47 protein-coding genes and 1 pseudogene (1 of these 48 cut by a window edge) are annotated in these 49,781 nt (G+C 44.9%); 6 read left to right on the forward strand and 42 right to left on the reverse strand.

From position 1 onward, the window contains the following. The 14 genes from atpE to spoIIR form a co-directional block, all read right to left on the reverse strand. Positions 1-177, reverse strand: the 5' portion of a protein-coding gene (gene atpE, locus AB7942_RS15685) for a F0F1 ATP synthase subunit C (protein WP_088090203.1). 48 nt of this gene lie to the left of the window's left edge; 177 of the gene's 225 nt are visible here — the first part of the coding sequence; the start codon lies at positions 175-177; its stop codon lies off the left edge, out of view. Between the two features lie 74 nt (positions 178-251). Then, positions 252-965: a F0F1 ATP synthase subunit A gene (gene atpB, locus AB7942_RS15690; protein WP_369447581.1), complete on the reverse strand. Its 714-nt coding sequence runs from the start codon at positions 963-965 to the stop codon at positions 252-254. 22 nt (positions 966-987) lie between these two features. After that, a complete protein-coding gene (locus AB7942_RS15695; protein ID WP_088090205.1) occupies positions 988-1,362 on the reverse strand; it encodes an ATP synthase subunit I in 375 nt (124 codons plus the stop codon). A 2-nt stretch (positions 1,363-1,364) separates the two neighbouring features. Continuing rightward, positions 1,365-1,589, reverse strand: coding sequence for an AtpZ/AtpI family protein (locus tag AB7942_RS15700; protein ID WP_369447582.1), 225 nt, complete (start codon positions 1,587-1,589; stop codon positions 1,365-1,367). A 374-nt stretch (positions 1,590-1,963) separates the two neighbouring features. After that, positions 1,964-4,243: a S8 family serine peptidase gene (locus AB7942_RS15705; RefSeq protein WP_369447583.1), complete on the reverse strand. Its 2,280-nt coding sequence runs from the start codon at positions 4,241-4,243 to the stop codon at positions 1,964-1,966. A 306-nt stretch (positions 4,244-4,549) separates the two neighbouring features. Beyond that, a complete protein-coding gene (gene upp / locus AB7942_RS15710; RefSeq protein WP_088090210.1) occupies positions 4,550-5,179 on the reverse strand; it encodes a uracil phosphoribosyltransferase in 630 nt (209 codons plus the stop codon). 332 nt (positions 5,180-5,511) lie between these two features. Next, the gene (gene glyA / locus AB7942_RS15715) at positions 5,512-6,753 is read right to left on the reverse strand and encodes a serine hydroxymethyltransferase (protein ID WP_098932381.1); all 1,242 of its coding nucleotides are present in this window, start codon (positions 6,751-6,753) and stop codon (positions 5,512-5,514) included. A 268-nt stretch (positions 6,754-7,021) separates the two neighbouring features. Beyond that, positions 7,022-7,588 (reverse strand): TIGR01440 family protein, encoded by a 567-nt coding sequence (locus AB7942_RS15720; protein WP_369447584.1) that lies wholly within the window; start codon positions 7,586-7,588, stop codon positions 7,022-7,024. 48 nt (positions 7,589-7,636) lie between these two features. Then, positions 7,637-8,083 carry a ribose 5-phosphate isomerase B gene (gene rpiB / locus AB7942_RS15725; protein WP_088090213.1) on the reverse strand — a complete coding sequence of 149 codons (447 nt, stop codon included), beginning with the start codon at positions 8,081-8,083 and terminating at the stop codon, positions 7,637-7,639. A gap of 171 nt (positions 8,084-8,254) precedes the next feature. Beyond that, on the reverse strand, positions 8,255-8,692 hold the full coding sequence (locus AB7942_RS15730; protein ID WP_369447585.1) for a low molecular weight protein arginine phosphatase: 438 nt from the start codon (positions 8,690-8,692) through the stop codon (positions 8,255-8,257). Between the two features lie 84 nt (positions 8,693-8,776). Next, entirely contained in the window at positions 8,777-9,334 is a 558-nt protein-coding gene (locus AB7942_RS15735) for a manganese efflux pump MntP (RefSeq protein ID WP_369447586.1), read from the reverse strand. A 246-nt stretch (positions 9,335-9,580) separates the two neighbouring features. Then, complete coding sequence (locus AB7942_RS15740) at positions 9,581-10,624, reverse strand: L-threonylcarbamoyladenylate synthase (protein WP_369447587.1); 1,044 nt, start codon at positions 10,622-10,624, stop codon at positions 9,581-9,583. 184 nt (positions 10,625-10,808) lie between these two features. Next, on the reverse strand, positions 10,809-11,255 hold the full coding sequence (locus AB7942_RS15745) for a GNAT family N-acetyltransferase (protein ID WP_369447588.1): 447 nt from the start codon (positions 11,253-11,255) through the stop codon (positions 10,809-10,811). Positions 11,256-11,416: 161 nt separating this feature from the next. Then, positions 11,417-12,355, reverse strand: coding sequence for a stage II sporulation protein R (spoIIR, locus tag AB7942_RS15750; RefSeq protein WP_369447589.1), 939 nt, complete (start codon positions 12,353-12,355; stop codon positions 11,417-11,419). Between the two features lie 178 nt (positions 12,356-12,533). Between spoIIR and AB7942_RS15755 the strand changes: the two genes are divergently transcribed. Then, positions 12,534-12,941: a nuclear transport factor 2-like protein gene (locus AB7942_RS15755; protein WP_369447590.1), complete on the forward strand. Its 408-nt coding sequence runs from the start codon at positions 12,534-12,536 to the stop codon at positions 12,939-12,941. Positions 12,942-13,014: 73 nt separating this feature from the next. On the opposite strand, the gene prmC is transcribed toward AB7942_RS15755, so the two are convergent. From prmC to AB7942_RS15810, 11 genes and pseudogenes are all read right to left on the reverse strand, one after another. Further along, entirely contained in the window at positions 13,015-13,962 is a 948-nt protein-coding gene (gene prmC / locus AB7942_RS15760; protein WP_369447591.1) for a peptide chain release factor N(5)-glutamine methyltransferase, read from the reverse strand. Then, positions 13,955-15,028, reverse strand: a complete 1,074-nt coding sequence (prfA, locus tag AB7942_RS15765; RefSeq protein WP_335438568.1) for a peptide chain release factor 1 — start codon at positions 15,026-15,028, stop codon at positions 13,955-13,957. The genes prmC and prfA overlap by 8 nt, the downstream gene beginning before the upstream one ends. 181 nt (positions 15,029-15,209) lie before the next feature. Beyond that, entirely contained in the window at positions 15,210-15,722 is a 513-nt protein-coding gene (locus AB7942_RS15770; RefSeq protein ID WP_369447592.1) for a hypothetical protein, read from the reverse strand. A gap of 323 nt (positions 15,723-16,045) precedes the next feature. Further along, positions 16,046-16,645, reverse strand: coding sequence for a thymidine kinase (locus AB7942_RS15775; RefSeq protein ID WP_369447593.1), 600 nt, complete (start codon positions 16,643-16,645; stop codon positions 16,046-16,048). A gap of 108 nt (positions 16,646-16,753) precedes the next feature. Next, positions 16,754-16,969, reverse strand: coding sequence for a 50S ribosomal protein L31 (rpmE, locus tag AB7942_RS15780; RefSeq protein ID WP_098932374.1), 216 nt, complete (start codon positions 16,967-16,969; stop codon positions 16,754-16,756). Positions 16,970-17,208: 239 nt separating this feature from the next. Beyond that, the gene (gene rho / locus AB7942_RS15785) at positions 17,209-18,474 is read right to left on the reverse strand and encodes a transcription termination factor Rho (RefSeq protein ID WP_369447594.1); all 1,266 of its coding nucleotides are present in this window, start codon (positions 18,472-18,474) and stop codon (positions 17,209-17,211) included. A gap of 493 nt (positions 18,475-18,967) precedes the next feature. Further along, the gene (glpX, locus tag AB7942_RS15790; protein ID WP_369447595.1) at positions 18,968-19,930 is read right to left on the reverse strand and encodes a class II fructose-bisphosphatase; all 963 of its coding nucleotides are present in this window, start codon (positions 19,928-19,930) and stop codon (positions 18,968-18,970) included. 52 nt (positions 19,931-19,982) lie between these two features. Beyond that, the gene (locus tag AB7942_RS15795; protein WP_369447596.1) at positions 19,983-21,269 is read right to left on the reverse strand and encodes a UDP-N-acetylglucosamine 1-carboxyvinyltransferase; all 1,287 of its coding nucleotides are present in this window, start codon (positions 21,267-21,269) and stop codon (positions 19,983-19,985) included. A gap of 205 nt (positions 21,270-21,474) precedes the next feature. Next, positions 21,475-21,636, reverse strand: a pseudogene (locus AB7942_RS15800) (fructose-6-phosphate aldolase); the annotation flags it as partial. 110 nt (positions 21,637-21,746) lie between these two features. Beyond that, the gene (locus AB7942_RS15805) at positions 21,747-22,604 is read right to left on the reverse strand and encodes a class II fructose-bisphosphate aldolase (RefSeq protein WP_098932372.1); all 858 of its coding nucleotides are present in this window, start codon (positions 22,602-22,604) and stop codon (positions 21,747-21,749) included. Positions 22,605-22,852: 248 nt separating this feature from the next. After that, entirely contained in the window at positions 22,853-23,224 is a 372-nt protein-coding gene (locus AB7942_RS15810; protein WP_335398204.1) for a response regulator, read from the reverse strand. Between the two features lie 170 nt (positions 23,225-23,394). Here AB7942_RS15810 and AB7942_RS15815 point away from each other — a divergent pair, with 170 nt between their 5' ends. Further along, a complete protein-coding gene (locus tag AB7942_RS15815; protein WP_369447597.1) occupies positions 23,395-23,901 on the forward strand; it encodes a DUF2529 domain-containing protein in 507 nt (168 codons plus the stop codon). Between the two features lie 342 nt (positions 23,902-24,243). Here AB7942_RS15815 and AB7942_RS15820 read toward each other — a convergent pair whose 3' ends face one another. From AB7942_RS15820 to AB7942_RS15865, 10 genes are all read right to left on the reverse strand, one after another. After that, positions 24,244-25,839: a CTP synthase gene (locus AB7942_RS15820; RefSeq protein ID WP_369447598.1), complete on the reverse strand. Its 1,596-nt coding sequence runs from the start codon at positions 25,837-25,839 to the stop codon at positions 24,244-24,246. 213 nt (positions 25,840-26,052) lie between these two features. After that, the gene (gene rpoE / locus AB7942_RS15825; RefSeq protein WP_335438572.1) at positions 26,053-26,631 is read right to left on the reverse strand and encodes a DNA-directed RNA polymerase subunit delta; all 579 of its coding nucleotides are present in this window, start codon (positions 26,629-26,631) and stop codon (positions 26,053-26,055) included. 197 nt (positions 26,632-26,828) lie between these two features. Beyond that, on the reverse strand, positions 26,829-27,035 hold the full coding sequence (locus AB7942_RS15830) for a hypothetical protein (RefSeq protein ID WP_369447599.1): 207 nt from the start codon (positions 27,033-27,035) through the stop codon (positions 26,829-26,831). Positions 27,036-27,185: 150 nt separating this feature from the next. Beyond that, the gene (gene icmF, locus AB7942_RS15835; RefSeq protein WP_369447600.1) at positions 27,186-30,431 is read right to left on the reverse strand and encodes a fused isobutyryl-CoA mutase/GTPase IcmF; all 3,246 of its coding nucleotides are present in this window, start codon (positions 30,429-30,431) and stop codon (positions 27,186-27,188) included. 110 nt (positions 30,432-30,541) lie between these two features. Then, positions 30,542-31,180, reverse strand: coding sequence for a TetR/AcrR family transcriptional regulator (locus tag AB7942_RS15840; RefSeq protein WP_335438575.1), 639 nt, complete (start codon positions 31,178-31,180; stop codon positions 30,542-30,544). 15 nt (positions 31,181-31,195) lie between these two features. After that, positions 31,196-32,335 carry an acyl-CoA dehydrogenase gene (locus AB7942_RS15845; protein ID WP_098932368.1) on the reverse strand — a complete coding sequence of 380 codons (1,140 nt, stop codon included), beginning with the start codon at positions 32,333-32,335 and terminating at the stop codon, positions 31,196-31,198. 164 nt (positions 32,336-32,499) lie between these two features. Continuing rightward, positions 32,500-33,630 carry an acyl-CoA dehydrogenase gene (locus AB7942_RS15850; RefSeq protein WP_369447601.1) on the reverse strand — a complete coding sequence of 377 codons (1,131 nt, stop codon included), beginning with the start codon at positions 33,628-33,630 and terminating at the stop codon, positions 32,500-32,502. A gap of 75 nt (positions 33,631-33,705) precedes the next feature. Further along, positions 33,706-34,557, reverse strand: coding sequence for a 3-hydroxybutyryl-CoA dehydrogenase (locus AB7942_RS15855; RefSeq protein ID WP_369447611.1), 852 nt, complete (start codon positions 34,555-34,557; stop codon positions 33,706-33,708). A 354-nt stretch (positions 34,558-34,911) separates the two neighbouring features. Next, on the reverse strand, positions 34,912-36,099 hold the full coding sequence (locus tag AB7942_RS15860; RefSeq protein ID WP_369447602.1) for an acetyl-CoA C-acetyltransferase: 1,188 nt from the start codon (positions 36,097-36,099) through the stop codon (positions 34,912-34,914). A 249-nt stretch (positions 36,100-36,348) separates the two neighbouring features. After that, positions 36,349-38,451 (reverse strand): heterodisulfide reductase-related iron-sulfur binding cluster, encoded by a 2,103-nt coding sequence (locus AB7942_RS15865; protein WP_369447603.1) that lies wholly within the window; start codon positions 38,449-38,451, stop codon positions 36,349-36,351. A 175-nt stretch (positions 38,452-38,626) separates the two neighbouring features. On the opposite strand from AB7942_RS15865, the gene cls reads away from it, so the two are divergent. Then, positions 38,627-39,829 carry a cardiolipin synthase gene (cls, locus tag AB7942_RS15870; RefSeq protein ID WP_369447604.1) on the forward strand — a complete coding sequence of 401 codons (1,203 nt, stop codon included), beginning with the start codon at positions 38,627-38,629 and terminating at the stop codon, positions 39,827-39,829. Between the two features lie 13 nt (positions 39,830-39,842). Further along, on the forward strand, positions 39,843-40,799 hold the full coding sequence (uvsE, locus tag AB7942_RS15875) for a UV DNA damage repair endonuclease UvsE (protein WP_369447605.1): 957 nt from the start codon (positions 39,843-39,845) through the stop codon (positions 40,797-40,799). Between the two features lie 68 nt (positions 40,800-40,867). Here the strand turns inward: uvsE and AB7942_RS15880 are convergent, their stop codons facing one another. The 5 genes from AB7942_RS15880 to speE form a co-directional block, all read right to left on the reverse strand. Next, entirely contained in the window at positions 40,868-41,047 is a 180-nt protein-coding gene (locus AB7942_RS15880) for an H-type small acid-soluble spore protein (protein WP_088084773.1), read from the reverse strand. Between the two features lie 266 nt (positions 41,048-41,313). Continuing rightward, positions 41,314-42,984, reverse strand: coding sequence for an arginine--tRNA ligase (gene argS / locus AB7942_RS15885; protein WP_335398181.1), 1,671 nt, complete (start codon positions 42,982-42,984; stop codon positions 41,314-41,316). Then, complete coding sequence (locus AB7942_RS15890) at positions 42,971-43,375, reverse strand: YwiB family protein (RefSeq protein WP_088090232.1); 405 nt, start codon at positions 43,373-43,375, stop codon at positions 42,971-42,973. Before AB7942_RS15890 ends, argS begins: the two co-directional genes overlap by 14 nt. A gap of 329 nt (positions 43,376-43,704) precedes the next feature. Next, on the reverse strand, positions 43,705-44,577 hold the full coding sequence (speB, locus tag AB7942_RS15895; protein WP_088084775.1) for an agmatinase: 873 nt from the start codon (positions 44,575-44,577) through the stop codon (positions 43,705-43,707). A gap of 146 nt (positions 44,578-44,723) precedes the next feature. After that, positions 44,724-45,551 (reverse strand): spermidine synthase, encoded by an 828-nt coding sequence (gene speE / locus AB7942_RS15900; RefSeq protein ID WP_098260207.1) that lies wholly within the window; start codon positions 45,549-45,551, stop codon positions 44,724-44,726. A 214-nt stretch (positions 45,552-45,765) separates the two neighbouring features. Here speE and AB7942_RS15905 point away from each other — a divergent pair, with 214 nt between their 5' ends. Then, positions 45,766-47,832 (forward strand): transglycosylase domain-containing protein, encoded by a 2,067-nt coding sequence (locus AB7942_RS15905; protein ID WP_369447606.1) that lies wholly within the window; start codon positions 45,766-45,768, stop codon positions 47,830-47,832. A gap of 285 nt (positions 47,833-48,117) precedes the next feature. On the opposite strand, the gene AB7942_RS15910 is transcribed toward AB7942_RS15905, so the two are convergent. Both AB7942_RS15910 and AB7942_RS15915 read right to left on the reverse strand, forming a co-directional pair. Next, complete coding sequence (locus AB7942_RS15910; RefSeq protein ID WP_088084778.1) at positions 48,118-48,627, reverse strand: YwhD family protein; 510 nt, start codon at positions 48,625-48,627, stop codon at positions 48,118-48,120. A 15-nt stretch (positions 48,628-48,642) separates the two neighbouring features. Next, positions 48,643-49,293, reverse strand: a complete 651-nt coding sequence (locus AB7942_RS15915) for a site-2 protease family protein (protein WP_088084779.1) — start codon at positions 49,291-49,293, stop codon at positions 48,643-48,645. Between the two features lie 203 nt (positions 49,294-49,496). Between AB7942_RS15915 and AB7942_RS15920 the strand changes: the two genes are divergently transcribed. After that, the gene (locus AB7942_RS15920; protein WP_088084780.1) at positions 49,497-49,682 is read left to right on the forward strand and encodes a 2-hydroxymuconate tautomerase; all 186 of its coding nucleotides are present in this window, start codon (positions 49,497-49,499) and stop codon (positions 49,680-49,682) included. Positions 49,683-49,781: the final 99 nt, after the last annotated feature.

Here is a 49,781-nt window from a genome sequence, read left to right on the forward strand (position 1 = left end):
TGCTTCTACTAACGCAACCCCGATAAACATAGTTGTTTGAAGCAAACCACGATGTTCAGGTTGACGAGCGATACCTTCTACTGTACGTCCTACGATAAGACCGTTACCAATACCTGCACCTACTGCTGCTAAACCGATTGCGATTGCTGCTGCTAAAACACCAATTGATCCTGTCATTACTTTTTTCCTCCTTAAATGTATAAAACATCAATTAATTTTTTATTTTGTTCATGAAAATGAACGGTGTATTATTAATGGTCGTGACTCACTTTATGAGCCAAGTAAACCATTGTTAACATTGTGAAAATATAAGCTTGAATCGTACCAACGAAAATAGAGAACCCTTGCCATACCAATGTTAGTGGGACAGCTGCAATGGTACCAACTATTCCTTGATGTGCTAAGCCTGTTGCTAATAGTGATAGAAGCAACTCACCCGCGTAAATGTTACCATATAGACGCAGACCAAGAGTCAGCGTATTGGCAAATTCTTCAATGATCTTCAATGGGAATAAGAATTTCATTGGACTGAAGAAACCTTCTGCATAGCCTTTGACACCTTTTAGCTTGACGCCATAATAATGGGATAGTGCCAATACCATAACTGCTAGTGTTAAAGTGATGATTGGATCGGCCGTTGGTGATTTCCACCAAAGCTTTTCATCCACCACAATCGCAAATGGAAGACCTAACATATTGGATACAAAAATATACATAATTAATGTAATTCCAAGGATGTGGAACCTTCCGCCTTCTTTCCAATCCATCGTGCTGTTGATGATCCCTTTCACAAAGTCCATTACCCATTCAAAAAAGTTTTGCATCCCTGTAGGTTTCATTGCCAGCTTTCGTGTGGAAAGGACAGCAATTAGGAAAACAATTAGACTTGCTACTGTGATCATCAGCATATTTGCGCCGTTAAACCAAAGGCCCATAAATTTAAACTCTGGAACCTCATGATGCATGTAAACTCACCTCGCTTCCGCTTCATTTATGTACATGCAATGCATGGTAAAAATAATCTATCATAATGACAATATAGGATGTCATTAATCCTATCACTAAACTAATCATATCGAATTGCTCTGGGTATCTTAATGCGATTAACGCAGCAATTCCCGCCACAGCCATCCTCGAGAGCGAACCTAATGACTTGGGTTTTTTGCCCTCTGTTACCTTTTTATCAAAGCTCTCCGTCTTTCTAACTAGTATCCAAAGATTTAGATAACTAAAGCATGTCCCAAGAATCAGCCCTAGAAATATGGTTTGGTACGAGGTGAAGCCCCAGCCTAGAACATAAATGGACAACAAGTAAAAAATCCATTTGCGCTGCCTGTTGAACATTACTCTGAAATCTGGCATAGTTATTTATCTCCTGAATAGAAATGGCGGATTGAAAGTAGCATGGAATAGGTACCCGCTCCAAGACCTATAAGCAGACCGATTATTAAGAAAATTGGTTCGGTACCCCAATGCTGATCCAGCCATCTGCCTGAGAAAATACCTATTAGAATGGAACCTACTAATTGGGAGACAATTGCGGACATTAAAGCCATAGCTTGTAATGGTTTGCGGTTGTTTTTACTCATATAACACATCCTCACTCTGAGAGAATGTCAATCGGGCAAAAAGTAAAATCCATGACCTATATACTATCCTTAGATAGATTTATTTACATGAAAACCCTATCATTTACACCCTTAGTTAGCATACAATAGCACCATGTCAAAGTCAATGAAATTACGTGAATTATGCCACAAAGTATTTCCTGTAGTATTTTCCAATTTGGAATTTACTCAACAATCTTATTGTAGAGTAAATTGTGAAGGAATTTTGTTCATTTTGTGTCTATTTTGTGAACAATTAGAATTATACTAATGGTACAATATTATGAACTTTTATTATGATTTTGTTAAAAGGACCATGTCTTGGTGTGGACAAGGTCTTTTCTTAAAATTACTATTTAGTCTTCTTTCCTCTCAATCGTGATCATCCGTTCAATATGATCCTCTTTACTGGCCTTTTTGGCAAAAACCTTTATTAAATAGATCCCATCTGCTGGAAGCTGGTCGTCTGAGATGTCCTTGCGAATAAGTCCCTTTTTCACATTGGTAATCGTATCTAAATAGCCGACAAAACGATAATCCTCCGGGTTAAACAAGGCAATCCCAAATTCCTCCGCCCCGCCCGGCAAATACACCTCATAGCGGTACTGTCCTGGTTTGTCTCCTTCGGCAAAATCAAAGCCCATGACCCGTGGATAGTCGGGTTCCTCTAAAACATAGAGATAGGGAATGCGAACTGATGCACCGCCCGCCTGCAAGCGGAGGTACCCGTCGTGAATTTTCCCTTTAAACACCTGCGGGTCAACCGTTAACTCGACCGTTATGTCCTTTGTCTGCTGAGGTTCGAGCGTAAACGAAAGCGGCAGCCGCCATTCCAGTCCATCGACATACGGCGGGATATCAAACGAATAACGCTGGTCTTGCTGGCTTGTATTTTCGACATGCAGAAAGGCTTTATGGACGTCACTCTGTTCCGTAAATTTCCCAAACCGGATACTGCTTGGTGTAACGAGTGTGGTGGCTTGGATCGCTTCGTCGACCTGGATTCTGCCTGCCCCCTGTTCAAAGGTGCGGTAGTAGGCGGGTACCCTCTGTGCACCAAGAGTTCGGCCAGTGTTGGCGGCGGTCCGACGCCCAGCTCCGTTTGGAATGGTCGCCGTACGGTCAACGCTGTTAGACTTTGAGAGCGGTTTTGCCGTGTTCATCAGGGACGCTTTGATTTGTTCGGGTGTCCAGTCCGGATGGGCCTGCTTAATTAATGCACAGGCCCCAGCGACGTGCGGCGCAGCCATACTCGTCCCTTGGAGTGATAAATAGCCGCCTGGAATCGTCGAATTAATCGCTACTCCGGGCGCAACAATATCCGGTTTGATTTCCCAGGTCCCCGTCACCGGGCCCCGCGAGCTAAAGTCAGCGAGCCGGTCCGAATCCTCGCTGACCGTGACCCGTGCCGAGGTGATTTGTTTTTTTAAGGCTTTTTGTAAAATAACCCCATCTTCCTTCGAGATGGCCCCGACTGGGATCGACATTTGCGTATCGAGGTTTCCCATGAAACGGCCGCCGGTCATATTGTTGTAGATGAGCACCGCTTTTGCCCCTGCCCGCTTCGCATTTTCCGCTTTCTTTGAAAAAGTTAAGATCCCTCTTTTGATGAGGGCAATTTTCCCATCGACATTTTTCAATTCGTCTGGTCTGCCGATGCCACCATCGACAATGTCAGCGGAGCGGTCGAGCGACCACTTGGCTGAGCCTTCGAGCGGTTCAATCTGGAATTTATCCCGACTTCCTTCTATTAATAGATAGGGTGTCTCCAAAGTTGGGGTCGATGCACCTACCGATATCGCTTTGGAGGCGGTTCCAGGTGAGCCAACACTCCAAACATTTGGCCCGGAATTACCAGATGCCGCCACGGCAACGATTCCCCGATCGACGGCGCGGTTGAGAGCGAGGCTGATTGGCAGGTCGGGCCCGTTGATATCATTTCCGAGCGAAAGATTGACGACATCCACTTTATCCTTAATCGCCTGGTCAATCGCCGCGAGCACTTGCTCGGTGGTCCCGCCCCCGCCCGGCCCAAGCGCGCGGTACGCCACAATTTTTGCCTCCGGGGAAACGCCTTTTATTTTTCCATTGGCTGCAATAATACCGGCCACATGGGTTCCGTGGATCGTCGCCTTCCCGAGCGCCAGCGTTTCCATCGGATCGCGGTCGTTGTCAACCAAGTCCCGGCCTCCTGCATAATTGCGCTTGAGGTCGGGATGGGTGTAATCGACGCCCGTATCAATGACCCCGACCGTTACCCCCTTTCCCGTCAGCCGTTCATTTTTTTTATCAAAAAAACTGCGGACTTCTTCCCCACCAATAATTTTGACGCTTTCCTCGGTTTCGGCTTGGTAGGTAATAACCGGCGAGATGTTTTTGATTTGTTTATGGCTGCGGCCGATTTCGGCAAGTGTTTCTGCACTTCCTTCGACCGAGAATCCATCTAGCGCGTGGTGGAAAACACGGCGCAGCTTAACGCCTTTATAAGGTTTCATGAGTTGCTGGATTTCCTGATCGGTGTGTGGTTTGTCCAGGATTATAATGGCGGTTGTCTCCTGCGTGCTTTTGGTGATCGAGGGATGGATGAGTATTTTCGGAGTTTGAAAAGCTAGCAGTAACGCGAGTAGAAGTTTCATCGATAGATTTCCCCTTTTTCCATATCGTTTTCTTAGAGGGGCGAAAGTATGCACGACTATTTTGGGAAACGGGAATCGGGTATGCGTTGATTTCCTTTTCATCGAGCGGGCACAAAAAATAAATTGGTTCCAGTATGGATTTTCTCTTATTTAAGAAAAATAATTGGAGTTCCAAAACCGATTTTTTATTTCCCAAAAAACAATTCAGGCTCCCAATCTCATTATTTTTTCAAAATACAATGACCTATTTTTAATAAAACCAACAAAAAAAAGCCGAGTAATCTCGACTTTTTTTCAAACGGTATCTTATTTCGTTCCAAACAACCGATCTCCTGCATCACCAAGGCCTGGGACGATGTAGCCGTGGTCATTTAATTTCTCATCTAATGCAGCAATATAGATGTCCACGTCCGGGTGGGCTGACTTTACTGCTTCCACGCCTTCTGGTGCCGCAATTAAACACATAAATTTGATATGTTTCGCGCCGCGCTTCTTCAAGGAGCGAATTGCTTCAATCGCCGAACCGCCTGTTGCGAGCATCGGATCAACCACAATGAAATCACGCTCTTCTACATCACTTGGCAGCTTAATATAATACTCAACCGGCAGCAATGTTTCAGGGTCGCGGTATAAACCGATATGGCCCACTTTCGCAGCTGGGATTAATTTTAGGATGCCATCAACCATTCCGATTCCTGCACGCAAAATGGGCACAATCCCGATTTTCTTACCGGATAGAACCTTAGATTTCGCTGGACAAACAGGTGTTTCGATATCGATATCCTCAAGCTGCATATCTCTGGTAATTTCAAACGCCATCAGCGTCGCGACTTCATCGACAAGCTCGCGGAACTCCTTTGTTCCTGTGTTTTTATCACGTATGTAAGTTAGTTTATGTTGAATGAGTGGATGGTCGAAAACGAATACCTTGGCCATAATCATCGCTCCTTATTTTAAATAATAAACACTTCGTCTCATTTTACAGAAAAATAAGGCAATGAGCAAATAGAAATCAGCACTTTCAACTAGTTAGATTTTTCAAAAAAAATCGGCCTACGATAGGCCGATTCTCTGTTGCAAAAATAAGAAAGTATTAGTTTTTAAACATAGACAACTGTCTAGCTCCAGCGCCCTAGCGGCTAGTGTCCTTCGCTCTCCACCCTACGATAAGTCAACATCGAATCACCTTCGGCTCTTCGTGTTTCCTTTATCTCAGTTGGAGCGCTCCAGGCCATACGCCGCTGAACAGGGCGCTTGCGCTTTTCTTATTAATATTCTGGATAAAGAGTAAATTTGCTTGTTAATGCTTCGACACGACCTTGCGCTTCTTCAAGTTTCGCCGCATCTTCATGGTTTTTCAAGGTAAACGCGATAATTGAAGCGATCTCGTCCATATCCGCTTCAACAAAACCACGGCTTGTCACTGCTGCCGTGCCGATGCGGATACCGCTTGTTACAAACGGACTTTGTTGATCAAATGGAATCGTGTTTTTGTTAACCGTGATGCCAACCTCATCAAGGACCTTTTCAGCAACCTTGCCAGTTAATCCAAGCGTCGTTACATCCACTAACAAGAGGTGGTTGTCCGTTCCGCCGGATACTAACTTCAAGCCTTCCTTTTGAAGACTTTCAGCTAAGCGCTGGGCATTCGTGATAATCTGACCAGCATATTCTTTGAAGCTGTCCTGTAATGCTTCGCCAAACGCAACAGCTTTCGCAGCAATGACATGCATAAGTGGACCGCCCTGAATTCCAGGGAAGATCGATTTATCAATTTTCTTGCCGAATTCCTCTTTGCAAAGGATCATCCCGCCGCGTGGACCGCGTAATGTTTTATGCGTAGTTGTTGTAACAAAATCAGCGTACGGTACTGGGTTTTGATGCAATCCTGTCGCAACGAGTCCAGCGATGTGCGCCATATCCACCATGAGGTATGCACCGACTTCATCGGCAATCTCACGGAACTTTGCAAAGTCAATCGCGCGAGGGTACGCACTAGCACCAGCTACAATCATTTTCGGCTTGTGCTCGAGTGCTTTTGCACGCACATCATCATAATTGATGCGGTGCGTTTCTTGGTCCACACCATATTCAACAAAGTTATATTGAACACCACTGAAGTTAACTGGGCTGCCGTGTGTTAAGTGGCCGCCGTGGGATAAATTCATGCCAAGCACGGTGTCACCTTGCTCTAGAACTGTGAAGTAAACCGCCATATTAGCTTGTGCACCTGAGTGAGGCTGCACGTTCACGTATTCCGCTCCGAAGATTTCCTTTGCGCGGTTGCGGGCTAAATCTTCGACGATATCAACATATTCACAGCCGCCATAATAGCGTCGGCCAGGATAGCCTTCTGCATATTTGTTTGTTAAAACGGACCCTTGGGCTTCCATGACTGCTTCACTTACAAAGTTTTCTGAGGCAATTAATTCGATTTTTGAACGTTGACGACCTAATTCTTTTTGAATCGCTTGAAAAACCTGTTCATCGGCTTGTGGCAAATGCTTCATGACAAAAATCCCCCTTAATATGTAAGTCACTATAGATAATTTCGAAAATTCTTATTCATTTTAGCATGAAACACCCTCAAAATAAAAGGGAAACATTTTTCGGTTTTTAATTATTTTTTTACCTAATGTGGAATATTTTTATATATTAGAACTTTGATTTCCGAACGAAATTAATTTTTATCACAGTAACATTCGTGTTTTAATATAATACATCAAAATTTCCCAGCTAATAAAAAACTTTAATGATGGTGCCTGACACCAAAGTTTATTAAGAGCAGCTCGAGTTTTCCTGATTCCGTTCGTATACGGCTCTTGCGCCGCCGATCAGTTTCGGGCGTACTTTGGCGAGTGTTACATGGGCCTGTCCGATGCTTTTTTGCTTCACGCGGACTGGAACGGCGACATGTTTTAAGTGCATCCCGATGAGTGTGTTGCCGATGTCAATCCCGGCATCCGCTTTCACAAACTCCACTACAACCGCGTCTTCCATTGCTCCAAACGCGTAAGTGGCCATCGCCCCGCCTGCTTTACGGACAGGGACAACCGACACTTCATCGAACCGCCTTTCCTCGGCAACCACACGTTCGACTACCAAGGCCCGGTTTAAATGCTCACAGCATTGGAAGGCAAGCGTGATCCCCGTCTCCGCTTGAAGGTTTTTCAAACAGCGGTAAATCATTTCCGCCACTTCAACCGTACCAGAGGTGCCAATTTTCTCCCCAATCACCTCACTCGTACTACAGCCGACCACTAACAGCTGCCCTTGTCTTAACGCACCCTGCTCTTTGAATTCCGTTAAAATCGCTTCCAGTTCTTGTTCACACGTTTGAATCATACGCCTTGACCTCCACTAAAAAAGATTTCCAGTCCAGCCCGAGCTAAATTAGAGGTGCTTATCCTCGTATTCACCAATTTTTCCTATCCGGTTCGCATGACGGCCGCCTTCAAATTCACCCGTCAGCCAGATTTCAGCTATATCTCTAGCCAGGCCAGGGCCAATGACGCGTTCACCCATTGTTATGATGTTTGAATCATTATGAGCCCGCGTTGCTTTGGCACTAAACGTATCATGGACCAAGGCACAGCGAATCCCTTTCACCTTGTTAGCAGCAATACTCATGCCAATTCCCGTTCCGCAAATCAGAATCCCGCGGTCAAACTCGCCGCTCGCTACCTTCTCAGCAACTGGCAGGGCGTAATCGGGATAATCAACCGATGTTTCACAGTCACAGCCAAAATCCTCAAATTCGATTCCCAATTCGTTAAGTAATTGCGCGATTTCTTTGCGAAGATTCACTCCGCCATGGTCTGATGCTAATGCCACCTTCATGATAAAAACCTCCTCCATTCTATTTATCTTTTACAGACTAGCCCCAGCTCCTCGCCACTAGTGTCCGTCACGAAAAGGGGCTTTGCTTTCCTGATTAATTTTGACATACCGCCACAAAAATATAAAGTTTCAATAAAAAAATAAAAGCCCTCTTCGAAAAGAGAGCATCGTTTACTTTAGTTTTCCAATCGCTTTATCAATTAATCCATTTAGTTCACGAAAGGTTTCTTCGTATATGGCGAGCGGTCCGCCGTACGGATCGACGACATCATGATTGAAGCCTTCCCCGCTGTATTCCTTTAAGGTATATACCTTTTGACTCACATGAGGGTATTGCTGCAGAATGGCCAACTTATGTGAGGATGTCATCGTTAGGATGAGGTTGGCCCATTCGACCTCAACACTCGTTAACAAACTGGAACGGTGATTGTGCACGATCCCATTGTCCTCTAACACCCTTTTTGCATGTGTCGATGCCTCACTGCCGTTCGCAGCATATATGCCTGCCGACCTCACTTCGATCGTGTCGACTGCTTTATTTTTCAAAATTGCTTCTGCCATTGGACTCCTGCACGTATTTCCTGTACATACAAACAAAATGCGCTGCAATGTGTTTGCCTCCTTACAAGATCTTATGTAATTTATTTTATCACATTTAAGTTAGGGATTCGAAATGATTGGCCGATCCGCCCGTTAAAAGAAGGGAACGAGCAACTTTAAGCCAAAGGCAAGTAAAATAGCTCCACCAAGTGCCTCACTATATGACCCGACCCAGCCCTGCATCTTGCGGCCAAGCAGCAGTCCCGCCCATGTTTGGATGGTTGCCATGATTCCAAAACACAAAATAACCATAATCGTCTTCGCACCATAAATGCCTAAGGTAAGCCCTACGGAAAAACTATCAAGACTCACACTCAAGGCAAAGAGCAGCAAGCCGAACCCAATTGGGGAAATAACCTTCTCATCGCTCTTTTTGAGGGTGGACCACACCATTTGCACACCGAGTAAAATCAGCAGAAAACCGCCGATAAAGGTCGCAAAGGTACCAAACTTATCTGATAAAAATTTCCCAGCAATTAAACCAAGCAGTGGCATCCATACATGGAACAAACCGATCATGATGCCAATATTAATAATTTTCTTGAGCCGAAGTTTGTACATCCCCATGCCAAGTCCGACTGAAAATGCATCCATCCCTAGTGCAAACGCCATTAACATAAGAGTTACTATTTCGCCAACCATTTCAGACATTCGGACCCCGCCTCCTTGGACTAACTACCCTAGCATATGCACGTCCAAACTAATTTAGAAGTCCTGTTCGGGAACTGGAATATTGGCCGCTTACGTCTATTATACCGCTTCTTCCTCGTTTCTAATTCCAAAATTTGTTACATAATGGTGTTTGCGACCGCAAATAATTGGTGCCTGACACCAAAAAAATCGGTGCCTGACACCGAAAAAAAAAACACTAGTTCCCCTCACCGGAGAACCTAGTGTTTATTCAGCGATCAGTTTATTTCCAGCAGCTTTCTGAAGGCGGTTCATGATTGCATTTCCGACACCTTCGTTCGGAAATACCTCACTGTAAATGACATCAACCTTTTCTAGATTAAACCTTCGCAGCGTATCATAAAGCTCCGCGGCAACCGTCGTAAGTTCCGCCCGCTTCCCGCAAGCTAGTACCACATCCGCTTCATACACATCCGCCTGCTCTTCCGTTGTCAGCACCCCGACCCGCAACCCTTCCATCCGCTTTTCTTCCACTAAACGCTGGAGAAATTCCGCGGTGCCTGACACCATAAATAGAGGTGCATTCGGGGCGTAATGTTGGTATTTCATGCCCGGGGCTTTCGGCCGGGCCGCCTCGTCTGTTAATGCGGCATCGACACGTACTTCACCGAGCACGGCTTCAAGTTGCTCCTTAGTTACCCCGCCCGGTCTTAAGATAACCGGAATCGCTTCGGTGCAATCGATGACCGTTGATTCCACGCCAATTCCTGTTGCGCCGCCGTCGATCACACCAGCAATTTTCCCGTTTAAATCGTCCATGACATGTTGGGCCTTCGTTGGACTTGGTTTGCCCGAACTGTTGGCGCTCGGGGCAGCAATCGGCAGTCCACAACTTTTCAACAACGCCAGTGCGACAGGGTGGTCCGGCATCCTCACTGCAACCGTCGACAATCCCGCCGTGGCCGTTTCCGCTAGGACGCCTTCTTTCTTTTTAAAAATAATCGTCAGTGGTCCCGGCCAAAACGCATCCATCAACACTTCAGCCTTGTCGGGAACCTCAGTTACAAACGTGCTCAGCTGCTTTTTTTCAGCGATGTGGATAATTAGTGGATTATCACTCGGCCTTCCTTTGGCTGCAAAAATCTTCCCAACCGCCAGATCACTTTCCGCGTTCCCGCCAAGACCATAAACCGTCTCTGTAGGCAGGGCAACCACTTCGTTATCCCGTAAAAAATTCGCTGCATCCACAACCTGTGGATTATTTTCAAGATTATCCACATACTTATCCACTTTCCAAACCTTTGTGTTCATAATTATCCACCTTTATCACGAATGAGTCTTCTAGCGAAATTTGGCGAATTTAGTCACCTAGACTCATATTTTTAGCTCAATACGTTTGAAAGTATAAAAGAAGGTGGGCATAAACACAAGTGTTATCCACAAATTGTGCACAACTTCCTTGAAATAGTGGATAACTTTGTGGATATATCCACAATTATAGTGAAAATTTTAAAAATATAGAGTTATCCACATTTAAAACGTGTCGAATATGTTCAGATTGATAAAATTCGCTGGGTATTTCTGCCCGGTTAATCCTCTGGAAGCCCAATATTTCGAAAAATGGTAAGGCTACGCTCTTATTTGTTGCCAAAAACAAACCTTTCATCCCTTTTTCTTTCGCTAATTGGACCATTTGATCAAAAAGAACGAAGATTTCCTTTTCAGCTTGTCCAGGTGTAACAACGAGGGAGCGCAAGAGCCCGAAATCCGTGAAGGCCTCCATGCCAAGCGAACCCTTTAAGGTGCCATCCTCATTCTCTAGCAGCAAAAAATAGTCAATCGTGTCATCGGTTATTCCATCCGTCCCCAGGTTAGCTCTGGATAAAAACTGTCGTAAACTGCCCAAGTCTTGTTTATTTGCTCTGCGAATCAATGCCTGCATCGCTTCCACCTCTTTATTTAAGATTCTACTCTATGAATATGGATGAGCTAGAAAAAATAGAACCGCTAGAATCGGGAATCTAGTAAAATTTTATTAAAGAAACGACTACAGCCTCACCGCATTTTTCCACACAAAAAACCAGCCCCATTGTTGGAACTGGTCTAATTAAACATCTTCTCCCACATCTCTACGACGAAAAACTTCACTTCCACCGGCTTTTCATCTTCAGCAGTATACACAGGCGCATCCTTTTTAGCCAACTTCACCGGCTCATCTTCAACCTCAACCATTATCTCATTGAACACCGGCGCATCTTTTTCAATCAACCTCTCCGGCTTCTTCATTTCTTCTTCATCCACAGTTGTGGCTTTTTCCTCTTTTTCAGACTTGACCTCAACCTCTTTTTCTCCCTTAACCTCCACCGCTTTCGTATCTTCAACTGAGCTTGCTTCTTCTTTTACTTCTTCTTTTACCTTTTCAACCGTTGCCACCGTTTTGGCCTTTTCAACCTTTTCCTCGGACTTAGCAGTAGCAGGTCTCACCGTTTTTGCCTTCGCCTTTTTCTCTCCCTCAAAGCCATCACTGACAGCTACACCATTTGAAAAATCAAGAAAGCATAATGGTGGGTAAAGCACGCACCACCAGTTCGCTCCTTCCCCCGAACCTAACGTAATCAAAATCGCTTGATATTCACCAGCTGGATATAAAAATTGACCATATAATTTCGTCGGAAACTGAACCTTGCCAAACTCCACTTTCACTGATTGATCGGACCCTTGATCGCGGACCACTTGTTCCGAAATCGCTTGAATCTCAGGAAGCTTCGACTTGATGACCGTTCTTGCTTTTTCCATCGACGTTAAATCCTGAACCCACAGGGTAATCTGTGCATTCACCGCATCGCGGACTTTCCGTTTAATGGCTTGATCCTCTTCAAAATCACTATTCGCAAGAATCCTGAGCCGAATCGCTTCACCAGGAATCACAATCGATTCTTTCGCTGCGGCTTCCGTCTTCGGCATATATAAACTCAACATCGTCCCTAAAGACAAAACGATAAGATATCCCCAAACAATCACTTTACTTTTCAATTCTAGCACCGTCCCTTCGATACCTTCATTTTGGACAAAATGCCAGAATCTTAAACTATTAAATTTTGATATTTTCCAAAGAAACGATTGGATGTCTTCCACTCAAAAGGATAAAACCTAATATATGTTAAAATATGTAGAAGGTCTTTCTGTAGAAAATAAATCTAAGGAAAATGGAGTGTAAAAAATGGATCATTCAAAATCGGAATACGTGGACTTAAAAGTAATTTGCCCCGACGATTGCGGCAACGCACCCAAAAAAGCATACCTCAAAGAATTTAGCATCGCTTTTGCACACAATGACCTCGCTTTTCTATCAGAGAATATCACCGACGATTTTCACTGGAATATCATCGGCCAACATCAGTTCCAAGGAAAAGAAAAAGTGATCGAAATCCTCAAACAAAACCAAAATAATAAAGTAACCGAACTGCAGATTATCACCATTATCACCCACGGCTATCACGGCTCAGTTAACGGTACCCAAATCGTAGAAAACAAAAAGAAATTTGCATTCAGTAACGTATACCTATTTGCCAGTTCCCGTAATAACTCCAAAATAAAAGAAATGACATCCTATCTAATTGAACTATAAAAAAGCTCAGAGCCATCATACTCTGAGCTTTTTTATGATTTTCATTATAGTAAATTCGCCACATGACCCGAACCTAAGCCCCGAAGCCAATCTCCGCAAACACCATCCGGTCCTTGCCATTTAAATCATTCACAATCTCTACCTTTACACTTTCAAAAGCTTTTTGAAAAAGCTCAGCTACCGCTTCGCCCTGACCGGCCCCAATTTCAAATCCAACCAGCGCGCGCTTCTCTAGTACCCGCGGCAGCTCAACCATAAAGCGGCGGTAAAAATCCAAGCCATCCGTCCCCGCAAACAAAGCCCGGTGCGGCTCATGCTCCGTCACAACCTCCGACATCGCCGTCATGTCACCGAGCGGAATATACGGTGGATTCGAGAGGATCACATCAAACCGAGCCCCGTTCTCCATAAACGGGCCAAGCAAATCCCCCTGAACAAACTCCACCTCCGCCCCAAGCCGGGCCGCATTCTCCCGCGCCACAGCCAGCGACGCCTCCGCAATATCAGTGCCTGACACCATTAACACTGGCTCGATAGGAGGAATGGTGCCTGACACCATTTCCCCTGGCTTGATAGGATTTTTGGTGCCTGACACTCGAAGTTCCGCTTCTTCCAGCTTCATTGTAATCGCGATGGCGCCGCTCCCGGTCCCGATATCCGCTAACCTGATAACCCGCTCTCCACTGAACAGCCGCTTGATCCGTTGAAGTGCACCGTAGACGAGTTCTTCCGTTTCCGGCCTCGGGATCAGCACCTCTTCATTGACGATAAACGGGCGCCCGTAAAACTCCTCCGTCCCGATGATATATTGGACCGGCACACCCTTCACGTGTTCACCAACCGCTTTTTCAAAGACTTCCCACACGCCCGGAGCTAGGTCATCGCGGACATTCGCAAACAACTGCGCCCGCGACATTCCGGTGAAATGGCGAAGTAACAGCTCCCCTGCATTCTCATCACGATGCGCTGAAACTAAAAAAGAAGAAGCCCATTGAAGAGCTTCATAGACTTTTTTACTCATTAGAGGCACTTTCCAGCCTGCGCGCTTGATCATCCATAATCAGCGCATCGATGACATCATCGAGCTTGCCTTCTAAAATTTGATCAAGCTTTTGAATCGTCAAGCCAATACGGTGGTCCGTCACCCGGTTTTGCGGGAAGTTATACGTACGAATCCGCTCCGAACGGTCACCCGTACCAACCGCAGATTTACGGACAGAATCATACTCCGCCTGTGCTTCCTGTTGATACTTATCATAAATCCGTGCGCGTAAAACCTTCATCGCTTTATCTTTGTTCTTGTGCTGCGATTTCTCATCCTGAATCGAAACCACAATCCCAGTTGGAATATGCGTTAACCGAACAGCTGACATTGTCGTATTAACGGACTGTCCGCCGGCGCCACTTGACGCAAACGCATCAAAACGGATATCTTTATCATTGATTTCCACTTCTAATTCTTCCGCTTCCGGCAAACAAACAACTGTCGCCGTCGACGTATGAATCCGGCCGCTTGACTCCGTCTCCGGAACACGCTGCACACGGTGTGCGCCGTTCTCATACTTCAATTTCGAATAGGCACCCTGGCCGTTGATCATAAAACTAATTTCCTTATAACCGCCAAGACCAGTCGGGTTCGCATCAATCAATTCCGTCTTCCAGCCCTGCGCTTCCGCATAACGGCTGTACATGCGATATAAATTCCCAGCAAACAAGGCCGCTTCATCCCCGCCCGCTGCCCCGCGGATTTCAAAGATAACGTTCTTGTCATCATTCGGATCCTTTGGAATCAGCAATAGTTTCATCTTAGCTTCCAACTCAACGATTTGCGCTTCCAGCTCATTAACTTCTTCCTTCACCATTTCACGCATATCCGCATCCAGCTTCTCATCAAGCATCGCCTTGGCATCCTGAAGCTGTTCGCGCGTCTCTTTATATTCACGATACGTTAGTACAGTTTCTTGTATATCAGATTGTTCTTTTGAATATTCACGAAGTTTCTTTGAATCATTAATAATTTGTGGGTCGCTCAAAAGTTCATTCAACTTATCATAACGATCTTCCACCGATTGAAGACGATCAAACACGGTCTATTCACCTCAATTTTTTGTCCATAACATTCTAATTATAGTATAGGTGAAAACAACCGTCAAAACCAAATTAAGGGGAAATTTTTTCGCAGAGTGATTTTTCAGGTCAAAATCCTTTTTTTAAAAAGGAACTCAAGCTACGGCCGTAGAAAAAACATGCCCTGATAATCAGAGCATGCTACCTTCGATCTTCTTTGACACGTACTTCAATTTTATACCGCGGCAAGGCCTGGATTAGTTTCCGATGGAGTCGTGCTTCGGCATTAATTTTTCCCCGCTCAGACTGCATTCCTTTTTTATAAACAGATACCCACATCCGGTCGCCGTTGATCCAGATGGAATCGGCTGTAAACTCATTGGAATCCGCGATGACTTGCTTAGCCTTTTGGATATCGTTGCCTTGATTATTCGCACCAGCTTCGCTGGCGCTTCCTGTCCTCTTCAGGTCAAGGAAGTTCGGATTTTGATTGGTGATATCATCTTCGACCATATGCTGCTTATTCTTGCCCCGATCCGACATATTCGTCGGCTTGTTGCGGTCATTGCCACGATTGGACATATAATTGGGTGCGGATTGGTCGCTCCGTAGGTCATAAGCTTCTTCATTCCCATGATTCCCACCCTGATTCCCGTTACAGCCGCTTACTAAAAACAACATACTTAATGAGAGAAACAACATAAATTTTTGCATCTTACACCTCCCATTACTATCATGCCCGGTCACGGCAGCAACAGGTCGAGTGAATTCTTTCCAAGTCCGGGAGGAGGAATTTGGCGGTCCCACAAGGGATTCCGCCAACTTCCAAAGTTTTTTCAGCCAAACTCCCCAGAATTCCGCCGAACTCGAAGTTTATTCCGCCAAACTACCCAAACATTCCGCCAAACCGCAAATTTCCTCCTAATCAAACAAAAAAACTGCCTGAGAATCCCTTCTCAGACAGTTTTTCCAATGGTGTCAGGCACTAATTATATGTAAACTCAACCAACCCTGACATTCATTTGTAACTTCTTGGTCTATGCATGAACAGTATAGGACACCGTTTTTGGGACTTCGTGATGATGACGGCAGCGGGGCTCGTACGCTTCGGAGGCACCCACTAATATGACTGGGTCATGGTAAGAGGCTGGACGTCCATCAATCAGACGCTGCGTCCGGCTTGAAGGCGAACCACAAACAGAACAGACCGCCTGCAGCTTCGTCACCGATTCAGCAATCGCCATCAACGCAGGCATCTGCCCAAACGGCTCACCGCGGAAATCCATATCAAGACCCGCACAAACCACCCGATGGCCGCTGTCAGCCAGCTGTTGCACAACCCTGAGAATCCCCTCATCAAAAAACTGAACCTCATCAATGGCGATAATATCCATATCCGCTTCCACATGGTGAAGAATCTCAATCGAATGAGTAATTGGCTTCGCATCAAAAGAAGATCCATTATGAGAAACGACAGATTGATCGTGATAGCGATTATCAATTTTTGGCTTAAAAACAGCTATCTTTTGTTTGGCGAACTGAGCACGTCTAACGCGGCGAATCAATTCCTCCGATTTCCCAGAAAACATACTGCCACAGATAACCTCAACCCATCCGCTTTGCTTCATTAAATACATAAAACGGCGTCTCCTTCCAAGCAAATCCTTAAATATCTATCAATTATTTGAATTTTATTTAAATAAAAAACAGGCAAGTAAATTGCTGCTTGCCTGTACTTTTTACAATTATTGTTGCTGTTGGCTCTTGATGCCGTATTTCTTGTTGAAACGGTCAACACGTCCGCCAGCTTCAGCGAATTTTTGACGACCAGTATAAAATGGATGACATTCTGAACAAGTTTCAACGCGAATTTCTTTCTTCACTGAACCAGTTTCAAAAGTGTTTCCGCATGCACAAGTCACCGTTACTGTTTTATAATTTGGATGAATTCCTGCTTTCATTCTTTTCATCTCCTTCCGCCCTGAATCTTTCGAAACAGAGTTATATAAAGCACCTGTAAAAACAAGCACTGAAATACTAAAAACACACTGCACTCATTATAACAAGCAAAGCCATCTTTGGCAAGTTGGGATTTATTGGTTTCTTTTTTAAAAAGGAACCCATCATGCCCCCCTTTACCAGGGTTGTCCGATACCTAATGGACTAGGACCGGCTTAATTTGACCACTTCACCGCATCGACTACGAACGTCTAGATTTCAGCTCTTCCCCTAGTTGTGCGAAGAACTCTTCATTCGTCTTAGTTTGTCTTAATTTTTTCAAGAAGCGTTCCGCAAAATCTGGTGAATCTGACATCGATTTTCTGATCGCCCATAATTTATCCAAATGATCCTTCGGAATCAAGAGCTCTTCCTTACGCGTTCCCGAACGACGGATATCAAGCGCAGGGAAAATACGACGTTCAGCCAACTGACGGTCAAGATGCAGTTCCATATTACCTGTCCCTTTAAATTCCTCATAAATCACGTCATCCATCCGTGAGCCTGTATCGACTAAAGCCGTCGCAAGAATCGTCAAACTGCCGCCCTCTTCGATATTACGGGCTGCCCCGAAGAAACGCTTCGGACGGTGGAAGGCTGCTGGGTCAATACCACCAGAAAGCGTCCTTCCGCTTGGAGGAATTACAAGGTTGTATGCACGAGCCAGACGCGTAATACTATCCATCAGGATCACAACATCGCGTTTGTGCTCGACTAATCGCATCGCGCGGTCAAGCACCAGCTCCGCTACTTTAATATGATTTTCAGGTACTTCGTCAAACGTCGAACTGACCACGTCACCGGCAACCGAACGCTCGATGTCGGTCACTTCTTCCGGACGTTCATCGATTAACAGCATGATTAATTCCACTTCCGGATGGTTCGTTGTAATGCTGTTCGCAATTTCTTTTAACAGCATTGTTTTACCCGCTTTTGGCGGAGCGACGATTAAGCCACGCTGCCCAAAACCAACCGGTGCGACAACGTCCATAATTCTTGTCGATAGATGTTTTTGCGTCGTTTCTAGTTTCATCTGTCTGTTTGGATATAATGGTGTGAGGCCTGGGAAGTACACCCGTTCTTTCGCTGATTCCGGATCTTCCCCGTTGACAGCCTCTACGTGCAATAGTCCATAATAACGCTCATTTTCCTTTGGAGGTCGTACCTTACCGGAAACTTTATCCCCATTACGAAGGTCGAAGCGGCGGATTTGCGAAGCAGAAATATAGATATCCTCTGAGCTTGGCGAGTAGTTAATTGGTCGTAAGAATCCAAATCCCTCTGATTGGATGATTTCCAAGACGCCTTCCATGAAAAAGTACCCCTGCTGTTCCGCACGAGATTTCAGGATGGCAAAAATTAATTCTTTTTTTGTTAATTTGCTGTAATAAGTCACTTTATATTCGCGAGCAAGCTCATAAAGCTCCTTCAGCTTCATATTTTCTAAACTTGAAATTGTTAAGTCCATTTGTGCACCACACTTTTATTTTTTTGGCTCTTTAAACTTGGTCGTTGATTTCCGCTCCAGGTGCGCAGCGCCGCCGGTTTGGGAAGCCTCCTCGCCGCAAAGCGCCTGTGGGGTCTCCTCTGACCCGTCCTCGCGCAGGAGTCTTCGCACCTTCCGCTCCAATCAACGTAGGCTATAAATCAACAATGACCTCTAACACAGCCATTTCTTTCAATCAGATAATAATTAAGAGAGTTGAGGAATTGAAATAGAAGTAGAAAAGAAATGAATAGAATTGCAGAAATAATGCATAAAACAATTACTATTTTACCCTCTATGCAAAAAATTAATCAACTAAATTTTCTATTCTCATTCATTGGGAATTTTTTCTGTGAAGGAGTTCTTTCAAAATTCCTAATCGAGTGTAATAGGAGTTTTTTAATTTAGGAGAGACTTTATGCCATGAAGGGTGCCTGACACGCACTGGTGTCAGGCACCCAACTTGAGGCATTGCCTATTTAATCACTAAATTAGGTTTTTTCTTTAAACTATGACGACCTTCGACAAAACGGACGGTGCCTGATTTGGCACGCATAACGATTGAGTGGGTCGAACCGTAGGATCCTTTGAATTGAACACCGCGCAGCAATTCTCCGTCGGTAATCCCTGTCGCAGCAAAAATGGCGTCATCGCCTTTGACAAGGTCCTCCATCCGCAGGACGCGATTGACATCGAGGCCCATTTTGATGCAGCGCTCAAGCTCCCCATCATTTTGCGGCAATAGTTTACCGATAATTTCGCCGCCAAGACATTTTAAGGCAACAGCAGACAGAACGCCTTCAGGAGCACCGCCAGAACCAAAGAGAATATCCACGCCGGTATTGTCGAATGCCGTATTAATGGCACCTGCCACGTCACCATCATTGATTAACTTGATTCTTGCCCCCGCTTCACGAAGCTGAGCAATGATATGTTCATGGCGCTCACGATTTAAGACAGTCGCCACGACATCCTCGATATCTTTATTTTTCGCTTTGGCAACGGCCTTTAAGTTGTCCAGAACAGACGCATTAATATCAATATGTCCGACTGCTTCGGGCCCAACCGCGATTTTTTCCATGTACATATCAGGAGCATGAAGAAGGTTGCCATGGTCAGCAATCGCAAGAACCGCTAAAGCATTCCAGCCGCCTGATGCTAAAATATTGGTACCTTCGAGCGGGTCAACTGCAACATCGACGCGTGGTCCGTAGCCTGTCCCAAGTTTTTCACCAATATAAAGCATTGGTGCTTCATCCATTTCCCCTTCACCAATGACAACTGTTCCCTTCATTGGTACGGTGTCAAACACATCGCGCATGGCAGAAGTAGCTGCACCATCGGCCTCATCTTTTTTCCCACGGCCCATCCAACGGGCTGAAGCTAGTGCTGCTGCTTCTGTGACACGGACAAGCTCCATCGTTAAACTTCTTTCCATCGGTCTCCATCTCCCTATGTCTTATGTTTATCTCCCGAACTTTGCTTTCTGTCTATGTGTTCTTCATCTGTTCTACTTCTTCTTTTGTCAACGCTTCCCGCCAAATGGTTGCACCGAGTCCGTTTAATTTTCCGACAAGGTCACTATAGCCGCGGTCTATATGTTCAAGACCGGTTACTTCAGTAATTCCTTCGGCAATCAATCCGGCAATGACAAGAGCTGCTCCTGCCCTGAGGTCGCTTGCCTTCACTTTGGCACCTTCAAGCTGAATCGGGCCATTTATGATGGCTGAGCGTCCTTCCACCTTGATATTGGCGTTCATTCTTCTTAGTTCATCGATATGCTTAAAGCGGGCACCGTAAATCGTGTCTGTCACAACACTTGAGCCAGCAGCTTTTGTCAGGAGTGTTGTAAACGGTTGCTGTAAATCGGTCGGAAACCCAGGATAAACAAGCGTTTTAATGTCGACAGCCTTTAATTTTGTTGACCCGTCAACAAACACTTGATCATCGCCGGATTCGACACGAACACCCATTTCGCGCAGTTTGGCAATTAATGATTCTAAATGCTGCGGGATGACGTTATCAATTAACACGCCTTCGCCCACCGCTGCGCCTAAAATCATATACGTGCCAGCTTCAATTCGGTCTGGAATAATGGTGTGGCGGCAGCCATGGAGTGATTCCACACCATCGATACGGATCACGTCTGTTCCTGCGCCTTTAATTTTCGCACCCATACTTGTTAGCAGCGTCGCCACATCAATGATTTCTGGCTCTTTCGCCGCATTTTCAATCACCGTCCGGCCTTTAGCCCGAACAGCCGCTAGCATGATATTAATCGTTGCTCCCACACTGACGACGTCGAGATAAATCCGTGCGCCGCGAAGCTCGTCCGCCCGTAAATAAATCGCACCTTGTTCATTGGTGATTTGGGCCCCAAGTGCTTCGAAACCTTTAATATGCTGATCAATCGGTCTTGGTCCTAAATGGCAGCCGCCAGGTAAGCCAATTACCGCCTTTTTAAACCGGCCGAGCATAGCACCCATTAAGTAATAAGAAGCACGGAGCTTTTTTACTTTCCCGTTTGGCAGGGGCATGGAAATCATCGTAGATGGGTCGACCGTCATATCGTTGTCAGAGAGCTGAACATTACCGCCGATTTCTTCAAGGAGGTCCTTTAAGATTTCAACATCTGAAATGTCCGGCAATCCCTCAATTGTCACTGGTGATTCCGCTAAAATTGTTGCAGGAATTAACGCGACAGCACTGTTTTTTGCCCCGCTGATCCGTACAGTTCCCTTTAACGGATATCCACCCGCAATTTTAAGTTTTTCCATTTTTCGACTCCCTTCTAAGCCCTTGTAAGTCAATCGGTACGCATCCGCTTATTACTGAATGAGGCTCTAGGTATATTTTTCCATCATGAAAAGTCAAAATCCGACAGTTTGTCTATCCTTTAGTTTACACCAAAATTCTATTTTCATGTATGGTAATGAAAATTTTTTTCATAAAACTGGAAATTTCTACCTCTGTACGAGCTTTCCAATCTGTTAGGAAGCCTTCAATGCCCTTATCTGTTAATGGATGATGGAATAATCCCATTAATACTTTGTATGGAATGGTTGCAATATGAGCGCCTCTAAACGCGGCTTCTGTCACGTGAACTGGATTACGAATGGAGACTGCAATGATTGCTGATTCAATTTTCAGTTTTCTTTTACAGACTGAAACCGCCCTTTGGTAAGGACGGTTTTCATTTTATCATATTTGGAACAAATATAAAAACGACATTGTTCCCGTTTTTCAGAATTGTCTTACGCTCTGCCTGAAGAACCGAATTCACGAATTTTGCCAATAACTGTTGCTTTGATGGCATCACGAGCTGGTCCTAAATATTTACGCGGATCGTATTCTTCTGTTTTTACTGCTAATGTTTCACGAACAGCTTTTGCAGATGCGATTTGATTTTCTGTATTCACATTGATTTTTGCTGTTCCAAGTGAAACAGACTTTTGGATATCCTTTAATGGGATACCAGTTCCGCCGTGAAGGACTAATGGAAGACCAGTAATCTTGCCGATTTCTTCCATTTCAGCAAAACCAAGGTTTGGTTCGCCTTTGTAAGGACCGTGAACAGAACCTAATGCAGGTGCAAGGCAGTCGATACCTGTGCGTTTTACAAGTTCTTCACATTCTTTTGGATCTGCGTAAATGACGCCTTCAGCGATAACATCGTCTTCCTGGCCGCCAACAGTTCCTAATTCCGCTTCAACAGAAACACCTTTTGAATGAGCATAGTCAACTACTTTAGAAGTAATTTCGATATTTTCTTCAAATGGGTGGTGAGAAGCATCGATCATAACAGATGTGAAGCCTGCATCAATCGCTTCTTTACATTTTTCAAAGCTTGAACCGTGGTCAAGGTGAATGGCCACTGGTACTGTCACTTTCAAGTCTTCCATTAAGCCTTCAACCATTTTTACAACGGTTTTGAAGCCAGACATATAACGGGCAGCACCTTCAGATACCCCAAGGATAACTGGTGAATTTTCAGCTTGTGCTGCTTGAAGAATGGCTTGTGTAAATTCTAGGTTATTTAAGTTAAATTGCCCAACCGCATAGCCTTCTGCTTTTGCTTTGATGAGCATTTCTTTCATTGAAACTAATGGCATTTCTCTTCCTCCTTAGTTTAGGTCGCTATCTTTTTCAAAAATGGTCCTTCCATATTAAGGTTTTCCCTCAATTTTACGGATTATGTATTACTTGAAAAAGATAACCAACCAGTAAAAAGTTCATATGTATCATATCAAACCAAAGTTCGAAATGCCATTAAAAAGTCAGAGTTTTATAAACTGTCATAATGAAAGCGCGTCCATTTAACTATTCCCACAGTTCTTATGTTTTTTATTAAAAAATGACGTTAATTCATCTTTTGAGGGATGTGTTTTCGAACGGCTGCACGAATATCATCAATGTCAAACGGCTTGGCAAAATGAGTGATCGCCCCAAGGTCCTTCGCTTCTTGAATCATATCCAACTCGCCATAAGCTGTCATGATAATGACGCGGATTTCTGGATCGATTACTTTCATTCTTTTTAAAATCTCGATACCGTCCATTCCAGGAATTTTCATATCCAATAGGACAAGGTCGGGGTCATGCTTTGTTACAATTTCAAGGGCCTGAATACCATTGGCAGCCTGAAAGGTCTGATACCCTTCTTTTTGAAACACTTCATTTAGTAGGATTCGAATGCCAAACTGATCATCAACGATTAAAATTTTCTCTTTCATAACTCCACCTCTTCCTTATTTTTAAATTGCTTTTTTATTATCCCTATATCTCTCACTTGTTATATTTCTCGCTGAAAGAGAAATTCTCCTGCAGAAATTTTGATATTTTTCTTTTATTTTTGCAGTGGCGAAAAAATGCTTATAATAAGAGGGTGAATAGGAGGGTTTTTATGTTAAAAATGTTTACTACTCAATTAACCGGTCTATTGAAGCGGATTGAGGAAAAAGAGGAATATTCCTTTGAAGATGGCGCCCGCTTGCTTGCGCAAGGGCCGATATATATTTTTGCCACGAAGGAAATGAAGGCGGTTGAGTTCGAAGCTTTAGAGGGAGCCGAACCATTAAAGGGAGCAAAGGTGTTTGAGCATGTGGGAGAACTAACTGACTCTGATCGGGTGCTGCTTTTCTCGCGGTATGCAAGTGATGAAGACGCCATGGAGGTGGCCGCTCAACTTCAGGAAAAGGCGATTCCTTTTGTGGCTGTTTCCACGGCTGTTCCGGAGGGTGGAAAATTGCAAGAGTTGGCCGATCTCCATATCGATTTGCGCCTGACGAAAGGCCTCCTCCCCGATGATTTTGGAAATCGCTATGGGTATCCGTCATCGATGGCAGCATTATTCGTTTATTTCGGCTTGAAATTTACGATTGAGGAGATTTTAGCAGAATATGAGGAGTAAAACGGGGTGAATAACCCTGTTTTTTTAATGCCCTTGATTATTTCCCGGGGGGTTAAGAAGTCAAAAATATAGACTTTTGGCTTTTGTGCCATTTTGGGGTGGTTTTGTGCATTTTCGACATGCTTTTTTGCCATTTTGAAGTAGTTTTGTGCAATTAGACAATAAATGGAAATTACCCGCATAATGCTAATACCATTTTACAAAAATCCCCTATATATATTTCACTGCAAGTTTCCTTTTTATAAAAATCGCCTTTGTATAACCTGACACAAATACCCTGTTTATAAAAACCCAAAGATAAAAAAACAGGACCAGCAACTAAACTGGTCCTGACCACAAAACTTATTTTTGAATCGTTGCTTTAATAAAGTCACGGAACAAGGGCTGCGGACGTGTTGGTCTAGAGACGAATTCCGGATGGAATTGCGACGCTACAAACCAAGGATGGTCCTTCAGTTCCACAATCTCAACTAAACGGCCATCCGGACTTGTTCCAGAGAACACAAAGCCGAGAGCTTCCATGTCTTGACGATAATGATTGTTAAACTCATAACGATGGCGGTGGCGCTCATAAATAACCTCTTCTTCATACGCTTCAAACGCCTTCGAGCCCTCAACAATACGCGCAGGATAAAGACCTAAACGCAGCGTGCCGCCTAAATCCTCAACATCCTTCTGCTCTGGAAGCAAATCAATAATCGGATGAGCTGTATCCGCATCAAATTCTGCAGAATGCGCACCTTGAAGTCCAAGCACATTGCGGGCAAATTCAATCGTTGCCAGCTGCATCCCTAAACAAATACCAAGGAAGGGCTTCTTCACTTCACGAGCATAGCGCGTCGCTTCAATTTTCCCTTCAATCCCGCGGTCACCAAATCCGCCCGGAACAAGGACACCGTCGACATCATTCAATAACTCAGCCACATTTTCACGTGTAACCTCTTCGGCATTAATCCATTTAATTTCAACTTCGGTATCAAACGCATAACCGGCATGTTTCATCGCTTCCACGACAGAAATATAGGCATCCTGAAGCTCCACATATTTTCCGACAAGACCAATGCGCGTCTTATTCGAAAGGTTGATGACGCGGTTAACGAGTGCTTTCCACTCCGTCATATCCGCTTCGTTCGTAACTAATTTCAAATGATCGCAGACGATTTGGTCCATATTTTGATCTTGAAGCGCTAGTGGAATCGAATAAAGCGTATCGGCATCGCGACATTCGATTACAGCTTTTGCATCAATATCACAGAACAAAGCAATTTTATCCTTCATATCCTGTGAAACCGGCATTTCCGTCCGCACGACAATAATGTTTGGCTGAATTCCGAGGCTGCGCAGCTCTTTCACGCTGTGCTGGGTCGGCTTTGTTTTCATTTCACCCGCTGCTTTAATATACGGAATCAGCGTACAGTGAATGTACATCACATTTTCCGAGCCAATATCGCTCTTGATTTGGCGAATCGCCTCAAGGAATGGGAGTGATTCAATATCGCCTACCGTTCCGCCAATCTCAGTAATTACTACATCGGCATTCGTTTCTTTACCGGCGCGGAAGCAGCGCTCCTTAATTTCATTGGTGATATGCGGAATAACCTGTACGGTTGCACCCAAATAATCACCGCGGCGCTCTTTCCGTAAAACCGTCGAATAAATTTTTCCGGTTGTTACGTTGCTGTACTTGTTTAAGTTGATGTCGATAAAACGCTCATAGTGACCTAAGTCCAAATCTGTTTCAGCGCCATCACCGGTAACGAATACTTCACCGTGCTGGTACGGACTCATTGTTCCAGGGTCGACGTTAATGTAAGGGTCGAATTTTTGAATGGTTACATTCACGCCCCGATTTTTCAATAAGCGCCCTAAAGATGCTGCCGTAATTCCTTTTCCCAGTGATGAAACCACACCACCAGTTACAAAAATATATTTTGTCATAAATATTTCCCCCTCTTATACAGTTTGTACATTATTCAGTTTGTTTAAGGGTTTTTGTAAAAAAATATTTTCCTTACGCCCGAAAAAATTTGGAACAATAAAAAACGCTCTCCTACTTTTGGTAGGGAGCGTATTATAAGTAAATAACGTATCGTCCTTTTTTAAGGAGCCCAAAAGTGATTCTACAAGGGCACGAATAAAATGTCAAGTCGATTAGTCTTCTTCTACTTCCTCTTCTTCAAACACTTCTTCTTCCTCAAGATCATCATCGAGGTCATCTTCTTCATCCAAGTCAATCTCAAGCTCGTCCTCGATCACATCATCATCATCGTCTTCGTCAAACTCATCTACTTCGTCGATATCAAGATCATCTTCATCATCAAGGAGATCATCTTCATCATCAAAGTCATCAAAATCATCTTCAATTTCATCCACTTCATCGATTTCATCGAAATCTTCTTCGTCGACAACCTTCTTCGCCTTTTTCTTCTTAGGTTTCACAACAGTGACAACTTCTTCTTCAGCAGTATCGACTGGATACCAAACGCGAAGTCCCCAGCGGTTACTTCCTAATGAAAGGAAACGGCCATCTACATTTATGTCGGTGTAAAATTGTGCTAGTCTTGATTGAATTTCTTGCTCAGTAATCCCAGATGCCTTCTTAATTTCTTTTAATAGATCATTAAAGGCAATCGGTTCCTTACTATTTTTCAAAAATTCAAAAGCCATTTCCATAAGGGAAAACTCTTTTAATTCCTCTTTTGAGTATTGTGCTAAACTCAATATGGGCACTTCCTTTCTCTATTTAACACTCTTAAATGAGTGATTAACGGACATAACAATAAGGTTAATTAATATAAACTTAAGAATTTTCCAGCTCCCAGCGACTAGTGTACTTCGCTAAACGGGCGCTTCCGCTTTTCTCTTAAAAATACATATTCTTCATTATAAACAAATTCTTCCGGTTTATGCTAGTGCTAGTCGTTGTTTCATTTGAATTTTTGCGGATGGGCCTTTTCACTATTAGTTTTCTTAGTTTTCTTGGCTTGCTTCTGCTTTTTCATCTCCTTAATAGATATCACTAGAAAGAAGATTGCTAGCAGCAAGAACGAAATCGCGCCTAGCTGAAGTTGATAGAGATAATTTAATGGCCAGGCACAAACAATTAAAACCACCAATATATGACTTACCTTCATTTGCTCACCTGCCCAAAACCTTCGGAGTATGTACGCTAAATCGATTATATAAGATTAACGCAGATATTAATATCTCATAAAATAAGTTTTATTACAAAAATTGGTGTCAGGCACCATGTGAAACATTCACATGGTGCCTGACACCGCACTTTACATATTTCGTCGATATTGTCCGCCCACTTCGTACAGGGCTCTCGTGATTTGTCCGAGGCTGGCTACTTTAACGGTTTCCATTAATTCGGCAAAAATATTGCCATTGTTGACGGCGGCCTCTTTTAAGCGCTTCAAAGCTGCCCCTGAAGCATCTGCATGACTTTCCTGGAAGGCCCGTAAATTGACGATTTGCAGTTCCTTCTCTTCGTAGGATGCGCGCGCTATTTCCATATTGTTGACATCTTCCGCTGACGGAGGATTCGGATTCAAATACGTATTCACGCCGATAATCGGTAATTCGCCGGTATGCTTTTTCATTTCATAATACATCGATTCATCTTGAATTTTGCCGCGCTGATACTGTGTCTCCATTGAACCAAGTACACCGCCGCGGTCATTCAAACGCTCAAACTCCTGTAGTACCGCTTCCTCGACAAGATCGGTTAGCTCCTCGACAATAAACGAACCTTGCAACGGATTTTCATTTTTCGCTAAACCATGTTCTTTGGTAATAATCATCTGAATCGCCATCGCCCGGCGTACGGATTCTTCCGTTGGCGTCGTAATGGCCTCATCATATGCATTTGTATGGAGCGAATTACAGTTATCCTGCAGGGCCATTAATGCCTGCAGTGTCGTCCGGATATCATTAAAGTCAATTTCTTGGGCATGAAGCGAACGGCCAGACGTCTGGACATGATACTTTAATTTTTGGCTGCGCTCGTTGGCACCGTATTTATTGCGCATCACCGTTGCCCAAATTCGTCGTGCGACACGGCCAATCACCGTATATTCTGGATCCAAGCCATTCGAGAAAAAGAACGACAAGTTCGGGGCAAAATCATCAATGTTCATGCCGCGGCTTAAATAGTATTCCACATACGTAAACCCATTTGACAATGTAAACGCCAGCTGCGAAATCGGATTTGCACCAGCTTCCGCAATATGATAGCCCGAAATCGACACGGAATAATAATTGCGGACTAGATGTTCGATGAAATATTGCTGAATATCGCCCATCATCCTTAGAGCAAACTCAGTTGAAAAAATACATGTATTTTGACCTTGGTCTTCTTTTAAAATATCGGCCTGCACCGTACCGCGCACCGTCCGTAACGTATAGGCCCGTACCTCCGCAAACTCTTCAACCGTTAACACACGGCCAAGTTCCGCTTCCTTCCGCTGCACCTGCTGGTCGATAGCTGTATTCATAAACATCGCTAAAATGATCGGTGCTGGTCCATTAATCGTCATCGAAACCGATGTCGACGGATGGCACAGGTCAAAACCGTCATATAGCTTTTTCATATCATCTAGCGTACAAACATTGACGCCGCTCTCCCCGATTTTCCCGAAAATATCTGGGCGGTAATCCGGGTCTTCACCGTAAAGCGTCACGGAGTCAAACGCGGTGCTTAACCGCTTCGCCTCATCATCCTTCGATAAATAATGGAAGCGGCGATTCGTCCGCTCCGGTGTCCCTTCACCCGCAAACTGCCGTTTCGGATCTTCACCCTCACGCTTGAACGGGAATACACCCGCCGTATACGGGAACGAACCCGGCACATTTTCCTGGTAGACCCAGCGGAGAATTTCACCATAATCCTTATACCTCGGCAGCACCACTTTCGGAATGTCGAGCCCTGAAAGGCTTTTCGTTTTTAACACCGTGATTATCTCTTTATCACGAATCCTCGTCACAAACTTATCGCCAGAATAGGCCGCCTTTGTCTGTGCCCACGAATCAATAATTTTCCGTGATTCTGGTGTCAGACGCGCCTCGGTTTCTCGCTTCACCACTTCTAAAGCAGCAATCACCGCCGCATCGCTTACCGCTTCAATCGCCCCTTCTAACTGGAATAACTTCCGGGCAATATTCGCCTGTTCTTCAGCTTTCTTATGATAACCGCGCACCGTTTCGGATATTTCACGTAAATAATAACGACGGTCGGTTGGAATAATCACATTTTGCTTCTCCACAAGAGCATTTTTACTAAAAGAAGTCACCCAGCCGGTGCCCATTTTGTCATTAATTTTTTCAATCAAGGCCGCGAACAATGCATTCGTGCCCAGGTCATTGAACTGGCTCGCAATCGTTCCATAAACTGGCATATCATCGATGTCTTTTTCAAACAGCATATGGCTCCGCTGATACTGCTTTTGAACCTGACGCCTTGCATCCTCCGAGCCCTTGCGCTCAAACTTATTAATGACAATCAGGTCAGCAAAATCAATCATATCAATCTTTTCAAGCTGGGACGGCGCCCCAAATTCACTCGTCATCACGTACAAGGACACATCGCAAATCTCCGTGATTTCCGCATCCCCCTGGCCAATCCCGCTCGTTTCGACAATCACGAGGTCAAAGCCAGCAGCCTTCGTGACGGCAACCGCATCGCTGATCGCCAGTGATAATTCACTCTTCGAATGCCTTGTCGCCAGACTGCGCATATACACATTCGGCGAAAAAATTGCATTCATGCGGATCCGGTCCCCTAACAGCGCACCGCCCGTCTTTTGCTTGGTTGGATCCACCGATAGAATCGCCACCTTTTTATCCGGCAATTCATTAATAAAGCGGCGGATCAATTCATCGGTCAACGAACTTTTTCCGGCTCCGCCCGTACCCGTGATTCCGACGACTGGAATCCGCTTCTCCAGTGACTTTACTTGGTCAAGCACCTGCTCAACCGTTGCCGCCGCCTCGTTCCGTTTATCGACATGAAGTTCAGCCAAGGTAATCAACTTCGCCACCGCATTCACATCACCCGTCGGCAGCTTCTCCATTTGTTCAGCTACATCCAGCGGAACCGTCGCAAAATCGCACTCCTCCAGCATCCGGTCAATCATACCTTGAAGCCCTAACTTCCGGCCATCTTCCGGGGAAAAAATCCACGCAATCCCGTACTCATGCAGCTCATTTATTTCCCGCGGGATAATCACACCGCCGCCGCCGCCATAAATGCGGATGTTCGGTGCCCCTTTTTCCTTCAGTAAATCGTACATATATTTAAAGTATTCAACATGCCCGCCTTGATATGAAGAAATCGCAATCCCCTGCACATCCTCCTGAATCGCCGCGTTCACAACCTCCTCAACCGAGCGATTATGGCCAAGATGAATGACCTCGGCCCCGCTTGCCTGAAGAATACGCCTCATAATATTGATGGAAGCATCATGCCCGTCAAACAAACTAGAAGCCGTGACAAAGCGAATATGATGCTTCGGCTGATAATTTCCCATCGTAGTCCTCCTTTTAGACCATTTTTATAAAAATAAACGCATCTACTTTTAGCCCATTCAGACCATTTTATAAAAATGAACTCCATTCACTGTTCGCAACTTAATCAGCATTACGACCTTGCTTGTGTGGACGAATGAATGCCGTGAAACAATTGATCGGTTTGCAGGTCAATGTATTCATCGAGTGTATATAATTTTTGTAGCGCCCAGCGGCGGAACGCCCACATTTGGCCCTCGACAATAATGTTATGGGAGATCAATTCGATCTGCTTTTCTGATAACTGCAGCTCGCCATTGTCGACGCACCTTGTGATCAAGCTCTCAAACATCGCCGCCATTTCCATTTCTTTTTTCAGCACATAGGGAAGGGCATCCTTCGTCAGCGATTTGGCTTCTTGATACATGACAAGAACCTCATCCTGCATCTCATCAATCACTCGGAAATAATGACGGACACCCATCTTCAGGCTCAAAAGCGTGCCTTTTTTCTGCTCGAGATCCTGCTCGAGGCGCTCGCGAACATGATCATAGATACTGTCGCACACGAGATAAAGGACGTCTTCCTTGGAGCGGATGTACTCATAAAGTGTCCCGATGCTAAAACCGGCCGCTTTCGCGATTTCTCTTGTCGTCGTCCGATGAAATCCCTTTTCCTTAAAAAGGCTGACGGCCCCTTTGATCATTTGATCACGCCTTTTCTGAACCAGGCGTTCATCCTTTACAGAAGCCAGTACTTCCCGCTTTTTCATCATGCTCTAACCGCCTTATTTCGTGATCATCCGTGAGATAACGAGGCGTTGAATTTCTTGTGTTCCCTCGTAAATTTGCGTGATTTTTGCATCGCGCATAAATCGCTCAACAGGATAATCCTTTGTATAGCCATACCCGCCAAAAACTTGTACGGCCTCGGTTGTTACCTTCATCGCTGTATCGCCAGCAAATAACTTTGACATCGCTGACTCCTTGCCGTACGGTAGACCTTGTGACTCCAGCCATGCCGCTTGATAGGTTAATAATCTCGATGCCTCAATCCCGGTTGCCATATCCGCCAGCTTAAAGCCGATTCCTTGATTGGCGACGATTGGTTTTCCAAATTGATGGCGTTCCTTTGCATAATCCACTGCAGCATCCAGCGCCCCTTGAGCAATTCCGACGGCTTGCGCAGCGATGCCGTTGCGGCCGCCATCAAGCGTCTGCATGGCAATTTTAAAGCCTTCGCCTTCTGCGCCGAGTCGATTGGCAACAGGAACCTTGCAATCTTCAAAAATAATTTCCGTTGTGGGCGAGGAACGAATGCCGAGTTTCTTTTCTTTTTTCCCAACCGAGAAGCCTGGGAAGTCGCTCTCAATAATAAACGCGGTTGTTCCTCTTTGTTTACTTGTTGGATCGGTTAATGCAAATACGACATAAATGTCGGCCACGCCACCGTTTGTAATAAAGATTTTCGAACCATTAAGGACATAGTGATCTCCTTCTAGGCGTGCGGTTGTTCTCATCCCGCCTGCATCCGAACCGCTGCCAGGCTCTGTTAAGCCGTACGCGCCAATTTTGGTTCCTTCTGCCATTGGGCGCAGATAGGTTTGCTTTTGCTCCTCACTGCCAAATTTGTAAATCGGCCAGCCGGCTAGAGACGTATGGGCGGAGAGCATCACGCCTGTCGATGCGTCAACACGAGACAGCTCCTCAACGGCAATACAGTAAGCAAGATAATCGCTGCCAATCCCGCCGTATTCTTCCGGCCACGGAATTCCGGTTAAGCCAAGCTCCGCCATTTTGTCAAAAATCTCGCGATCAAAGCGCTCTTCCTCATCACGTTCTGCGGCGGTCGGCGCCACTTCATTGCGCGCAAAATCCCGTACCATTTTCCGGATCATTTCATGTTCTTCAGAAAGTTTAAAGTTCATTTCAAGTCCTCCTATTTGGATGAATATATATTAAAAGATTAAGATTTGAACTCAGATTACTGTCTAGCATCAGCGCCTAGGGGCTAGTGTACTTCGCCCTTTTCCCTACGACAAGTCAAAGGGCTCCAGTCCATACGCCGCTAAACGGGCTCCTCCGCTTTTCTTTAGAGATGCTTACTAATCACAATCCGTTGAATTTCGCTCGTGCCTTCATAAATTTCGGTTATTTTCGCGTCACGGAAATAGCGTTCAACCGGATAATCTTCGGTATAGCCGTAGCCGCCAAATACTTGGATCGCTTCGGTTGTTACCTCGACCGCTGTTTTGGTCGCGAACAGTTTCGCTATCGACGCCTCCAAGGTACATTTCAACCCTTGATTTCTCAGGTAGGCTGCCCGATAGACTAATAGTTTTGCCGCTTCGACACTGGTCGCCATGTCTGCTAGTTTAAAGCCAATCCCTTGTTGGTGGGCAATGGGCTTGCCGAATTGCTGGCGGTCTTGGGCATAGGTGGTTGCGGCTGACAGTGCGGCCTCCGCAATCCCTAGTGCTTGGGTAGCAATCCCAATGCGGCCGACATCAAGGTTCGCCATCGCGATTTTAAAGCCTTCGCCTTCGACGCCGAGAAGGTTCTCTGCTGGAACTTGCATGTCCTCGAACGTAAGCTGGACAGTTCTCGAACCATGTAAGCCCATCTTCTTCTCATCTTTACCGACGATAAAGCCAGGGGTATTTTTTTCAACGATAAACGCAGAAATTCCCTTGCTGCCCTGTTCCGGATTCGTTTTGGCAAAAACAATATAGACATCGGCCTCGCCGCCGTTCGTAATGAACACCTTTGAGCCGTTAATGACGTAATGATCACCCTTCTTAACCGCACGGGATTTTAAGCTGGCGGCATCGGAACCGGAACTTGGCTCGGTTAAGCAAAACGCACCAAGGTACTCCCCTGAAGCAAGCTTCGGCACATACTTCATTTTCTGTTCTTCTGAGCCAAAATAGAGAATCGGGTTGGTGCAGACCGAGGTATGGACTGAAAGAATCACTCCCACCGTCGCACTGACTTTGGACAGCTCATGAATCGCTAGGATATAGGAGGTGAAGTCCATCGCTGCTCCACCGTATTTTTCAGGTACAGGAATCCCCATCAGGCCAAGTTCGCCCATTTTGCGGAGGATGTCGCGCGGGAATTCGCCTCTTTCCATATTTTCAATAAACGGTGCAATTTCGCTGTTTGCAAAATCGCGAACCATTTTACGCATCATTTCTTGTTCTTCGGTGAATGAAAGATTCATGGTGGTCTCCCCTTTGGAAGAATGTAATATCGTGGTACTCATCATCACGACCCCTTTTTCGAAGAAATGCTGTGTTTATTCGTACGTATAAAAACCGCGTCCTGTTTTCTTACCGAGCCAGCCTGCTTTCACATATTTACGGAGGAGCGGGCAGGGACGGTATTTGTCGTCGCCAAAACCTTGGTGAAGCGTTTCCATAATATACAGGCATGTATCTAAGCCGATAAAATCGGCCAAGGTTAACGGCCCCATTGGGTGGTTCATGCCAAGCTTCATGACTTCGTCGATCGCTTCCTTCGTAGCCACGCCCTCGTAAAGCGTATAAATCGCTTCGTTGATCATTGGCATCAGAATGCGGTTTGAGACAAAACCAGGGAAATCATTGACTTCAACCGGTACCTTGCTTAAGGTTTTTGTCATATCTTCAATGACTTGGTACACTTCATCAGCAGTAGCGAGGCCGCGGATGATTTCGACGAGCTTCATGACAGGAACCGGGTTCATGAAGTGCATGCCGATGACTTTTTCCGGACGCTTCGTTGCCGCCGCAATTTCGGTGATTGGCAGTGATGAGGTATTGCTCGCTAGTATTGTATGTGCTGGGGTAATGTCATCGAGTTGGGCAAAGATTTTTGTTTTCATGTCCATATTTTCAACGGCAGCCTCGATGACAAGGTCGACGTCACTGGCATCATTTAGGTCGGTTGAAGTGGAAATGTTGCTGAGAACTTCCTGTTTTTGCTCTTCGGTTAAGCGCCCTTTGTCAACGTTCCGTGTAAGTATTTTATTGATCCCTGCTAAGCCACGTTCCACAAATTCCGGTTTTAGATCATTTAAGATGACCGTGTATCCCGCCTGGGCACAAACTTGAGCAATCCCTGAGCCCATTTGTCCTGCACCGATCACCATAAGCTTTGAAATCTTCATTTTTTCCCCTCCGAAGCAAGGCCGGAACAAGTCCGACCTAGATTTTTTATGTTTTTGTCTATTTTTACATCGGTTTTGTGTTAATTTAAGAGTACTTTTCTGTATCTCAGGTATTTTGTGTTATTTAAAACAAGCTTTTAAGTCATTTTTGATGTTTTGTGTTTTTTTAAAACAAGCTTTTGTGCATCTCAGGTGTTTTGTGCGAGTTTCTGGGCGTTTTGTGCAATTCCGGCAGAGTTTTGTGCATTTTTCCAGGTGTTTTGTGCAATTTCCAGATGGTTTTGTACGAAAATCCAGGTGTTTTGTACAATTAGACATTATTTGAAAAAAAACCATTCTGAAAGTTAGCTCAAATTAGCCCTTCGGAACCTCGATCATCACGGCATCGCCTTGACCGCCGCCGCTGCAAATCGCAGCAATCCCAATTCCGCCGCCGCGGCGCTTTAATTCATGCATTAACGTAAGGATAATGCGCGCCCCGCTGGCACCAATCGGATGACCTAAGGCAACCGCACCGCCATTGACATTGACTTTTTCTGGATCAAGACCAGCAATTTTCCCGCTCGCTAAAGCAACCGCAGCGAAGGCTTCATTGATTTCAAATAAATCTACTTCCGCCAACGTTTTCCCTGTTTTTCGTAACAGTTCATTAATAACAAGTCCCGGTGTTTTCGGGAAATCCTTTGCTTCCACAGCGATCGCCGTATGGCCGATAATCACCGCTTCGGCCTGCCTGCCTTCACGAAGGGCACGCTCTTCACTCATTAACACGAGGGCCGCGGCACCGTCATTGACCCCAGGTGCATTTCCAGCTGTAATCGTGCCAGTTGAATTAAATACCGGCGCTAATTTAGCTAACCGTTCAATCGATGTGTCTTTACGCGGTGATTCATCATTCTCGACAACAAGTGGTGCACCCTTCCGTTGTGGAACCTCAACCGATACGATTTCTTCCGCAAATTTCCCGCTCTCGATCGCGGCAATCGCGCGCTTATGGCTTCGCAATGCCCACTCGTCCTGTGCTTCCCGGCTAATTTCCATATCGGCAGCCGCTACGTTGCCGTATGTACCCATGTGAACGCCGGTAAAGCTGCAGGTTAACCCGTCATGAATCATTAAATCCTTGACCTGTGCGTCACCCATTCGAAAGCCCCAGCGTGCTTTTGGTAAAACATATGGTGCATTGCTCATCGATTCCATTCCGCCTGCAACGATCACTTCTTCATCACCAGCACGAATGATTTGGTCTGCCAAGGTGACACTGCGCATCCCAGACGCGCAAACCTTATTGATTGTTTCGGTTTTCACTTCCCACGGCAATCCGGCGTGATGCACCGCTTGACGCGATGGAATCTGCCCCTGTCCCCCTTGTAAAACAGTTCCAAGAATGACTTCCTGTACGTCTTCAGGCTTCACTTCGGCACGAACTAATGCCTCTTTTACGGCAATTCCCCCGAGTTGGGAGGCAGTAAAGCTGCTTAATGTTCCCCCTAATTTTCCAAAAGGCGTTCTAACCCCGCTTAAAATGACCGTTCTTCCCATTCAAAACACTCTCCCTTTTCCTAATATTCTGTCAAACTTTTGTAAAAAAATCGCGGCGACTGAACGCTCGCTCGGGTAGGAACCAAAAAAGAAGCGCAGGCCCCTGCTTTTTTAATAATGGTAATGTAAGCGTTTTAATCTACATACTATATTCTACATAAAAACGAGCAGAAGTTGAAATGTTTTACACAAAATTTTAAAAATTTTATGAATATGTAAACAAATCGAACTTCTGCTCTCCTTTAAAAACTAAGCCACTTCCCCGCAAACCGCTTTTTCAAGCAGCTCGGCCACATCGTAAGTCGAAACCTTTTCTTCCACTTCTTTTGCCTTTGTACCATCTGACAGCATCGTTAAGCAGTACGGACAGCCTGAACTGATCACCGATGGATTAACAGCAAGCGCCTGCTCGGTTCTAGCCACGTTAATGCGGTGTCCGGTTTCTTCCTCCATCCACATCAAACCGCCGCCAGCACCACAGCACATCGCTTTCTCTCTGTTCCGCTCCATTTCAATCAACTTCACGCCCGGAATGGATTTAAGAATCTCACGTGGTGCATCGTAAACGTCATTGTAACGGCCTAAGTAACAAGAATCATGGAAAGTGATCGTTTCATCAACCGAGTGTTTCGGCACAAGCTTGCCATCGCGAACTAGCTCGTATAAAACCTCGGTATGATGGAACACTTCGACATCATTTAAGCCAAAATCAGGGTATTCATTTTTGAAAATATTATAAGCATGCGGGTCGATCGTGACGATTTTCTTGACCTCTGCTTTTTCAAATTCCTCAATATTTTTCGCTGCCAGATCTTGGAACAAGAATTCATTGCCGAGACGGCGCGGTGTGTCACCAGAATTTTTCTCTTTGTTGCCAAGAATCGCAAATTTCACGCCTGCTTCGTTCAGCAGCTTCGCAAACGACAAAGCAATCTTTTGGCTGCGATTATCGTAAGAGCCCATGGCGCCTACCCAGAAAAGGTATTCAAATTCTTCTCCGGCTTTATTCATCTCTTTCACAGTTGGCACATGAACATCTTCGCGCGCCTCGCGCCAAGTTTCACGTTCTTTTCTGTTCAAGCCCCATGGATTGCCTTGGCGTTCAATATTCGTCATCGCACGCTGAGCATCCGCATCCAATTTCCCTTCGGTTAAAACTAAATAACGGCGCAGGTCAATAATTTTATCGACATGCTCATTCATGACTGGACATTGGTCTTCACAATTCCGGCACGTTGTACATGCCCAAATTTCTTCTTCGGTAATAACGTCGCCAATCAAGCTTGGGCTATAGGCTAATGCCGCGGCAGATTCCTGTGCCCCTTGACCTGCAGACGCAAGCGCCAGTTGATTTCCCTTCGTATTCGCAAACGCAATCGTTGGCACCCACGGCTGTTTCGAGGTAACCACAGCCCCATGATTCGTTAAGTGGTCACGAAGTTTGACGATTAAGTCCATCGGTGACAGCATTTTGCCAGTTCCCGTTGCCGGACACATATTCGTACAGCGGCCGCATTCAACACAAGCATAAAAATCAATCATTTGGTGCTGCGTAAAGTCTTCTATTTTTCCAACCCCAAACGATTCTTGGGATTCATCCTCAAAATCAACCTTTTTCAATTTTCCTGGTTTATCTAACCGGTTAAAATATACATTTGCTGGTCCCGCAATTAAGTGGGCATGTTTGGACTGAGGTACATACACTAAGAAAGTTAACAAGAATAATAAGTGCGCCCACCAAGCGATGTAAAAAATCACAATAGAGGCGGTTTCACCAATCCCTGAAAAGATGAGTGAAATCATCGAGGCTACCGGTTCTGTCCATGAAGCCTCTTCCCCGTGCCAGATCAGACTCATTCCGTTGCCAAGTAAAACAGAAAGCATTAAACCACCAATAAATATAAGGACAAGACCGGATTTAAAGTTCCGCTTCAGGCGGACTAATTTTTCCACATAGCGGCGATAAAAAGCCCAAATGACTGCCACTAAGATCATCAGTGTGACAAGCTCTTGGAAAAAAGTGAACCCTGCATAAAGAGGTCCAAGCGGCAAATGTGCCCCAGGTTTAATCCCTTTGATAATAAAATCAATCGCGCCAAATTGGACGAGAATAAAACCGTAGAAGAACATGACGTGCATAATCCCGCTTTTTTTATCCTTCAGCAATTTCTTTTGGCCAAACACATTGACCCAAATTTTTTGAAGCCGCTCTTTCACATTGTTATCAAACTCAACCTTTTTCCCGAGTTTAATAAATTCAATACGGGTTTTCACTACATACACAAACAGACTGACCGCGTAAGCGGTTACAACAAGAAATGCAATCAGGTTGACCCATAGTAAACCATTCATAAAAATGCCCCTTTCAGATAACTTCTAGAATATAAATAATTTTCAGAATCTAAATTTATCTCTATTATATTATGAATGAGCATTCAGTCAAATGAATTTTTGAAAAGTTTGATTAACTTATATAAAAGGTAGCTTTCGGAAAAACTAACAAAACTGATTGGAGGAAAGAATTCTGATGACTTTTGCACTCTTTTCGAGCGTACTTATTTTTCTCATCATTCTATGGCTTGTTTTAGATTTTATTTTAGGTAAAAAGAAGCATCTTTCCATTGTCAGTCGAAGAGAAACAGCCATCATTCATGGGAATTTTGATATTTTCACCCACGGAAAGAAGTTATTCGCCGACTATTTCCATGAACTGCGGAACGCGAAAAAGCATATTCATGTGCTATTTTACATTGTTAAGGACGATTCGATTAGTCAGGAGTTTTTCTCTATTTTAAAAGAAAAGGCCCGGGCCGGGGTCGAAGTTCGGCTTCTTATTGACCGGCTTGGCAGCTGGAAGGTTAGGAAGGCGGCCGTTAAGTCTTTGCAGGAGGCGGGTGTTCAATTTGCTTTTAGCAATACAATCAGGCTCCCCTTCCTTTTTTATTCTTCTCAGATTCGAAATCACCGCAAGATTACAATTATTGACGGGGAAATTGGGTATCTTGGCGGTTTTAACGTAGGGAAGGAATATATTGACGAAGAGCCTTCCTTGGGGATCTGGCGCGATTACCATTTAAAAATTACCGGCCGGAGTGTAAATTTTTTGCAAAGTGAGTTTTTGATTGATTGGCACGAGTATGCGGGAGAAGATATTATGGGGAATCCGGCCTATTTTCCTACCCTGGCTGATGGTCCTGTCCGCCATCAGTATGTTCCAACGGAAGCCAACCAATTAGAGCAAAATTATCTTCGACTGATTCAAAAAGCATCCCATTCGATGATCATCGGCACTCCCTACTTTATTCCATGTCATAAGATTTTGGCCGAGTTACTTGCAGCCATAAAACGCGGGGTTCAGCTTTCCGTCATCGTCCCTTATACCGCTGACCATCTGCTTGTCCAAGAGGCCTCGTTCCGTTATTTACGGAAGCTAATTCGGGCGGGGGCGGCAGTGTATCAATATAAAAAGGGGTTTTACCATGCCAAAACACTCGTCATTGATGACAAACTCTGCGATATCGGCACCGCCAATTTTGATAAACGAAGCATGTATTTAAACAAGGAAATCAATTGCTATATTTATGACCCAGCCTTTATCCAACGCTTGATGGATATTCTCAAAAAGGACATCGATGACTCAAAACCCCTGACATTAGCTGAACTTAACAAACCGAACCCTGTCCGCACCATTAAAGAAGGCATCGCCGCGGCCGTTTCTTATTTTTTATAAAAGGAGTTTGCCTATGAAGATAAGGTTTGGGTATGTGTCACATGCGATTAGCTTATGGGATGCTTCGCCTGCGAAGACGCTGACATTTACTCGTTATCAGGAGTTAAGCCCCGAGGAACGGGAGGAAAAATTGCTTCATGTGACGAAGCAAAATCTGGACCACACCCTCAGGATGCTGTACTACAATATTGCTCATCAACTTGAATTGTATCGCTTGTCTAGTTCGATTGTCCCACTAGCAACCCATCCCGAAGTGAACTGGGACTTTGTAACACCCTTTCGCTTGGTGTGGCAGGAAATTGGTGAACTGGTTAAAAGGAAAGGGCTGCGAGTGAGTTTTCATCCGAATCAATTTACCCTGTTTACCTCACTGCAAACGAAAATCACCGAAAATGCCGTGGTCGACATGAGCTACCATTATCGAATGTTTGAAGCGATGGGACTGGAGCAGGAGGGACTTATTAATATCCATATTGGTGGTGCCTATGGTGATAAACAGCAGACCTTACCTCGATTCCATCAAAACTTAACCAAGCTGCCAGCGCCGATTAAACGCGTGATGACGCTGGAAAATGATGATAAAACGTATAATGCTGAAGAAACGTTAGCCGCCTGCGAAAAGGAAACGATTCCGTTTGTATTCGATTATCATCACCATATCGCCAATCTGTGTGAAACCGCACTTGAGGATTTGCTGCCGCGGATTTTTCAGACGTGGAAGCATGCACGCCACATCCCGAAGGTGCATATTTCCTCCCCCAAAAACGAAAAGGAATTTCGCTCCCACGCGGATTTTGTCGACCCGGAATTTATCATGCCTTTTTTGAAAATGCTACGCGAAATCGGTGCGGATATTGATTTCATGATCGAGGCCAAAGCAAAGGATCAAGCCGCCCTGAAATTAATCGAAGATCTCAGCCAGATCCGCGGCTTTAAACGGATCAGCGGCGGTGCAATTGAGGTAAAATAGATTAGCCGCTGGGCTCTGAAGCTAGACACAATAGAAAAAAGTCTTCGAACGACTTCGAAGACTTTTTTCTATTCCTCAATTAAGTTTAAAACAGGAACCTCCCGCTCATTGTCCGGGTCCGTTCTTGAGTATATTCGCGCCACTTGTGTGGCTTCATCGACATGTTGAATGATCACAGGCGTCCCCTCGTAAGTTACATTAAACATATCGGCAGATTCGACAATTTCCTTCGCTCTTCCCACATTCATCCGCTTCATCCACTCCTCGCTCAAAGTTCCCTACTAGTATTTGCCTTTTATTAGGTAATATTCATAGATAGGGACAAGTTTACCTAGATAAAATCTGCATGCTTTTCGGGTTACTGTCGACTTTACTCAACTTACTGTCCACTTTTTCCAGTTTACTGTCCACTATGAAAAATTTACTGTCCACCCAATATAATTCAGAATATTCCACCAATAATCATCGCCCACAATAAAAAACCCCCTTAACCAAGTAAGGGAGCCATCATCAATTACATTTTTTCAGGAGCAGAAACCCCAATCAACGCCAGCGCATTGCGGAGTGTAATCTGCACCGCTCGCACCAACGCGAGGCGCGCCTTAGTGCGCTCTACATTATCAAGGTCGAGCACTTTTTCCGCATTATAAAAACTGTGGAACGTCGACGCTAAATCAAAGATATAGTTCGTAATCCGGTGCGGGACGCGCTTCTGTGCGGCCTCGCCAACAGCCAACGGAAACTCACCAAGCTTCTTCAATAAATCCATTTCCTTTTCCGATGCCACTAATGAAAAATCCGCATCTGCATCAACCCGAACACCCTGCTCCTCACCCGAACGGAGAATACTAGAAATCCGTGCATGGGCATAATGCGCATAATAAACTGGATTTTCATTCGACTCCGACACCGCTAAATCCAAATCAAAGTCCATATGCGTATCCGAGCTGCGCATCGCAAAGAAATAGCGCGTCGCATCAAGGCCGACCTCATCGACCAAATCACGCATCGTGACCGCTTTCCCGGTCCGCTTACTCATCTTCATCTTCTCGCCATTTTTATAAAGGTGAACCAGTTGAATGATCTCCACCTCAAGCGCCTCGCGGCTAAACCCGAGCGCCTGAATCGCCGCCTTCATCCGTGGAATGTAGCCATGGTGATCCGCGCCCCAAATATTAATCAACTTCTCAAAGCCGCGGCCCAGCTTGTCCTTATGGTAAGCAATGTCCGGCGTCAAATACGTATAGGATCCATCCTGCTTAATTAACACACGGTCCTTGTCATCGCCAAAATCCGTCGAGCGGAGCCAAGTCGCACCGTCTTCCTCATACACATAACCGCTCGCCCGCAATGCGGCCAACGCCTCATCAATTTTTCCATTTTTATAAAGAGACGTCTCCGAGTACCAGACATCAAATCCAACGCGGAAATCCTCCAGATCCTGCTTCAACTTCGCCATTTCATATTTCAGACCGTACTCACGGAAAAATTCCTGGCGCTCTTCAACGGAAACATGCACATACTTGTCGCCAAATTCTTCAGCCAAGGTTTTCCCAATGCCAATAATATCGGCACCATGGTAACCGCCCTCCGGCATATCTTTTTCCAAACCAAGTGCCTGGAAATACCGTGCTTCCACCGACAATGCCAAATTATTAATCTGGTTCCCAGCGTCATTAATATAGTACTCACGCGAAACATCATATCCCGCTTTGTCCAAAATATTACACAACGAATCGCCGACCGCTGCTCCGCGGGCATGACCAAGGTGCAAGTCACCCGTTGGATTGGCCGACACAAACTCCACCATAATTTTCTCGTTGCCGCCAACCGTGGTCTCACCGTACCGCTCGCCTGCATTTAGCACCGTCGGAATCAGCTCCGTTAAATAACTATTATTCATATAAAAATTGATAAACCCCGGCCCCGCCAGTTCAATTTTTTCAATCGAAGCCTTCGAGCGGTCCATATTCTCAATCAATGCCTCCGCAATCACTCTTGGCGCCTTCTTCGCAACACGAGTCAGTTGCATCGCCATATTGGTCGAATAATCACCGTGCGCCTTCTCCTTCGGCGTTTCAAGAACCACAGCAGGAATCTGCTCCTCCGTTGCCAGACCCGCCTTCAGCACCGCCGCGCGAATCTCTTCTTTTAACTTGCTTTGTACTTGTTCAACTATGTTCATGTTTATCCTCCTGAAAGGTAATTTCCAAATGGTATGTACCGGCATGTGAGCCCTGCATCGTAAAATCATAAAGGATATCAATCAAGCCATCCGAATGCTCAATCCGCTTTGCCAGCGTCATCGTCTCAAAGGTACCAAACGGCATTTCATAACTGCCGCGCAGCTTCTTGTGCAAGCGAAACGGCAAACGCATCTTCACCGCACCACCGCGCAAAATCAGCGCCTCATCCCCAGCCACCTTCACAATCGTCCGCACATTGCCCTCATCCTGCACCTCTTCATACTTAAGAAACGAGGCCCCATCTTTTTGCAGATACCGGCCAAACACCGCCAGCTCATAGACTTCCTTGCCCCCATGCTGATGAATCGTCGTTTTTACATTAATTTTCATAGGAATTTCCGTACTAGACAAACGAAATCGCACTTCCTTTTTTCTTTTTTAAAAAGGAACTCAGTAACACTCTTTGGAATGGTTCTAGTCCTAGTAATTGACTTAACTGCGTTATTGCATACTTTTTCTATTATAAACATTGATGGGGAACAAATCAAAAAATGCCTGCCCCCATAAAGGGTCAGGCAACTTAAATTTGAGAATTGTCTAGCTCCAGCGCCTAGGGGCTCGGGGTCATAAGCCAATCCGTCAAGAAGGTAAAAGAGCAACCTTCTCGCCGGATTGGCTTATGCCTGTCGCCCCTGGGCAAGGCGCTTCCGCTTTTCTGTTTATTTCACCCAGCCAAGCAGCATTTCACGAATTAACTTGCTCGCTGTATTTGCCGTTTGCTCGGAAGGGTCGTAGATTGGCGCAACCTCAACCAGGTCCCCGCCAACAACGTTCACTTCAGAACGGGCAATCGCATGAATCGAGGCAAGCAGCTCTTTCGAAGTGATCCCGCCGCAATCAACCGTACCTGTGCCAGGTGCATGCGCCGGATCAAGGACATCGATATCAATCGTGACATAAACCGGACGTCCGGCAAGTGTCGGCAGGATTTCTTTTAATGGCTCAAGCACTTCAAACTTCGAAATATGCATCCCGTTTTGCTTCGCCCACTCAAATTCTTCCTTCATCCCTGAACGGATCCCGAACGAATAAACGTTGTTCGGCCCGATATGTTCCGCAATCTTGCGGATCGGGGTCGAGTGCGATAACGGTTCGCCTTCATATTGCTCACGTAAATCGGTGTGGGCATCAAAATGGATAATTGCTAAATCTGGATACTTTTTATACATAGCTTTCATGACCGGCCAAGAGACCAGATGCTCGCCGCCCATACCAAGCGGAAACTTGCCGGCAGCAAGGACTTGGTCGACAAAATCTTCAATGATATCAATGCTCTTTTGTGGATTTCCGAATGGAAGCGGAATATCGCCAGCATCGTAATATTTTACATCCTCAAGTTCACGGTCAAGATAGGCGCTGTACTCTTCTAAACCGATCGACACCTCGCGGATGCGGGCCGGACCAAACCGTGACCCCGGACGATAACTTACCGTCCAATCCATCGGCATCCCGTACAGAACAACCTGACTCTCCTCAAAATTCGGATGACTCTTAATAAAAACATTCCCTGAATACGCCTCATCAAAACGCATCTATGTATCCCTCGCTCTCTATTCTATAAGGGTGTCAGGCACCATCGGTGGACAAAACACTCACTTTGTCCGTACAGAGTGGACACATATGATTTTGTACCACTTTCTTTGTGGTTCCTGACAACACTTCATTATATCTATTTGAATTACTTCAATAAATCCCCAACAAACTTAGGTAATACGAATGCTGCTTTGTGAAGCTCTTTTGTGTAGTATTTTGTTTCGATTTCGTGGAAGCGGTCTTCGCTTACTTCTAATGGATCGTATTTCTTTGAACCGATCGTGAATGCCCATAAGCCGCTTGGGTATGTTGGGATGTTCGCTACATATAGACGTGTAATTGGGAAGATTTCACGAACATCGCGTTGTACGTTACGAATTAAATCCGCTTTAAACCAAGGATTATCAGACTGAGCCACAAAGATGCCGTCTTCTTTCAATGCCTTCGAGATTCCTGCATAGAAACCTTTTGTAAATAGGTTAACCGCTGGTCCGACTGGCTCAGTTGAATCAACCATAATGACGTCATACTCATTTTCGCTGTTGGCAATGTGCATGAATCCGTCGTCGACTTGGACATCCACGCGTGGGTCATCAAGCATCCCAGCAATCTCCGGAAGGAATTTCTTTGAGTACTCAATTACTTTGCCATCAATATCAACAAGCGTTGCTTTCTTCACGCTTGGGTGCTTTAACACTTCACGAATCACACCGCCATCGCCGCCTCCCACAACAAGAACATTCTCAGGGTTTGGGTGTGTAAATAAAGGAACGTGTGCCACCATTTCATGGTAAACAAACTCATCGCGGACAGAAGTCATCACCATGTCGTCTAACAACAGCATGTTGCCCCACTCTTCTGTTTCAATCATATCGAGCTTTTGAAATTCCGTTTGTTCTGTATGTAAGGTTTTATTTACTTTCATGGTGATTCCAAAGTTTTCGGTTTGCTTTTCTGTAAACCAAATTGACATGTTCATCTTCCTTTCACTTCATTCTATTTATACCTCTAGTTAATTACAAAGTAATCACTTCAATTTTATGGTACCCAAACTATTGAATTACAATCACACCAAAAAGTCTAGCAAAATTTAAATAAATCCTACATTAAATGTTTAAAATGACTCTATTTTTTCAATACTATTACTATCTATTTTTTTAAAATCTGGAAATACGGTGGTGAATATAGTGGAAATCATGACTGATCAAGGGTTTCGGAAGACGATTAAATATTTGCGGGCAGCTATTATCATCAGTTTGATAGGCATGATTTGTATGCTTATTCTCTTCCTTGGGATTCTAGCCTATGCAAAAATCCTCGGCGCGCCGCCGCTCGCCGTGCCGCAATCGACCCTTTTCTTCGCGGATGACGGGACATTGATTGGCGAAAGTAATAGTGGCCAAAAACGGTATTGGGCCCGGTTAGAGGATATTTCACCGGATATTGTCGCGGCAACGATCTCGATTGAGGATAAAAATTTTTACGAGCACCATGGCTTCGATTTTAAACGAATTGGGGGTGCTGTCCTAGCCGATATTCAAGCCTTCGCAAAGGTACAGGGAGCAAGCACAATTACCCAGCAATATGCCCGAAATCTATTTCTCGAACACGATAAAACGTGGACACGGAAGCTGCACGAGGCTTTTTATACGATCCGCATTGAGATGAATTATTCAAAAAAGGAAATTCTCGAAGGCTATTTAAATACGATTTATTATGGCAACGGGGCCTATGGTGTGCAGGCCGCCAGCCAATATTATTTTGGAAAAGATGCAGCTGACTTAAACCTTGCGGAAGCGAGCATGCTCGCTGGAATTCCAAAGGGGCCGGGAATCTACTCTCCGCTTGCCTCGATGGAACATGCGAAAAAGCGTCAGACGATTATTTTAAAAAGCATGGTGACGAATCATTACATCAAGAAAAAAGAAGCAATAGATGCTGCCATGCAGCCGCTGACTATCGTCGGCGCTCATGACACACAAAAAGTGAAGGTAGCTCCTTATTTTCAGGATGCTGTCAGAAATGCCCTAAAAAATCAACTACATTTAGATGACCGCACGATCGCTCTCGGCGGTTTAAAAGTCTACACTACGCTTAATCGTAAACAGCAGGAGGCTGCTGAAAATCAGGTTCATAAATATGTCGCGAATCTATCGGAAATTCAAGTGGGCTTAGTGGCAATGGATCCAAAAAACGGCTATGTGAAAGCGATGATCGGCGGCAGGGATTATGAAAAGAGCCCATTTAACCGCGCTGTTCAGGCGATCAGGCAGCCAGGCTCCACGATCAAGCCGCTGCTTTATTACGCAGCCCTTGAGCAGGGGTTCACGCCATCCTCGACGATGCGCAGTGAGTTTACGACCTTCCATTTTGACGATGGCCAGGCTGATTATACCCCGCATAACTTTAACAATAAGTATGCCGACGGAGAAATCACACTTGCCCAAGCACTCGCTGTTTCTGATAATATTTTTGCCGTCAAAACGCATTTATTTTTAGGAGAAGAGACATTAATTGAAACGGCTAGGAAATTTGGCCTTTCTTCTAAAATGGCTCGTGTTCCGTCACTCGCGTTGGGGACTTCAGGCGTACGAGTCATTGAAATGGCAAATGCCTATAGTCTGTTTGCAAACGGTGGGGAAAAGGTGAATCCAACCTTAATTACCAGAGTAGAAGACTACAATGGCAATGTCATTTTTGAAAAAGAAAATGAGACGAAAAAAGTTTTGGACCCAGCAAAGGCCTTTGTAATGACGCAAATGTTGACGGGGATTTTTGATCCGAAGTTAAATGGCTATGCCAAGGTAACTGGCAGCACGGTCATTAAGGATATTTCGCGCCCTTATGCAGGTAAATCGGGCTCAACGGAAACGGATAGCTGGATGATCGGCTACTCGCCGCAGCTGGTTACCGCCGTTTGGGCTGGCTACGATATGGGAAAACCGATTGAGCTGGTCGCGGAAAAAACATACGCCAAGAATATCTGGGCTAATTTTATGGAAGAAGCCTTAAAAGGCAAGCCCGTGAAGGCGTTTAAAGCACCGAAAGAAGGTGTCAAAGGGGTGTATGTCAATCCTGAGAATGGCAAACTGGCGACAAAGGATTGTCCAGTGCGCCGCTTTACCTATTTTGTCGCTGGAACGGAACCAACCGAATACTGCACAGAGCATCTCAACCATCATGAATCCGCGCCTGCAAATCATAAAGATACCAACAAGAAAGTGCCGTGGTACAAAAAGATTATGCCATGGTAAGAAAAGCGGAGGCGCCCGTTTAGCGGCGTATGGACTGGAGCGCTTTGACTGAGATAAAGGAAACACGGAGAGCGTAAGCGCATTCGTGCTTGACTTATCGTAGGGAAAAGAGCGAAGTCCACTAGCCGTTGGGCGTTGCAGCTAGACAGTTTTCTATGTTAAATTGTTTTATTGAAATAGAAAAGCTCCGGAAAAATTTCCGGAGCTTTTCTTGTCCTAGTTTTAAAGCGTTTTTACACTGCTTATAATACTATACCTTTTGAAAAAACTACAAGCATTTATTTTTTATTCGGCCAATAAACCACGTTTTAGCTCATCCGTCGAGTTGTTCCACAAGACCTCATTATGATTGCGCAAGAAATCGGCTAACACCTTTTTCGAATTCGCATCCATATCGTCCACAATGATATGGCGCTTCAAAGACTTATCCATGCGGTTCACGTGTTCAGGCAAGGATTTGTAGCCGCGTCGAATTTCGCGGTCAACCGTCATAAAGCAAGCCGTAACACCGGCGTAATAAGGACCTTCTTGCTTGCGGTCAATCGTTACCCACACAAGCCAATACGGTTTCCCGTTCGGAACCTCTTCTTGTGTTTTCAAAAATTTAATTCCCTTTTCCACGACGCTGCGGGCATGCATGGCACCGACATCAATCTCAGCTTCGCCTGCGTCGACATCAATGATAACCGGCGACACATTATCAAGGCTCAATGCCCCTTTTCCGTAGCCTTTGTGACCATCCGTCGGGTCACTTTTTATGATATTAAAACCAAGCTTCTTCTTATTTTCATCCATTAAAATGCAAACCTCCTAAAAAAACAACATACTAAAGAAATTACTTAACCCATCCCACACCCAAGGAATGACCACCCCAAATATAGGCTCAATCGTAAATTTATCAAGTGGTGTAAAAACTAAGATTAAGAAGATCAACGCACCATACTGTTCATACTGGGTCATTTTTGCCCGCACATGGGCGGGGGCTAAATCCTCAACAATCCGGTAACCATCGAGCGGTGGAAAGGGTAACAGGTTAAAAATAAACAGAACAATATTAAGCCTGATAAATATTTCGAGAAAATCATAGAAACTATCTGGTGCGATGACGCCGGAACGGTTTAATCCAAACGCGACAATGAAGCCTAACGAAGCTAAAATAAGATTGCTGAGCGGCCCTGCAACGGAAACGAGAATTCCTGCCAGGCGAGGCTTTTTAAAGAAAAAGCGATTAACCGGAACCGGTCGGGCCCAGCCAAAGCCGGCAATGAAAATTAAAATCGTTCCAATCGGATCCAGATGCTTGAGTGGATTCAGCGTCAAGCGTCCTTGGTTCTTTGCCGTCATGTCCCCGAATTTATAGGCAACAAACGCGTGAGCAAATTCGTGAAACGTAAAGGCAATCATCAGGGTTATTGCCAAATAGGGAATCATGCTAAGTGGATAGGCAAGAAAATTTTCCAACGCATATCTCCTTCCATCTCTAACGGATGGCACGCTTTGTATGGTGCACAAGCTCCGTTTTTCTATCTATTCTATATTCCTTTAAGTATACATGAAACCGTTTATAAAAAGAAAATCAAAAGTGTCTTCTGTTATTGCACTTTTCGTCGAATTGTGGAAAACTTAAAATGAAAAGTGGAAGAGTTATAAAGGAGGAAAAAAACATGCCATATGTTACCGTAAAAATGCTTGAAGGACGTACCGATGAACAAAAACGTGAACTTGTTTCAAGAGTAACCGAAGCAGTCAGCGAAACAACAGGAGCTCCCAAAGAAGCGATCCACGTAATGATCGATGAAATGAGCAAAAGCAATCTTGGAATTGCCGGCGTTAGAAAAAGCGACCAATAATTAGAAAAGCGGAAGCGCCCGCTTAGCGGCGTATGGACTGGAGCACTTTGACTGAGATAAAGGAAACACGGAGAGCGTTAGCGCATTCGTGCTTGACTT

The organism is Neobacillus sp. BF23-41, from assembly GCF_041106275.1.

What these genes read in the sequence shown, in the direction of transcription:
- rpiB (WP_088090213.1), bottom strand. Translation starts at nt 8,083, where the DNA reads ATGAAGGTGGCATTAGCATCAGACCATGGCGGAGTGAATCTTCGCAAA.
- AB7942_RS15700 (WP_369447582.1), bottom strand. Translation starts at nt 1,589, where the DNA reads ATGAGTAAAAACAACCGCAAACCATTACAAGCTATGGCTTTAATGTCC.
- AB7942_RS15775 (WP_369447593.1), bottom strand. Translation starts at nt 16,645, where the DNA reads ATGTATTTAATGAAGCAAAGCGGATGGGTTGAGGTTATCTGTGGCAGT.
- AB7942_RS15850 (WP_369447601.1), bottom strand. Translation starts at nt 33,630, where the DNA reads ATGAATCTTTCATTCACCGAAGAACAAGAAATGATGCGTAAAATGGTT.
- AB7942_RS15770 (WP_369447592.1), bottom strand. Translation starts at nt 15,722, where the DNA reads ATGCAAAAATTTATGTTGTTTCTCTCATTAAGTATGTTGTTTTTAGTA.
- AB7942_RS15735 (WP_369447586.1), bottom strand. Translation starts at nt 9,334, where the DNA reads ATGTCTGAAATGGTTGGCGAAATAGTAACTCTTATGTTAATGGCGTTT.
- AB7942_RS15920 (WP_088084780.1), top strand. Translation starts at nt 49,497, where the DNA reads ATGCCATATGTTACCGTAAAAATGCTTGAAGGACGTACCGATGAACAA.
- cls (WP_369447604.1), top strand. Translation starts at nt 38,627, where the DNA reads ATGACTTTTGCACTCTTTTCGAGCGTACTTATTTTTCTCATCATTCTA.
- rpmE (WP_098932374.1), bottom strand. Translation starts at nt 16,969, where the DNA reads ATGAAAGCAGGAATTCATCCAAATTATAAAACAGTAACGGTGACTTGT.
- AB7942_RS15855 (WP_369447611.1), bottom strand. Translation starts at nt 34,557, where the DNA reads ATGAAGATTTCAAAGCTTATGGTGATCGGTGCAGGACAAATGGGCTCA.
- argS (WP_335398181.1), bottom strand. Translation starts at nt 42,984, where the DNA reads ATGAACATAGTTGAACAAGTACAAAGCAAGTTAAAAGAAGAGATTCGC.
- AB7942_RS15845 (WP_098932368.1), bottom strand. Translation starts at nt 32,335, where the DNA reads ATGAACTTTAAACTTTCTGAAGAACATGAAATGATCCGGAAAATGGTA.
- AB7942_RS15745 (WP_369447588.1), bottom strand. Translation starts at nt 11,255, where the DNA reads ATGCAGGCATTGATTCGCAGAGCAAATAAACAAGACTTGGGCAGTTTA.
- AB7942_RS15795 (WP_369447596.1), bottom strand. Translation starts at nt 21,269, where the DNA reads ATGGAAAAACTTAAAATTGCGGGTGGATATCCGTTAAAGGGAACTGTA.
- uvsE (WP_369447605.1), top strand. Translation starts at nt 39,843, where the DNA reads ATGAAGATAAGGTTTGGGTATGTGTCACATGCGATTAGCTTATGGGAT.
- icmF (WP_369447600.1), bottom strand. Translation starts at nt 30,431, where the DNA reads ATGGGAAATTATCAGCCGAAGCATCATATTCGCTTTGTCACGGCTTCT.
- rho (WP_369447594.1), bottom strand. Translation starts at nt 18,474, where the DNA reads ATGGACTTAACAATTTCAAGTTTAGAAAATATGAAGCTGAAGGAGCTT.
- AB7942_RS15880 (WP_088084773.1), bottom strand. Translation starts at nt 41,047, where the DNA reads ATGAATGTGGGAAGAGCGAAGGAAATTGTCGAATCTGCCGATATGTTT.
- AB7942_RS15840 (WP_335438575.1), bottom strand. Translation starts at nt 31,180, where the DNA reads ATGAAAAAGCGGGAAGTACTGGCTTCTGTAAAGGATGAACGCCTGGTT.
- AB7942_RS15865 (WP_369447603.1), bottom strand. Translation starts at nt 38,451, where the DNA reads ATGAATGGTTTACTATGGGTCAACCTGATTGCATTTCTTGTTGTAACC.
- speE (WP_098260207.1), bottom strand. Translation starts at nt 45,551, where the DNA reads ATGTCAATTTGGTTTACAGAAAAGCAAACCGAAAACTTTGGAATCACC.
- AB7942_RS15720 (WP_369447584.1), bottom strand. Translation starts at nt 7,588, where the DNA reads ATGATTCAAACGTGTGAACAAGAACTGGAAGCGATTTTAACGGAATTC.
- AB7942_RS15705 (WP_369447583.1), bottom strand. Translation starts at nt 4,243, where the DNA reads ATGAAACTTCTACTCGCGTTACTGCTAGCTTTTCAAACTCCGAAAATA.
- AB7942_RS15755 (WP_369447590.1), top strand. Translation starts at nt 12,534, where the DNA reads ATGGATCATTCAAAATCGGAATACGTGGACTTAAAAGTAATTTGCCCC.
- AB7942_RS15695 (WP_088090205.1), bottom strand. Translation starts at nt 1,362, where the DNA reads ATGCCAGATTTCAGAGTAATGTTCAACAGGCAGCGCAAATGGATTTTT.
- AB7942_RS15805 (WP_098932372.1), bottom strand. Translation starts at nt 22,604, where the DNA reads ATGCCATTAGTTTCAATGAAAGAAATGCTCATCAAAGCAAAAGCAGAA.
- AB7942_RS15740 (WP_369447587.1), bottom strand. Translation starts at nt 10,624, where the DNA reads ATGAACACAAAGGTTTGGAAAGTGGATAAGTATGTGGATAATCTTGAA.
- AB7942_RS15815 (WP_369447597.1), top strand. Translation starts at nt 23,395, where the DNA reads ATGTTAAAAATGTTTACTACTCAATTAACCGGTCTATTGAAGCGGATT.
- AB7942_RS15890 (WP_088090232.1), bottom strand. Translation starts at nt 43,375, where the DNA reads ATGAAAATTAATGTAAAAACGACGATTCATCAGCATGGGGGCAAGGAA.
- AB7942_RS15910 (WP_088084778.1), bottom strand. Translation starts at nt 48,627, where the DNA reads ATGGATGAAAATAAGAAGAAGCTTGGTTTTAATATCATAAAAAGTGAC.
- AB7942_RS15830 (WP_369447599.1), bottom strand. Translation starts at nt 27,035, where the DNA reads ATGAAGGTAAGTCATATATTGGTGGTTTTAATTGTTTGTGCCTGGCCA.
- prmC (WP_369447591.1), bottom strand. Translation starts at nt 13,962, where the DNA reads ATGAGTAAAAAAGTCTATGAAGCTCTTCAATGGGCTTCTTCTTTTTTA.
- glpX (WP_369447595.1), bottom strand. Translation starts at nt 19,930, where the DNA reads ATGGAAAGAAGTTTAACGATGGAGCTTGTCCGTGTCACAGAAGCAGCA.
- AB7942_RS15810 (WP_335398204.1), bottom strand. Translation starts at nt 23,224, where the DNA reads ATGAAAGAGAAAATTTTAATCGTTGATGATCAGTTTGGCATTCGAATC.
- AB7942_RS15820 (WP_369447598.1), bottom strand. Translation starts at nt 25,839, where the DNA reads ATGACAAAATATATTTTTGTAACTGGTGGTGTGGTTTCATCACTGGGA.
- AB7942_RS15860 (WP_369447602.1), bottom strand. Translation starts at nt 36,099, where the DNA reads ATGGGAAGAACGGTCATTTTAAGCGGGGTTAGAACGCCTTTTGGAAAA.
- glyA (WP_098932381.1), bottom strand. Translation starts at nt 6,753, where the DNA reads ATGAAGCATTTGCCACAAGCCGATGAACAGGTTTTTCAAGCGATTCAA.
- atpB (WP_369447581.1), bottom strand. Translation starts at nt 965, where the DNA reads ATGCATCATGAGGTTCCAGAGTTTAAATTTATGGGCCTTTGGTTTAAC.
- speB (WP_088084775.1), bottom strand. Translation starts at nt 44,577, where the DNA reads ATGCGTTTTGATGAGGCGTATTCAGGGAATGTTTTTATTAAGAGTCAT.
- upp (WP_088090210.1), bottom strand. Translation starts at nt 5,179, where the DNA reads ATGGCCAAGGTATTCGTTTTCGACCATCCACTCATTCAACATAAACTA.